At 70.1% G+C, this 56,916-nt stretch carries 49 protein-coding genes, 3 tRNA genes and 1 pseudogene (2 of these 53 running past the window's edge); 21 read left to right on the top strand and 32 right to left on the bottom strand.

The window, feature by feature from the left end; genetic code table 11:
- Together ABZ441_RS11985 and ABZ441_RS11980 are read left to right on the top strand one after the other, a co-directional pair.
- A protein-coding gene (locus ABZ441_RS11985; protein WP_358971397.1) for an ATP-binding cassette domain-containing protein crosses the window boundary here: on the top strand, positions 1 to 1,676 show its 3' portion. It extends 214 nt beyond the left edge of the window; only the last 1,676 of its 1,890 coding nucleotides appear in the window; its start codon lies beyond the left edge, outside the window; the stop codon is at positions 1,674 to 1,676.
- Between the two features lie 129 nt (positions 1,677 to 1,805).
- Positions 1,806 to 2,165, top strand: a complete 360-nt coding sequence (locus ABZ441_RS11980; RefSeq protein WP_358971394.1) for a MazG-like family protein — start codon at positions 1,806 to 1,808, stop codon at positions 2,163 to 2,165.
- Between the two features lie 15 nt (positions 2,166 to 2,180).
- On the opposite strand, the gene mobF is transcribed toward ABZ441_RS11980, so the two are convergent.
- Positions 2,181 to 6,638 carry a MobF family relaxase gene (gene mobF, locus ABZ441_RS11975; protein ID WP_358971391.1) on the bottom strand — a complete coding sequence of 1,486 codons (4,458 nt, stop codon included), beginning with the start codon at positions 6,636 to 6,638 and terminating at the stop codon, positions 2,181 to 2,183.
- Between the two features lie 999 nt (positions 6,639 to 7,637).
- On the opposite strand from mobF, the gene ABZ441_RS11970 reads away from it, so the two are divergent.
- Complete coding sequence (locus tag ABZ441_RS11970) at positions 7,638 to 7,832, top strand: hypothetical protein (protein ID WP_358971390.1); 195 nt, start codon at positions 7,638 to 7,640, stop codon at positions 7,830 to 7,832.
- A 271-nt stretch (positions 7,833 to 8,103) separates the two neighbouring features.
- On the opposite strand, the gene ABZ441_RS11965 is transcribed toward ABZ441_RS11970, so the two are convergent.
- From ABZ441_RS11965 to ABZ441_RS11910, 12 genes and pseudogenes are all read right to left on the bottom strand, one after another.
- The gene (locus tag ABZ441_RS11965) at positions 8,104 to 8,757 is read right to left on the bottom strand and encodes a hypothetical protein (protein ID WP_358971387.1); all 654 of its coding nucleotides are present in this window, start codon (positions 8,755 to 8,757) and stop codon (positions 8,104 to 8,106) included.
- A 44-nt stretch (positions 8,758 to 8,801) separates the two neighbouring features.
- On the bottom strand, positions 8,802 to 9,080 hold the full coding sequence (locus ABZ441_RS11960; protein ID WP_358971383.1) for a DUF6211 family protein: 279 nt from the start codon (positions 9,078 to 9,080) through the stop codon (positions 8,802 to 8,804).
- Between the two features lie 197 nt (positions 9,081 to 9,277).
- Positions 9,278 to 9,619 (bottom strand): DUF6349 family protein, encoded by a 342-nt coding sequence (locus tag ABZ441_RS11955; protein ID WP_358971610.1) that lies wholly within the window; start codon positions 9,617 to 9,619, stop codon positions 9,278 to 9,280.
- A pseudogene (locus ABZ441_RS11950) lies at positions 9,610 to 9,885 on the bottom strand (DUF6349 family protein); the annotation flags it as partial. The pseudogene ABZ441_RS11950 and the gene ABZ441_RS11955, both read right to left, overlap by 10 nt.
- The gene (locus ABZ441_RS11945; protein WP_358971380.1) at positions 9,882 to 10,280 is read right to left on the bottom strand and encodes a DUF6181 family protein; all 399 of its coding nucleotides are present in this window, start codon (positions 10,278 to 10,280) and stop codon (positions 9,882 to 9,884) included. The pseudogene ABZ441_RS11950 and the gene ABZ441_RS11945, both read right to left, overlap by 4 nt.
- A 41-nt stretch (positions 10,281 to 10,321) precedes the next feature.
- The gene (locus tag ABZ441_RS11940) at positions 10,322 to 10,750 is read right to left on the bottom strand and encodes a DUF6197 family protein (RefSeq protein WP_358971378.1); all 429 of its coding nucleotides are present in this window, start codon (positions 10,748 to 10,750) and stop codon (positions 10,322 to 10,324) included.
- Between the two features lie 59 nt (positions 10,751 to 10,809).
- Entirely contained in the window at positions 10,810 to 11,460 is a 651-nt protein-coding gene (locus ABZ441_RS11935; protein WP_358971375.1) for a hypothetical protein, read from the bottom strand.
- A 72-nt stretch (positions 11,461 to 11,532) separates the two neighbouring features.
- On the bottom strand, positions 11,533 to 12,924 hold the full coding sequence (locus ABZ441_RS11930) for a DUF3560 domain-containing protein (protein WP_358971373.1): 1,392 nt from the start codon (positions 12,922 to 12,924) through the stop codon (positions 11,533 to 11,535).
- Positions 12,925 to 13,254: 330 nt separating this feature from the next.
- A complete protein-coding gene (locus ABZ441_RS11925; RefSeq protein ID WP_356359998.1) occupies positions 13,255 to 13,677 on the bottom strand; it encodes a DUF6409 family protein in 423 nt (140 codons plus the stop codon).
- 119 nt (positions 13,678 to 13,796) lie between these two features.
- The gene (locus ABZ441_RS11920) at positions 13,797 to 14,687 is read right to left on the bottom strand and encodes a hypothetical protein (RefSeq protein ID WP_358971370.1); all 891 of its coding nucleotides are present in this window, start codon (positions 14,685 to 14,687) and stop codon (positions 13,797 to 13,799) included.
- 95 nt (positions 14,688 to 14,782) lie between these two features.
- Positions 14,783 to 15,175 carry a hypothetical protein gene (locus tag ABZ441_RS11915; protein ID WP_358971367.1) on the bottom strand — a complete coding sequence of 131 codons (393 nt, stop codon included), beginning with the start codon at positions 15,173 to 15,175 and terminating at the stop codon, positions 14,783 to 14,785.
- A 67-nt stretch (positions 15,176 to 15,242) separates the two neighbouring features.
- The gene (locus tag ABZ441_RS11910) at positions 15,243 to 15,875 is read right to left on the bottom strand and encodes a hypothetical protein (protein ID WP_358971364.1); all 633 of its coding nucleotides are present in this window, start codon (positions 15,873 to 15,875) and stop codon (positions 15,243 to 15,245) included.
- Positions 15,876 to 16,845: 970 nt separating this feature from the next.
- Here ABZ441_RS11910 and ABZ441_RS11905 point away from each other — a divergent pair.
- Both ABZ441_RS11905 and ABZ441_RS11900 read left to right on the top strand, forming a co-directional pair.
- A protein-coding gene (locus tag ABZ441_RS11905) for an IS5 family transposase (protein ID WP_358971361.1) occupies positions 16,846 to 17,654 on the top strand; the annotation gives its coding sequence in 2 pieces (ribosomal slippage) (positions 16,846 to 17,179 and positions 17,179 to 17,654; 810 coding nt in all).
- 101 nt (positions 17,655 to 17,755) lie between these two features.
- Positions 17,756 to 18,313: a hypothetical protein gene (locus tag ABZ441_RS11900; protein ID WP_358971358.1), complete on the top strand. Its 558-nt coding sequence runs from the start codon at positions 17,756 to 17,758 to the stop codon at positions 18,311 to 18,313.
- A gap of 355 nt (positions 18,314 to 18,668) precedes the next feature.
- Here the strand turns inward: ABZ441_RS11900 and ABZ441_RS11895 are convergent, their stop codons facing one another.
- The 5 genes from ABZ441_RS11895 to ABZ441_RS11875 all read right to left on the bottom strand — a co-directional run bounded on the left by ABZ441_RS11895 (position 18,669) and on the right by ABZ441_RS11875 (position 23,617).
- Complete coding sequence (locus ABZ441_RS11895) at positions 18,669 to 19,886, bottom strand: hypothetical protein (protein WP_248585323.1); 1,218 nt, start codon at positions 19,884 to 19,886, stop codon at positions 18,669 to 18,671.
- A 136-nt stretch (positions 19,887 to 20,022) separates the two neighbouring features.
- Positions 20,023 to 20,445: a hypothetical protein gene (locus tag ABZ441_RS11890; protein WP_356359990.1), complete on the bottom strand. Its 423-nt coding sequence runs from the start codon at positions 20,443 to 20,445 to the stop codon at positions 20,023 to 20,025.
- A 67-nt stretch (positions 20,446 to 20,512) separates the two neighbouring features.
- Positions 20,513 to 22,243 (bottom strand): ParB N-terminal domain-containing protein, encoded by a 1,731-nt coding sequence (locus ABZ441_RS11885; protein WP_358971353.1) that lies wholly within the window; start codon positions 22,241 to 22,243, stop codon positions 20,513 to 20,515.
- Between the two features lie 95 nt (positions 22,244 to 22,338).
- A complete protein-coding gene (locus ABZ441_RS11880; protein ID WP_358971350.1) occupies positions 22,339 to 22,803 on the bottom strand; it encodes a DUF6197 family protein in 465 nt (154 codons plus the stop codon).
- Positions 22,804 to 22,876: 73 nt separating this feature from the next.
- Positions 22,877 to 23,617, bottom strand: a complete 741-nt coding sequence (locus ABZ441_RS11875; protein ID WP_358971347.1) for a DUF2786 domain-containing protein — start codon at positions 23,615 to 23,617, stop codon at positions 22,877 to 22,879.
- Positions 23,618 to 24,157: 540 nt separating this feature from the next.
- Here ABZ441_RS11875 and ABZ441_RS11870 point away from each other — a divergent pair.
- The 3 genes from ABZ441_RS11870 (at position 24,158) to ABZ441_RS11860 (ending at position 28,243) form a co-directional block, all read left to right on the top strand.
- On the top strand, positions 24,158 to 24,607 hold the full coding sequence (locus ABZ441_RS11870) for a hypothetical protein (protein WP_358971344.1): 450 nt from the start codon (positions 24,158 to 24,160) through the stop codon (positions 24,605 to 24,607).
- 883 nt (positions 24,608 to 25,490) lie between these two features.
- Positions 25,491 to 26,483, top strand: a complete 993-nt coding sequence (locus tag ABZ441_RS11865) for a cyclic GMP-AMP synthase DncV-like nucleotidyltransferase (RefSeq protein ID WP_358971341.1) — start codon at positions 25,491 to 25,493, stop codon at positions 26,481 to 26,483.
- Positions 26,480 to 28,243 carry a ThiF family adenylyltransferase gene (locus tag ABZ441_RS11860; protein ID WP_358971338.1) on the top strand — a complete coding sequence of 588 codons (1,764 nt, stop codon included), beginning with the start codon at positions 26,480 to 26,482 and terminating at the stop codon, positions 28,241 to 28,243. The genes ABZ441_RS11865 and ABZ441_RS11860 overlap by 4 nt, the downstream gene beginning before the upstream one ends.
- Positions 28,244 to 28,330: 87 nt before the next feature.
- On the opposite strand, the gene ABZ441_RS11855 is transcribed toward ABZ441_RS11860, so the two are convergent.
- The 5 genes from ABZ441_RS11855 to ABZ441_RS11835 form a co-directional block, all read right to left on the bottom strand.
- The gene (locus tag ABZ441_RS11855; protein ID WP_358971335.1) at positions 28,331 to 29,539 is read right to left on the bottom strand and encodes an HNH endonuclease; all 1,209 of its coding nucleotides are present in this window, start codon (positions 29,537 to 29,539) and stop codon (positions 28,331 to 28,333) included.
- A gap of 135 nt (positions 29,540 to 29,674) precedes the next feature.
- Complete coding sequence (locus tag ABZ441_RS11850; RefSeq protein ID WP_358971332.1) at positions 29,675 to 30,910, bottom strand: tyrosine-type recombinase/integrase; 1,236 nt, start codon at positions 30,908 to 30,910, stop codon at positions 29,675 to 29,677.
- Positions 30,911 to 31,011: 101 nt separating this feature from the next.
- Positions 31,012 to 31,088, bottom strand: a tRNA-Ile gene (locus tag ABZ441_RS11845).
- Between the two features lie 211 nt (positions 31,089 to 31,299).
- Positions 31,300 to 31,372: transfer RNA gene (locus ABZ441_RS11840), tRNA-Asn, on the bottom strand.
- Between the two features lie 5 nt (positions 31,373 to 31,377).
- A tRNA-Asn gene (locus ABZ441_RS11835) sits at positions 31,378 to 31,450 on the bottom strand.
- Positions 31,451 to 31,631: 181 nt separating this feature from the next.
- On the opposite strand from ABZ441_RS11835, the gene ABZ441_RS11830 reads away from it, so the two are divergent.
- From ABZ441_RS11830 to ABZ441_RS11815, 4 genes are all read left to right on the top strand, one after another.
- Entirely contained in the window at positions 31,632 to 31,934 is a 303-nt protein-coding gene (locus tag ABZ441_RS11830) for a YtxH domain-containing protein (RefSeq protein ID WP_031091765.1), read from the top strand.
- A gap of 68 nt (positions 31,935 to 32,002) precedes the next feature.
- Positions 32,003 to 33,448, top strand: coding sequence for an FGGY family carbohydrate kinase (locus ABZ441_RS11825; RefSeq protein ID WP_358971329.1), 1,446 nt, complete (start codon positions 32,003 to 32,005; stop codon positions 33,446 to 33,448).
- A 112-nt stretch (positions 33,449 to 33,560) separates the two neighbouring features.
- Positions 33,561 to 35,294, top strand: a complete 1,734-nt coding sequence (locus tag ABZ441_RS11820; RefSeq protein WP_358971326.1) for an ABC transporter ATP-binding protein — start codon at positions 33,561 to 33,563, stop codon at positions 35,292 to 35,294.
- Positions 35,294 to 37,219, top strand: coding sequence for an ABC transporter ATP-binding protein (locus ABZ441_RS11815; protein ID WP_358971324.1), 1,926 nt, complete (start codon positions 35,294 to 35,296; stop codon positions 37,217 to 37,219). Before ABZ441_RS11820 ends, ABZ441_RS11815 begins: the two co-directional genes overlap by 1 nt.
- 77 nt (positions 37,220 to 37,296) lie before the next feature.
- Here ABZ441_RS11815 and ABZ441_RS11810 read toward each other — a convergent pair whose 3' ends face one another.
- The 5 genes from ABZ441_RS11810 to ABZ441_RS11790 form a co-directional block, all read right to left on the bottom strand.
- The gene (locus ABZ441_RS11810) at positions 37,297 to 38,373 is read right to left on the bottom strand and encodes an RNA polymerase sigma factor (RefSeq protein ID WP_358971321.1); all 1,077 of its coding nucleotides are present in this window, start codon (positions 38,371 to 38,373) and stop codon (positions 37,297 to 37,299) included.
- Between the two features lie 198 nt (positions 38,374 to 38,571).
- Positions 38,572 to 40,494: a DNA primase gene (gene dnaG / locus ABZ441_RS11805; RefSeq protein ID WP_358971319.1), complete on the bottom strand. Its 1,923-nt coding sequence runs from the start codon at positions 40,492 to 40,494 to the stop codon at positions 38,572 to 38,574.
- Positions 40,495 to 40,591: 97 nt separating this feature from the next.
- Positions 40,592 to 41,851 carry an FAD-dependent oxidoreductase gene (locus ABZ441_RS11800; RefSeq protein WP_358971316.1) on the bottom strand — a complete coding sequence of 420 codons (1,260 nt, stop codon included), beginning with the start codon at positions 41,849 to 41,851 and terminating at the stop codon, positions 40,592 to 40,594.
- 117 nt (positions 41,852 to 41,968) lie between these two features.
- Positions 41,969 to 43,279, bottom strand: a complete 1,311-nt coding sequence (locus ABZ441_RS11795; RefSeq protein WP_358971313.1) for a deoxyguanosinetriphosphate triphosphohydrolase — start codon at positions 43,277 to 43,279, stop codon at positions 41,969 to 41,971.
- A gap of 36 nt (positions 43,280 to 43,315) precedes the next feature.
- Positions 43,316 to 44,224, bottom strand: coding sequence for a sirohydrochlorin chelatase (locus tag ABZ441_RS11790; RefSeq protein WP_358971311.1), 909 nt, complete (start codon positions 44,222 to 44,224; stop codon positions 43,316 to 43,318).
- Positions 44,225 to 44,402: 178 nt separating this feature from the next.
- Between ABZ441_RS11790 and ABZ441_RS11785 the strand changes: the two genes are divergently transcribed.
- Entirely contained in the window at positions 44,403 to 45,158 is a 756-nt protein-coding gene (locus ABZ441_RS11785; protein ID WP_358971308.1) for an ElyC/SanA/YdcF family protein, read from the top strand.
- A gap of 67 nt (positions 45,159 to 45,225) precedes the next feature.
- A complete protein-coding gene (locus tag ABZ441_RS11780; RefSeq protein ID WP_358971306.1) occupies positions 45,226 to 47,301 on the top strand; it encodes a molybdopterin oxidoreductase family protein in 2,076 nt (691 codons plus the stop codon).
- Here the strand turns inward: ABZ441_RS11780 and ABZ441_RS11775 are convergent.
- The 3 genes from ABZ441_RS11775 to ABZ441_RS11765 are packed head-to-tail and all read right to left on the bottom strand — an operon-like array spanning position 47,264 to position 48,704.
- On the bottom strand, positions 47,264 to 47,734 hold the full coding sequence (locus tag ABZ441_RS11775) for a gamma-glutamylcyclotransferase family protein (RefSeq protein WP_358971303.1): 471 nt from the start codon (positions 47,732 to 47,734) through the stop codon (positions 47,264 to 47,266). The genes ABZ441_RS11780 and ABZ441_RS11775 overlap by 38 nt on opposite strands.
- Positions 47,731 to 48,069, bottom strand: coding sequence for a divalent-cation tolerance protein CutA (gene cutA, locus ABZ441_RS11770; RefSeq protein WP_358971300.1), 339 nt, complete (start codon positions 48,067 to 48,069; stop codon positions 47,731 to 47,733). Before cutA ends, ABZ441_RS11775 begins: the two co-directional genes overlap by 4 nt.
- Before the next feature lie 56 nt (positions 48,070 to 48,125).
- Entirely contained in the window at positions 48,126 to 48,704 is a 579-nt protein-coding gene (locus ABZ441_RS11765; protein ID WP_358971298.1) for an NAD(P)H-dependent oxidoreductase, read from the bottom strand.
- Between the two features lie 68 nt (positions 48,705 to 48,772).
- On the opposite strand from ABZ441_RS11765, the gene ABZ441_RS11760 reads away from it, so the two are divergent.
- The 4 genes from ABZ441_RS11760 (at position 48,773) to ABZ441_RS11745 (ending at position 51,809) form a co-directional block, all read left to right on the top strand.
- A complete protein-coding gene (locus ABZ441_RS11760) occupies positions 48,773 to 49,567 on the top strand; it encodes an aminotransferase class IV family protein (RefSeq protein ID WP_358971295.1) in 795 nt (264 codons plus the stop codon).
- 28 nt (positions 49,568 to 49,595) lie between these two features.
- On the top strand, positions 49,596 to 50,075 hold the full coding sequence (locus ABZ441_RS11755; protein ID WP_358971292.1) for a DUF5990 family protein: 480 nt from the start codon (positions 49,596 to 49,598) through the stop codon (positions 50,073 to 50,075).
- Between the two features lie 355 nt (positions 50,076 to 50,430).
- A complete protein-coding gene (locus tag ABZ441_RS11750; RefSeq protein WP_358971289.1) occupies positions 50,431 to 51,153 on the top strand; it encodes a hypothetical protein in 723 nt (240 codons plus the stop codon).
- Between the two features lie 23 nt (positions 51,154 to 51,176).
- Positions 51,177 to 51,809: a class F sortase gene (locus tag ABZ441_RS11745; RefSeq protein ID WP_358971287.1), complete on the top strand. Its 633-nt coding sequence runs from the start codon at positions 51,177 to 51,179 to the stop codon at positions 51,807 to 51,809.
- Between the two features lie 114 nt (positions 51,810 to 51,923).
- Here the strand turns inward: ABZ441_RS11745 and ABZ441_RS11740 are convergent, their stop codons facing one another.
- Positions 51,924 to 52,715 (bottom strand): TSUP family transporter, encoded by a 792-nt coding sequence (locus ABZ441_RS11740; RefSeq protein ID WP_358971284.1) that lies wholly within the window; start codon positions 52,713 to 52,715, stop codon positions 51,924 to 51,926.
- A 149-nt stretch (positions 52,716 to 52,864) separates the two neighbouring features.
- On the opposite strand from ABZ441_RS11740, the gene ABZ441_RS11735 reads away from it, so the two are divergent.
- The 3 genes in view from ABZ441_RS11735 to nirD are tightly spaced (each overlapping or abutting the next) and all read left to right on the top strand, a layout consistent with a single transcriptional unit that may run on beyond the window.
- The gene (locus tag ABZ441_RS11735; RefSeq protein WP_358971281.1) at positions 52,865 to 54,103 is read left to right on the top strand and encodes an FAD-dependent oxidoreductase; all 1,239 of its coding nucleotides are present in this window, start codon (positions 52,865 to 52,867) and stop codon (positions 54,101 to 54,103) included.
- Positions 54,103 to 56,688 carry a nitrite reductase large subunit NirB gene (gene nirB / locus ABZ441_RS11730; protein WP_358971279.1) on the top strand — a complete coding sequence of 862 codons (2,586 nt, stop codon included), beginning with the start codon at positions 54,103 to 54,105 and terminating at the stop codon, positions 56,686 to 56,688. The genes ABZ441_RS11735 and nirB overlap by 1 nt, the downstream gene beginning before the upstream one ends.
- Positions 56,688 to 56,916, top strand: the 5' portion of a protein-coding gene (gene nirD, locus ABZ441_RS11725) for a nitrite reductase small subunit NirD (RefSeq protein WP_358971276.1). Its footprint extends 131 nt past the window's final position; 229 of the gene's 360 nt are visible here — the first part of the coding sequence; the start codon lies at positions 56,688 to 56,690; its stop codon lies off the right edge, out of view. The genes nirB and nirD overlap by 1 nt, the downstream gene beginning before the upstream one ends.

Here is a 56,916-nt window from a genome sequence, read left to right as displayed (position 1 = left end):
TCATCACTGGCGTCTCCGCAGCCGTGCTCCTCACCGGGACCGCCCACGCCATGCAGGTCATCCTCGGAAGCGGAGCCGTCTCACACCGCCTGCGCGACGCGCTGCCCGCGCTGCTCGTCGTCGCCGCGGCTGCCGCACTCGCCCGGGTCTCCAGTGCGCTGTCCACGTACGCCGACCGACGCCTCACCCCGCCGGTCACCACCCACGCCGACACCGCGCTCGTCGAGGCGGTGTGCCGAGTCGAGGCGTCCGCGCTCTCCGGCGAGGGCTTCTCGGACCGCCACGAGGCAGCGGAGATGGGCGTGGTCCGCAGCCACCTGATGATCAACGATGCCCAGCGGTTCATGTCGGCCCTGGTACGCATGGTCACCGCGAGTGGCGTCCTGTCGATCCTCAACCCCCTGATGCTGCCGCTGCTCGTCCTGGCCGTGCTGCCCGCCGGCCTCGGCGCGATCATGGCCGCCCGGGTCGACTACGAGGTCCACTACGCCAACGTCGCCGACAGGAACTCCCGGTCGATGATGCGCTGGTGGGCCACCACGTCGAAGTACGCCGACGAAGTCCGCGCCAATGGCATGACCTCATACCTGCTCTTCTGGTACCGGTCCCTGTCCGAGCGTATTGACGGCCGCACCCTCGCTGCCGCACCCCGCACGCTGCGGATCACCCTCGGCACCTCACTGCTCGGCGGCGTCTTCCTCACCGCCACCTGGGCCGGACTCGCCTGGCTCGCCGTGACCGGACGCGTCAACCTCGCCATCGCCGCAACCGCGCTCGTAGCCGTGCAAACGACGCTGGCCGCCCTGTCCCAGGTCGTCATCAACGGCGCGGCCCTCTTCCACACCAGCCTCTACCTGACGGACATGCAGACCTTCCTCGACGATGCGGCGAAGAAGGCCCCGCACCGCGGCGACACCGCAGTCACCGCACCGGTGGAGGAGATCCGCCTCGATGAGGTGGTCTACCGCTACCCCGGCAAGGAGACGCCGGCGATCGACCACATCTCGCTCACCCTGCGGCGCGGCGAAATCTTGGCCATCGTCGGGGAGAACGGGTCGGGGAAGTCCACTCTCACCCGCCTCATCACCGGTATCTATCTGGCCGACAAGGGACGGGTGCTGTGGAACGGCGACGACCTCGCCTCCGTGAGCCCGGAATCCGTATGGGGCTGCACCGGGCTGGTACCGCAGATCTTCGCGCAGTGGCCGCTACGGGTCCGCGAGAACGTCACGCTGGGACAGCCACGCACCTTCGACGACGTCGCCGTCTGGGACGCGGTCGACGCCGTGGGCCTGCGTGAAGCGGTCGAGGAACTGCCCCACGGCCTGGACACCCTGCTCGCCCGCGAGGTGTGGGGAGGCTCGGAGTTCTCCGGCGGCCAGTGGCAGCGCGCGGCCTGTGCCAGGGCTCTCTACCGGCGTCCGCCGCTGCTGATCCTGGACGAGCCCACCTCGCAGATGGACCCGCGGGGCGAGCATGACATCTTCGAGGAGATCAAGGCCATCGCCGCGGACCGCATCACCATCGTGGTGACGCACTGCCTGGAGAACACCAGGATCGCGGACCGAATCATCGTGATGGACCACGGCCGAATCATCGAACAGGGCCAGTACGACGACCTCGCCGATGGCGGCGGCCTGTTCGCCGAACTCGTCGCCCTGGCCAAAGACCGGTAACCCCTCAATACACCGAAGCGAACCCCCGTCGACAAGTCGTCCATCTGTCTCAACGTCGACGGGCCGCGCACACGCTGAACCGAAGCAGACGTCGGCCCCACCCGCCACGAATGAGGAGCGCCACTGCCCATGCAGAACGACACGTGGAACATCATCGAAGCCTTGGCCGCACGCTTCACCGCTCACGACGCAGAACGCGGCCTGCCGCTGGAGGAGCAGTGGACGCTCCAGGTACTCAAGATCGCCGAAGAGACCGGCGAAGCAGCCCAAGCCGTCGTTGGGGCCCGCGGCACCAACCCGCGAAAGGGCAACAGTCACACGTGGCAGGACGCCCAGGACGAAGTCGCCGACGTGGTCATCACCGGCATGGTCGCCCTGGCCCGCATGCGGCCCGACGATGCCGCCGCCTATCTTCACCAGCAACTCGTAGCCAAAGCAGCGAAGTTCCTTCCCGCAGAACGGCCCGACCCTGTGCGCTCGTCGTCGTGATGTAGCAGAGGCCCGTCACGGCGTGAGCTCATCTGGCACATCATCGAACGTCTGCGATACGTCGTCGTGGTGCAGCTGTGAGGCATAGGGGGCTACGGTCAGGGGCTCGGATGCAGCGGTCCTCATGAGCTCGTCGCCATTGAGCTGAATGCCCGTCTGAGCCCTTGAAGCCAACTCATTGCGCAGGCCCGTAACCCGGTGGGCGGAGCCCTGAGCGGTGCTTCGCGCCCTGGCCGCCTCGGTCCGAAGTCGCTTGGCCGCTTCGTTGTCCTCCCCCGTGGCACGGCGCAGGAGTACCGCCCTTTCCTGGTGCGACGTGTTCGCTTCGGTGAGCACGGGTTCGTATTCACCAACGGTTCCGGCCATCTGGACAGCCGCCCGGAGTCGCGCGTTCATCTGCTCCAGTTCCCGGCCGGCCTCGTCGTAGGTATGCAGCAGTCCTTCGCGATCTGCCTCAACCCCGGCTCGATCATCCCCACGGAGTGCCAGACGCCCGAAGCGGCCCATCGCGGCCAGCTGCTGTTCGAGTCCTTCGATACGTGCCTGCGTGTCGTGCAGCCGGCCAGTGCGTTCAGCGATCGTGTTGTCCAGTGCTCGAACTTCGCGGATTGCCTCGGCGCGGTCGGCCACGTCCTGGTGCCGACGGTGGAGTGCGAGCGTGTTCGGGCCGGTTCCGGCGGCGGCTTGCTGTTCGGCGCGGTCGGCAGCGGCCTCGGCCTTCTCGGCCGCCGTCCTGGTGGCGCGAGCAGCGGTGGCTGCCTTGCGCGCGGCGTCGCGCAGTGCCGCGTTGCTGAGGTGAGCATAGGGACGGTCGGCCGTCGGTTCGGGTTCCGCAGGTGTGGTCTGCTCCGTGGGCTGCTCGCCATGTGCTGGAGCGGACCGGCCCTCGTACTCAGGAACTTCATCCTGAGTGTCCGCCTCGTGAGGCTGCTCGGCGCCGGGGGCCCGAGGGCTGGGGAGGTCCGCTACGACCTGGCGGACGTGGGCGGGGACCGCGTTCTTCGGGAGTTCGGTGAGGATCATGCGTTCCTCGGTGCCGCTCTCGATCTCGCGGATAAGGCCCGCGACGGCGCGGTCAAGCTGTTCCTGGTCGGTGGGTACGTCGCCGTGGCGGGCGCGGTCGGCGTCGGTCTCGTAGACGGAGAGCGGCAGGAAGAGGTGGGACTCCTTCTTGTCGCGGCTCATCATCGTGTAGAGGGCGTTCGCCTGAGCGCCGGGTCCGTAGACCAGAGCCTCTTGGACGGTGAGGCCCTGCGACTTGTGGCCGGTGATCGCGTATCCGAGGCTGAGCCCACCCTGTGCGATGTAGTCGGCGTCCACCCATTCGGCAACGTCACGGTGACCGTCCTCGGTCTTTTCCCGCCACTCGACCAGCACCCGGCGTTCCTCGTCCACAGCGCGCACGATTCCGCGGTAGCCGTTCAGGACGTCGTAGTTCTGCCCTCGGCTCTTCTTACCCCGGTAGTCGTTGACCCGTAGGAGGACCTGGTCACCGACGGACAGGGTCAGCTCGCCGCCACCGGGCAGCGCGTATGCGTGCTCGGGACCGGTGAGGTCGCCGTTCTCCTTCCGCAGTGCGCGGGCGCCGATATTCAGCTCTTCCACGATCTCGTTGGTGGCGGCGAGCATGAGGAGCTGCTGCACGGCGGTGTGGTCGTCGGTGTGCGCGGCCCGCTTGTCGGCCCAGACGGTGAGCATCGCGGCGAGGGTGGCGTCCTTGTCCGCGAGAGCGTGCACGCGGCCGGTCCCGGCGAAGGTCCGGAGCGATTCCACGCGGTTGTCGTCGCGCCACAGCTCCAGTGCCCGGCGCTCGACCATGTCCTTCTGGCGGAAATTCTGGCTGAGGGTGAGACCGCCCACGAGGTGGTGCACGGCGGCGAAACTGCCGCCGATGCCGGGCGAGTGGAGCTGCTTGGGGTCACCGATGCCGACGACCTTCGTGCCGGTTTCCGCGGCGTGGGTGAGCAGTTCGGCGATGTCGCGGTCATCGCACATCGCGGCTTCGTCCACGACCAACACGTCCACGCCGGTGAGGCCGGAGCCGCCGTTGCGGATGCCGGTCAACCAGGACGCGAGAGTGCGGGACTCGATGCCCGCCTCGGCCTTCAGGTTCGCGGCGGCGACGGCGGCCGTACTCGCGCCGGCGATGACGAGACCGTGCGCCTCCCATGCCTGGCGCGCGGTATCCATGATCGTGGTCTTGCCCGACCCGGCAATGCCCACGACGGCGTCGATTCCGTGCCCGGCCGTGAGCAGCCGTTCGAGGACGGCACGCTGTTCGTCGGAGAACGTGAAGCTGCCGCCGTGCTGAGCCTCGACGGTGGACAGCGTCATGTCGACCGTGTCGCTGCTGACGACGGCGGCCTGAGTGCCGAGCCGGTTCGTGGCCTCAGAGACGATCAGCGCTTCAGCCGCCACGACATCCGCCGTGGTGTATCGGTCGGCGTGCGCGAAGTGCTGGGCGCCCTTCGGGTTGAGCTGGACCGCGTATCCGGCGTGCCGAAGTACGGAGTTGGTGAGCTGTTCGGCCTCGGCGGCGTCCGCGACCCCGTACGGGAGGGCGTCCAGCACGGCGGCGATGGCGGCGGCGTGGGTGAACTCCTTGGAGTGGCTGGTCAAGCCGGTCTTGGGGTCGAAGACCTGGGCGCACAGCTCGTCCAGGGTGGGGTTCTGGTCTGCTCGGTCCTGTTCCATCGCGCTGGCTGCGATGGCGTCGGGGTCGTCCCCGGCCGCACGGCCTTCGGCCTGCCAGTAGGCGCGGAGAACATCGTCCCCGACCCCGGCGGCCTCGCCGTTCTTCGCGGCCTTGGACGCGGTGGAGGCGGCGGTGCGCTCGCGGGTCGTGGCGCTGTCGTAGTCGATGCCGAGCTTCGTCAGCAGGTCCCGGACCTGGCTGTCGCGCTTACTGAAGAGCCGGATCGTGGTTTCGGGAATCGCCGCGATCTCCCAGGCTCCGGTCCGTTCCTCTCGGCGGAAGCTGATGCCGAACTCGTTGGTCAGCTCGCGGCGGATACGGGCGTTCATGAGGGACTGGGTCGCGCGGGTGTGCCGGTGGAGGTCGCGCCCCCCGCTGGCCATCGTGGACCACTTGCCGTCGGCGCCCTTGACCATGTTGGCCAGGGTGAAGTGCAGATGGAAGTGGGGGTCGCCGTACGGGGCGCCGTCCACGGGACGGGCGGCGCGGTGCACCATCATCCAGCCGGAGAACCCGCTCGTCTTCACGGTCTCCGCTTCGTCGCCGTCACCGTGGTGGCCGCGCATGGCGTACGCGGTCCACCGCTCCAGGGCGCCGATGGACTCCTGTCCGGCGGCCGTGTAGATGCCCTCGACCTGGGCGGCGATCTCCTCGGGCGCGTACGCGAGGAACGCAGACTTCGACTTCGCCAAGTCCAAGGTGACGTCAGCACCGCGGTTGCCGACTTGCACACGGCCTTCGAGGAGGGCGGCCTTGATCTCCTCGGCGTCCCACACGTCCTCGGGCGTGAGCCCTGCCGCCTTGGTCATCGCGATGGCTTCGCGGACGTCCATCGGTAGGTCCCGGAGACGACGTGCACCTTCGCCTGCGGTCTGGGCATACCGGCGCTTCATGGAAGCGGCGTCGAACAGGTCGGCGGGCTGCTGTCCGGTCTCGGTGGCATGGGCCTCGACCGCGCGCAGGAGTGCACGGGCATCCAGGTGACCGCCCGCCTCGGCGGCGACGGCCTTCTCCACCGTGTCCTCACCGTAGAGGTCGACGGCGTTGATGCCGACGGCGTCGGCGAGCTTCAGCACCGTCGAGACGGGGACGCGGTGCGTCTCTCCGAACCGCTTGAGCTGGCTCTCCATCCGGCGGAAGGCGTCCTGCTTGCGCTTGGAGTCGAGCAGGGTGGTCGGGTTCACGCTGCGTTCGGCGGCGGCGCGGCGGATGGCGCGGGCCAGTGGGGCGGCGGGGAGCTTGGCGGCCGGCGCGATGGCCAGCTTGGGTTCCACGAGGGTCTGCCCGGTCCGGGGGTCTTCCCCGAGCATGAGGCGCCGGGCGGCCGGGAACTGCTCGGGGGCGAGGGTGCTGCCGGGCGTGATGTCGAACTCGGCGAGCCCGCCGCCGATCCAGACCAGGGGCCGTTCGCTGGCGTCCAGGTGGTAGTCCACCTGTCCGTCCGCGGGCCGTGGGGGAAGGGCCTGTTCGCCATAAAGGTCGCGGGCGTCGAGCCCGGCTGCGGCGGCGACTTCGACGGCGTCGAACCCGGTGAACCGCGCCGTGCCCTTGCTGCGAAGAAGTCCGCGGGCGCGGAAGAAGGCGCGCTTGGCCTCGCGGTTGGCGAGTAGGGAGGCGACGGGGGCACCGGCGGCTTCGGCCCTGGCCTCGATGGCGGCGACGAGAGGGGCCGCGTCGACCGTTACGGACTTCCCGCATCCGTGGCCGCCGGTAAGGCGGTACTCAACCTGCTCGTCGGACGGGCCGATCATGGTCACCCATCCCATCGGCCCGCTCACCCCCCATTCTCATTCAGTCAGTTTCGGCCGTCTTGGCTGATTGTATCGTCACGAAGTGACGATACCTTGGTCCTCGGAAATGGCATTGGTGTGCTGAGCAGGGCGTTTTCTCCTGGGGGCTCGCTACGAGGCTGAGGAGTTCTTTGTGGATGAAGGCGTCGGCGGTTAGACGCTGTTACCTCGGCTCGCTTGAAAGGGCAGCTCGCTTGTCAGGCTCGTTGTAGCCTGCGGTCATGGATACGTGGGACGCCGGGGCTGAGGGGTTACATCACCCCCTGGCGGACCACGTGCGGGCCGTCTTGGCGGCCGTGGCTTCACAGGATCCGAGGTTCTTCGCCGCGTGGGACGAGGATCTTCGCTGGTGCATCACCGTTCCCTGCGTATGGGACGAGAACAAGAGCCGCCTATCCGTGAGGGATGGGCAGTCCAGGCTTTCGAATCTGCTGACGGCCAATCGTGTCCTCGCGGAGTTGCGGGCACTGAGCACAGAGATCGCCGAAGATGCGATTCAGAGTCGGCGTCTTCGTGGTCGTCTGCGTGCCACCGCAGAGCAGGACACGGGGCTCCCGTGCATCGTTTTCGACCGGGGGGCCCGCCCCACTTCCTCACCTCGGCCTGGCTGGGCCTGGGCTCGGCATACGACAGACGTCCTGGAATACGTCGCCTTGGACGGCTCGACCGACTACGCCCTTCGCTTCAGTCACGAGCCCCCCTGGTCTGATGACCCGCTCTGCCGTGCTGAAGCGGCACTCGCGGATGTCATGAAGCAATTTCTGGCCATCAGGGACATTGCTCTAGCGGCTCTTGGTCTGCTGATCGGCCCGAAGTACAGCTTCGCTTGGGGTGTCCCACCAAATGAGGCGTCGCCGTGCGGTGTTCTCCGGCTCGCCGCGCCGATCGTTCCTGGTGCGCCGAACCTCTGGTCATGCGCTCACAAAACGACCATGACCCTAGCTGCTTAGCCCTGTACAGGGCGGCAGCCCTGAACAGGACGGATTTATGCGCTGGGACTTTCGCACGAGGGTGCTACTCGTGGTGGTCGCGGTTCTTCTCTCGCTCGCTGCGTCGCTATCCGCGGCGCTCTTCGCGTACGCGACAGGTGGGGGCGGGAACCAGGCCGTGAGTTGGGGCGCGTGCACCTTCGCGGGATCGATGACCATCGCCCTCGGCGTGCTGGTGATCCTGCTGTCGTGAGCAGGCGGCCTCCCGCCGCAGCGGGGGCTGAACTGGCGGGGCGGGCCCAAACCTCATGGGTCCGCCCCGCCAGCAGATCGGCACCAGACTGCTACCGGCTGATCGGCCATTCGCCGAACGGCACGGGCGCTTGGCCGTTGGCTTGGCGCACGGCTTCCTCCGTGCCGCACGTAGTGCAGATGGGGACCTCGCGGTCGGCGGTCAGACGGGAACGTGCGGGCCGTTCACCGAGCGGGCCGCCGCAGCGCGGACAGCGGGTGTCGGGCACGGGTCACTCCTCGGGGTGCTCGCGGGCGGACTTGATGATGTTGTTCCAGGTCGGGCGTGAGTAGGTCTTCTCCGTCTGCTTCTGGAGTTCGGGGATCAGGTCGGCGTTCTTCGCGCCGGGGTTCGCCGCGATGGCCTGCCGAGCGAGGGTCAGCCGCTCGTCGCCCTGGTAGGGGTAGGCCAGTCCGCGGCGGCCGGTGGGCCGTCCGCCGGCGTGGCCGCGGCCCTTGCGCTCCGCGAGGTACTGCCACAGCCTCCAGCGCTTCCACTTCGGGCGCCGCCGGGTCGGAAGCTCGTCCCAGTCGTCCGGTGCCGGCCACCCCTCAGGGGGGTTCTTGACGTAGTGGGAGACGGTGGTGGAGTCGGCGAAACCGCAGACCTTCGCGGCTTCGGCCGGGCCGACCATCTCTTCGGGGTCGCCGTCGAGCTTCGGCGGGTTGGTGGTGCTGGCGGCTGCGCGCTGACGATGAAGCTCGTGGTGCCACGTCGCCCATGCGTCGCCGTCCCAGTGCATGACGCCGTCGATGGTGTCCGCGACGGGCGGGTGCCCGTTGTTCTCCCGGTCGGTCCAGAGGTTCTGAAGGGTCGGCTCGCTGATGCCGTGGACCTTGCGCAGGTCCGCGCGCGAGTAGAGCGTGCGGCCGGTCTTGCGGGGCACGGTCGCCTCCTGTTCTTGGTCGGGGTCGTGACCGCTCGGCGCGGTCACTGGATGTCGTCCGGGTCCGGGGCCGGCGCCCACGTACGGCTGCCCGCCGGTTCGAGCCGGGTGAGGGTGGCTATGTCGGCCAGGGGGACGGCGGCGGCCCAGTCGGCGCGGCCGGGGTGGTCGACGGGGAGGTTGAGCACGAGGTGGCGGCCGGTCGGGGGGAAGTCCTCGACGATGACGAAGCTGTCGGTGGGATCAACGCCGATGCTGTTACCCCTCGTGAGCTGGGCGATGTCGCCGGGCTGGGGACAGTCGGGGTGCCGGTCACATAGCATGGTGTGGTCTTTCTGGTGAGAGACACTGACGGCCAGCGCCTTGTTGCCCTTGTGCGCTGGCCGTCGTCTGTTGTCTGGGTGCGTGGCGTCCTGTGGAACGCGCGGCCGGTCGGAGGTTGCCCGCTCCGCTGACGGCGAAGTAATTAAACCACCTTTAGGTTGAGCGGGTGGGGCCCTGATCCGAAGGACGGCGGGCATCAGAAGAGGGCGTCCTGATCTGCGGGGCGTCGGGCCCGGTCGCGCGGTGGCCGGGTGATGCGGAGTTCGTAGCGGGGGCGTCCAGCGTGTGGCGGAAGGTGGGCTTCGCGGCGGTACCGCCTCCAGGCCACGACGGGGGCGCCCTGGCTCACCCATCCCGCCGGGTACGGGGCAGTGAGCTGAGCCCAGCGGCTTTGGCTCCGCGGAACGGCCCACCTGTCCTCGACCGCGGTGATCGGAGGCAGTGTCCGCCAGCCGGGGAACGCGTGGTCGTGGGCGTCCTCCACGGCCTCGTTGTCACCGTCCCCGAACCCGCCTCCGCAATGGACGGGCCTTCCCACTCGCACGCGAGGCACCCGCCCCGAAATTCCTGCCCGTCTCCCCGGCGGCCGGTCGGCCGGCTGCGGGAGAGAAGGGTTGGGGTGTGGTGTGCGGGCGGGTCCAGGTCGTGGCCGAGGTCGCAGTACGCGCCGCCGGGGTGTCCGGGCTGGATGTGCCACGCCTGTCCCGCGCTCTCGGGGCGGTGACGCGTCCGTGCATTGCGCACCCGCCAGTAGTACGTCTGCCGTGCCCGTGCTCCAGTCGGCTCGGCGGCGGGAACGGTCACGACTTCCTGCTTCCGGCGGCGAGCACTTCGCGGAGCGGGTCAGCGAGCACGGCCTGTTCGTCGGCGGCATCGAGGAACCGCGGCCCGTACGCACGGCGCACGGCACGGCGGGCGTCCTGGTGGCGGTCGAGTTCCGGGTAGTACGGCGATCGGTCGAGCACGTCATAGCCGTGCTGGGTGAGCACATCGGCGATGAGCGACCGGACCTGTACCGGGTCAAGGGCGGTGAAGTCGTTTTCCCCCGGGGCCGCGAGGAGGACGCGGATCAGCTCGGTTGCGCTGAGCCGGGGGTGGAGGGGGACGCTGAGCCGGTGGACACCGTCCCGGCTGGGGGTGGCGGCTCCTCGGCGGGTCGGCGTCCTGGTGGTGTTGCGGGAAGCTGTCGTCTCGTCCATCGTGCTGGCCTTCGATGACTCGGGATGCTGGCGGGGGTCTGTCAGAACAGGGCGTGTTCGGCGCGGGCGGCGGCGGTGCGGAACGCGTGGGCGGCGTCGGCGGCGGTGCGGCTGGGCTCGGCGCTCCACCGGTCGATGGCATCGCGGTGCAGGGCCTTCGCGGCGGCGGGGTCTTCGGCCTCGACGGGGTGACCAGTGAGGGTTTCCGCGAGGATGCCGAACGCCTCGTCGCGGGCGCGCTCTATGCGGTCCCAGTCGTACGTCCGGCCGGCGGCTCCCCGCCCGTGGCCGGCAGCGACCTGAAGCGCCCCGCGTGGCCAGCAAGGCAGAGTGGCCGTACGGCCGGGACCGGCGAACAGGTGCGGGCCCTGGTGGATGCCGACGTATTCGATGTGGCGGGCGGCCCATTCCAGGATCGCGGCCGGGGCGTCCGCGATGACGATGCTTTCAGGGGTGTGACGGGTCGGCACGGCGGTGTCCTTCGGGAGGGCGGAGGCGGCGGCTCGCTGCCGCCGCCCCCGGTGGGCTGCTAGTGGTAGGCGGGGATCAACCGGCGGACCTTTTCCTCTCCGATGCACCCGCCCTTGTGACGGCGCGCGCTCGGCGGCTCTCCGTTGCGCCCGCGCAAGTGGCTCCAGAACTTCGGGCCTTCCCAGTCACACAATTCGCAGCCGAGGTACCAGTGGTTATCGCTGCCGGGAAACCCGGTGAGGACTGCCCGCCAGTGGTGGGCCCGGAGCCCTGCGAACGCGATCAGCGCGCCCTCGATGTTGCGATCGTTGACCGGCATCCGGGGGTGCAGGAGAGACACCGGCCCGCACAGCGGGGTGGGGGCCTCGGCGAGTACCTGGTCCAGGGGGACTGCGCCGATCCGACCGGCGGCGTACTGCTCGGCGAGATGGGCGGCGGCCATCTCGGTGCCCGGTGTTCCCTTCGGCGGGCGACGGAGGTTGTGTTCACCCGCGGTGGTGAGGACGAGCCAGTCACGGTGCCACCGGTAGGCGCGGCCGATGACCTGGTCTTCGCCAACGATCACGGGGTAGCGGCATTGGATGTCGGGGGCGCCGACGCGGTACGCCGGGACGGTGGTGGTGCCCTGGGTCGCGGGGACGATGAGCCTGCCCCCTGCGGTGTCGGGGACGGTGACGGTCGTGGGTCGTTCGAGGAGTTGCGTGGTCATGGTGGTGCCCTGTTCTGGTGAGAGAGGGGCCCGCCCCGGCGCGCTCGGCCGCCGGGGCGGGCGGGGGCGTGGTTACGCGGCCTCGGCGGGGGCCTGCGTGACGGCGGTCCATTCACGGCGCGGGGTGACGCCCAGGTCCGAAAGGACCGGGTCGAGACTTCCGTTGTCAGGCGTCCATTCCCAGTCGGCACCTTTGATGCCGGGCCGGTCGGTCCAGGTGAGCATGTACGAGCGTCCGGAGGTACGGGGGTCGCCGCACACGGCCTGTGCCTCGCGGCGGGTCATCGCCCACAAGGCACGCTTGCGGGAGCGGCGGGAGTTCTTCGAGGCGATCAGCACCAGCGCCATGCCGTCCTGCCAGTTCGCACCTGCGGCGGGCACCGCCACCGGGGTCGGCTTCTCCGCCGGTACCGGCTCGTCGGTCGGCGTGGACTGCTCGGCCTGCTCCTGCTGTTCGGCGGCCTCTGCCTGGGGCGGCTGCATCTCGTCGGCGCTCTTGCGCCCGGACACGTCGTCGTAGGGGGCGGTCCAGGTCCAGCCGTCGTGCTGGTTGCCGGTGGCGCGCACGATGCGCTTGCCGGTGCCGTTGTGGATGTGCGGGATCGTCACCGACTTCGGGTTGACGCGCAGGACCTCGTACCAGGTGCCCCGGTAGAGCACGAAGTCCCCACGCTTGAAGTCCGCCTTCGACCAGACCTTGAAGCCCCTGGCTTCGGCGTCCTTGATGACCGCCTCCCAGTGCTCGATCTCCTCGGTTAGCTCCTGGTGCTCGATCTCCAGCTCCGGGTCCGCCGGGCTGCGGGAGAACCCCTTGGCGGACTCACCCCGCTGCCACTTCTCGACCGCACGGAGATCGGCCCTCAGCTTGTCGAGACGGCGGAGAGTACGACCGGGGTCCTTGCGGAACCGCTCGTAATTGGCGGCGGCTTCCTCGCGGTTGGCCCAGTGCTGGGCGCGGTCGCGCTCGCTGATGCTCTTGCGCATCGTGTTGTCCATCCGTGCGTGATCACGGCGAGCGCGGCCCTCGGAATGGTGGCCGACGAGGATGGGCTGACCGAAGGCGAACCGCTCGGATATCTCGTGGCTCGACTTCCACGCGGCCTCGGAGTTCCGGGCAGCAGTGTCGGCGTATCCGCCGAACCTCTCCGCCCGGCCTTCAGCCTTCTCCTCCCGCTCCTCCTCGGCCTCGCTGAAGCTGCGGCGGTCGGCGTTGTCGATGGTCAGCGTGACCTCGAAGCCTGCGCCTCGGAGTCGCTGCGCGAGGAGTTCGAGCGAGGGGGTGTAGGTGGCGTGGTCGCGGCTGTGGGGGAGGTACCAGCAGTCAAGGTTCCTGCTCCAGCGGAAGGGCTGGCGCTGGGTGCGGCCGTACTCGCGGAGTCGCAGGATCTCGGCCGATCCGTCGCCCCGGCTGGTCCCCTCGATCAGGGTTCCTGCTCGGCGGGTGTGGGTGATCTCGATAGTCACTGAACTGGTCTTTTCTGGTGAGAGTTTGTGGTCCGGCCGCAGGGCGGACCTTGCGTTGGCAGCGGCGCTGCACCACCGGCGCGGGCCGTGAGGGACGATCGGCTCGCGGGTCGTCGCGCCTGCGCGACGACAGGGGCTGCCGCGCCCCCGCGGGGCGCGTCCGCTGCGGTCCGGTGCCCGTCGTCGGTCGGCGGAGTCGGCCGGCGGCGGAGTCGGCCGGCGGCGGTGAACGCACCGGACCTGTCCTGCCGCCCCGAAGGGGTGTCCGCTGGGGTGCTGGGGCCTGCCGGTCCGGGGGTGTTGCCCTCCCCCGGACCGGCGGGCCCTTGGTCAGCTGCGGTGGAGCGTGTGCCGGGCGGCCGGGTCGGCGTCGGCCAGTCCGGTCCGCTCGCGCCATGCCTGGCGGACGGCGGCGCGGAGCGCGTCCCCGTCGTCGTAGGCGAACCGTCCCCGACGCAGGTTGCGGACGATGTCGCGGAAAGTGTCCTGGTGCATCGTGGTCAGCGTGTCGTCAAGCGGGGTCAGCTCGTGGGGGAACATCGCCTGGACGCTGTCGCCCGGCTGCGGGGCACCGAGGGTGAAGAACCAGACGACCGCCATCGTGGCCTCGTCGGCGAACTCCGGCCCGCCGAATGGACCGACGACGACGGCGGGGCGGGTGTCGAGCTGGTGGCCCCGGAACCAGGGCCCGCCGATCACGAGCGTCGCGGTGGGGAAGTCCTGCACGGTCGGCTTCGGTGCGGTGGTGAGCATGTCGTGTCCTGTCTGGTGAGAGATTCCGCCGGGGCCGTTTGGCCCCGGCGGCGGTGCCGGTTGGGGGGTTGCCCTCCCCCTTCCGGCACCATTAATTAAACCATGTTTTTGGGACTGGGTCAACCCGTCACGGCAAGTTCGCGGCGGTGCTCGGCGGCCGTCGTGACGGCGCGGGCGAGGGCGCGGCCGGTCTCGATGGCCCGGACGGCGGACTCGTGCACCGGGGGCTTCTTGTCCTGGGTGATGATGCCCGCGAGCGGCGGCATGACGGCGGGGCCGGGGGCGATTCCGAGGATGAGCGCGGCGACGTGGGCGGCTGAGGCGACTTCGGCGGCGTGCTGGCCGGGAAGGAGGGCGTCCGCCTCGGGGATGCGTCGCCACGCGTGGCCGTACAGCAGGATGCGGACGGCGTTGTCGGGGGCATCCTGGGTGAAGTCGAACCCTCCGGCCTGCTCCGGGTCCTCGTGGTACTGGTCGCGGTACTGGTTCACCAGGACATCTCGGATGACCTCGGCGGCGAACGGGGCTGCGGCGGGCGGCTCGTAGGCGTCGCCGTCCGTCTGACTGATGTCGAAGACCGGCCCGGCCTTGAAGCCGGAGACCTTGCGCCCCTGACTCTCGGCGGCCTCGCCTGCGGCCCCTCGCTGCCCGGCGTCGGGGGCTGCGGCCGTGGCCTCCTGCGCATCCTCGGTCCGGCGCTTGATCGGCGTCCAGATACGGAGGGAGGTGGACCCCTTGGCCGGGAAGCGTCCCACCTTTCGCCAGTCTCCGGAGCTGAGTACGTGGGTCGCGTTCGGGCACTGGGCGGCGATGGCGATGCAGTTGGTGGGGCTGCGGTCGTCGCGGTCCGGGTGGGTCAGGTTCGCGGCCGTGCGCATGACGGCGGCCCAGAGTTCCTCGCTGCCGACCATCGCGCCGTACGCGCGGTCCATGACGGCTTCGAGTTCGCCGCGCATCTTGGCGGAGTAGGCCCGGCGCTCTTCGTCGGTCATCTTCGGCTTTCGGGGCATGTCGCGGTCCTCCTGGTGAGAGATCGGCGTCCGGGACCGGCTGACCCTCGGGGGTGTCGGCCGGGGGGCTGCCCTCCCCCTCCCGACACCACTAATTAAACCATGTTCTTGGGTGATCGGCAACCCCTTAAATCCAGTACAACCCTGCTTCGTTGCTCACCTGCCCGGTATGCGGCTATGACCTCGTCTTCTATTTTCGTCCAGCGTTCAAGGATATCGGGGGCGGTCTTTTTGTCGCTGGCTGCGCGCGTCGCCCTGCGCCACTCGATGGCGATTTTGAGCGTGCGAAGTTGGGAACGGGTCAGTTCCCACCGGCCGGAGTCCGGGAGTTGATCGCCGTAGGCCATTGCTACGGCGTTGTTGATGTGTTCGGTACCGGACCAAAAATTATGTGCGGCTTGGAGAGCAAGGGCGCGCTTGAGGGTGCACCGAAGGTGCGGGGCCTGGACGATCCACTGCGGTTCGATGGTGAATATGTCGGCGCTCATCACGGGGCCTTTTTCCTGTGGGGGGCGGCGCGCTACGGGAGCGCGCCGCCGGGATTCATGGGGGCGATTAGAGGGCGTATCCGTCAACGTATTCGCCGTACTCGTCTTCGGAGGTCTGGACGCTGGGGAGAAAGCGACTCACCGCGAATACAACGGCGTCGGCGATAGTCCGGGGCACATCGTTGAGTACAAGGCTCACCGCATCGCCATCGAGCCCGATACGGACTTCTCCCGGCTCAAGATTCATGTAGACAAAGGCCGTTGTACCGTCGATGCGGGTTCGCGCTCCGGGAAGTCGCTCGGAGAGATCGCGTGCGGCTTCCTCGACGTCCCGGCGCATCTGGGCCTGTGCGCGGTTGTGCTCCTTCACTCGCTCGTGAACGTCACGGTGCGCGGGGATGAGGTCGGCGGCGATCCGGGCCGCGATGTCCGCCGGGTCCTCGGCCATGGCGACTCGGACGGTGTCGCGCTCGCCCCTGCGGAACGGGTAGTCGCTGGCGGGGAACGCGCCTCGGATGTGCAGGTGGCCAGGGTCATCGAACCGCTCGGAGAGGTGGAGCTGTCGGCCGTCTAGGTGGGTGAAGGTGGCGGCATGGTCCAGCTCCTTGACGCCGTGGCGTGCGAGCTGCGGTCGCCAGTTCCCGCAGAGTTCGAGCGCGATCGGGTGGGCCAGCTCCGCGACGGTCAGCGGCATGTTCATCCCTTGTCTCCTGGTGAGAGAGATTGTCGGCGGCAGGCCGGTCGGCCTGCCGTGTGCCGGTCGGGGGTTGCCCTCCCCTTCCGACATCACTAATTAAACCATGTTCTAGGGTTGGGTCAACCCGGACATAGGCCCTGACCTGCCCTTTTCCAGTTCCGCCGACCCGCACCCGCTCGGCCGGGCCCGGCCACAACGGGCCTGGGCGGGGTTCCCTCCTCGGTCGGACAGCTCCGCCGTATCAGGGTTCCGGGCGCGGTGTCCTGGCTCGCGTAGCGACCGCGCAGCGGCTCGGCCTGGACGCCGTGCCCGGGTTCCTGATACGCCCCCTGGGTGTCCGGCCGAGGAGGGAACCCCGCCTTCACCACCCGCACCACGACGGCGCGGCACCCGACCAACCAGCCCCCACCCCCTCCGAGGAGGACCCGCCGGAGGCAGCCTTTCGCTCTGGCCGACACCCCGGCCGGCATCACCACAAGGCGAACTCGGACTTCTCACCCGCCCACAACCTCGTCGGGCTGAGACGGGAAGGAGCCCCTTCCGAGTCGGGGCCCCTCCTGCCTCAGCCCTCAGACGAGCCATATGGAGTATGCAGCGGAGCACTTCCGCTGGCCGGCTGTGATGATGATGGCGTCGTCAAGTCCGAGGAGTTGCGATGGCCAGAAAGCGCTCAAGTAAGGCGCGGAACGAAATCGCCGGTCTTGGTCTAGCGAAGAAGGCGCGTGGGAAGCAGGGGGTGCGCCGGGCGAAGATCGCAGACGTCCTTCGCGAAAGTAGTGCCAGCGGCCGGTTGAACGAGAGGTACTTGGTTGCGGCGGTCTCGGTAGCTCTGGATTCCAGCGGGCAGTGCACGAAGGCAAAACCATGGAAGCCGATGGGCCCAATCCTTGATGACAAAGAGCTCGTAACACGATCTTGTTGAAGTGTGCTGGTTGGCCGTTACCGGTGTGATGATTCGGCCGTTCGTGAGGGTGTGGTTACTCGACCGTGGATCGTGGACGATGAGTTGTGGGCGTTGATCGAGCCGTTGTTGCCGCCGTGGCCGGAGCGTTCGCCGGGGCCTCGGCCGGTGTCGGACCGGCGCTGTCTCCAGGGCGTTCTGTTCGTCCTCTACAACGACATAGCCTGGCAACTTCTGCCCCTGGAGCTGGGGTTCGGCTCGGGTCAGACGTGCTGGCGCCGCCTGGACCGGTGGCAGAAGGCAGGGGTCTTCGACCAGCTGCACCGGGTCCTGCTCGCGGAGCTGAACGCGGCCGGCAAGCTCGACTGGTCACGTGCGTGCGTGGATGGTTCTCACATCCGCGCGAAAAAGGGGGCGCCGACACCGGTCCGTCGCCGGTCGACCGGCGGAAGACGGGCAGCAAGCACCACCTGATCTGCGACGGACGCGGCACCCCGCTCAAGGTCATCACGACCGCGGCCAACGTCAACGACGTCACCCAAACCCTCGCCCTGGTCGACGGCATCCCGCCCGTCGCGGGCCGCCCCGGACGACCCCGCCGAAGGCCCGAAGCCCTCCTCGGCGACAAGGGCTACGACTCCAACCCGAACCGAGACGCACTGCGCAAGCGCCGGATCCTGCCCGTCATCTCCCACAAGGGCCGCCCGAACATCAAGGGCCTGGGCAGCCTCCGCTACGTCGTCGAGCAGACCTTCGCCCTGCTCCACCACTTCAAACGACTCGCCGTCCGCTGGGAACGCCGCACCGAACTCCACGACGCTTTCATCTCCCTCGCCTGCAGCCTCATCTGCTACCGACGCCTCAAGAAGCCCCGCCCATGATCGTGTTACGAGCTCAAAGGGCTTAAGTTTTGCTGTGAACACAGACCCCGGCATTGCTCCGGCTACATCAGCGTCTCCGAATCTGGGAAGGCATTGCGGTCATGAATGCCGTCCTCGCCCTAGCTGTGGGACTCATCGGAGCAGTGCTCGCGTGGGTGGCGCTCTATGTGCATTGGGTGGTTGCAGTGGCAGTCCTGGTGATCTTCGTAATCCTGGGAGTAGCTCTGTTCATGCACGGCAAGTCGACTATCCGCATATCCCCCCAAGAGTCGGTCGGCTGGTTGGAATCAGGGCTCGCTCTCAGCTACGGTGCCGTCGCGTCAGCTGGCGCTTGCGTCGTGGTTATCCTCGGTATTCTCCTGGCCGAAAGAAGTGACTGGAGCGCACAGGCCAACGCCATTATTGGCGCTTTCAGCGGAGCATTTACGACATTCATTGGAGCGCTCGTTGTCGACAAGGCTAAGACTGCCGACGCAGATTGGATGAGCGCATCGATCAAGAAGGCGTTTCAGGAGACCTTCGGTGAGGGCCCCTTCGAGAAGGGGAGCGACGGAGAGTATGCACTGAATAACATCTCCGGTGATTGGGGTCGAGCCGACCGGCGCCAGCGGGCTGAAGAGATCACAGCCGCACTGACGGACCTGGCCGACTCGCCCTAGCTGCTGCGGGCGGCAGCGTGCCGTGCCTCCGTCGCGCGGGTGCCGCCCTTGGTCGCGCGGAGCGCGACAGACAGCGCCGTCGTGCCCGCAGGGCACGCCCGTTTTGGCCCGGCGTCCGGACGGGCCGGGAGGGCCGCCCGCGGCCCGGACGGCTCGGCCAGCTGCGAGCCGGGCCAGGCTGAGCCGTCCCGGAGGGACGCCCTTCGTACGGGGCCGGTGAGCGGGGCCGGCCGCCGACGCGGACGGGCCCGGACGGTGGTGGGCGGAGCGTGGGGTGGGCGGCTCGATGCCGTCCACCCCACGGCCCAGCGGCCGGGGTTCGGCCGGGCGGTGACTCCCGCCCGGCCGGGGCCTGCTACGCGGCGACCGGTTCGCGTGCGGCGACGCGGCACCGGGTGAGCACGGTCTGTGCGGTCTCGCCGTAGATGCTGTGGTCCTTGACCGTGCCGGTCAGCTCGACCTCGTCGCCCTGGTCGGGGACGTCGGCGGCGGAGCTGAACCAGACGAACACGTTGCCGCTCGGGTCCTGGAACTTCACGAGTCGGCGGCGCTGGGTGTGGTAGCCGTACGTCCGGCCCTCCAGCTCGATCACGGTGGTGACGGTGGCGTTCGTGGTGATGCGCTCGCCCACGGTGCCCTGCGGCTTGCTGTTCTGAGCGGCCCGCTCGGTGGCCTCCTTCTCCTGGTCGCGGTACCAACCCGCGATGGAGGAAACGAGCGTCGGCAGGTGACGCGGGTCAACGGTCTCGCCCTTCGCCAACTGGCCCACCTTATGGCGGTAGTCAGAGAGACTGCCGTATCCCTGGGCGGCCCATGCCCGGACGGCGGCGGCGGTGGTCGGCGCGTCGGGGTCGGCGTCGATGGCGGCCCGCCACTCCATCGGGGCCTTGCGGTCGAAGAAATACGCCTCGACGCCGTCGGCGGTCGGCTGGGTGTTCTTCCACTGCTCGGACCGGCTGTAGAAGCGGCCTTCGGCCTTCACGATGGCGGCGGTCACCCGCAGGACCTCGATCACCGGGACGCGGAGATCGGCCGGGATGCCGCCCTCCTCGCCGTCCCAGTCGGAGTCCTTCAGCGTGCCGAACCTCCACAAGGCCTCAAGGCCCTTGATCGGCAGACCGGTGTACGGCTCCACGCACGTGGTGCCCAACTGCCGCATCTCGCCGTTCTCGTGCCGGGCGAGATAAGTGGCGGTGCGGTGGCGGGCGACGGCGCACCCGTGGCAGAAGTTCTCGATGGCGCGGTACTGGCGCGCGGCCTCGGCGTCCTGCTCGGGCAGACCGGGGAACAGGCTGGTGATCGTCTCGCCCTCCGCGTCGTGGTCCAGGCGGGCGATGACGGTCCAGCCCTGGTGACGAGGGATGGCACCGGAGATCGTCACGGTGACGGTGGGGCGCTTACCGATCAGACGGCCGTCGATGTCGTGGTAGTCGGCAAGGAACGGCGCGGAGATGTCGAGCGCGTACGCGCTGAGGTGGTGGACGGCGGCGCGAGCATTGGTCGCCTCGACAAGCTGACGGACGCGGGACTGGGCCGTGGCGGGGATGGAAAACCGCATGGCTGCGCTGGTCATCGGGGGTGCTCCTGCTGGTGAGAGAGGCATCGCGGGCCCGGCCGGGCGGGTTGCCCTCCGCGTGCGGCCGGGGTCGGGCCGGATGGCGGCCCGTGATGTTGGAGGGGGTGTTGCCCTCCCCCTCCGACACCATTAATTAAACCATGTTTTGGGGTGTGGGGCAAGCATCCCGGCCGGGGATGTCGAGTGCGGCGCGGTCGCGCAGGAACGCGGCGAACAGGGCGGCGGTGTAGCTGTCGGCGGTGCCGTACGTACGGCGGCAGTCCAGCGCTCCGATGCGCTCGCCCCGGTGGCGGACCGGGAACGGCTGGCCGGGGGCCGGGATGGCGAGCGCGTACAGGCCGCGCGGGGTGTCCACGCGCAGGACGACGGCGGCGGCCTGGTGGTCGTAGGCGGCAGACCAGCGGGCGGGCCCGATACCGAACTCCGCGAGACCGGACGCGATGGCGCGGGCCTGCATGATGTCGGCGGTGGTGCCGGGGTCAGGCTCGGCGGGGGCGGGGACGCATCCGCAACCGTGGTCATCGGCGTGGGTCTCGAACAGAGCTGTACGGGTCACTGTGGGGCTCCTGGAGTGGCCGGGGGCGGGCGGGTTCCCGCCCCCGGCGTTCGGGCTGCTGAGGTGTTTAGGCGGCGGCTTCGTCGTCGCTGGCCGGTTCGTCGGCTTCCTCGGCCTCCGGCTCGCTGCCGGACGTGATCGCGGCGCGGGGCTTCTTCTTCGACGGGTCGTAGGGCTCCCCGTCCACGACCGACTGCTCAATGGGCGTGAGCGGGTACCCGAGGGACGCGAGCACCTGGAACCACCGGCCGGTGGGCTTCCGCGTCCACGGGGCGTGCTGGCTGTCCGTGCGCCACGCCGAGCGATTCGCGCACTTCTCCCGGACGGCCGCGATGGCGGCGAACTGGAGCTGAGGGGCCCGGCGTGGGTCCTTGGCGACGTGCCCGGCGAAACTGCCCCGATCCTTGGCCTGCTCGGCGTTCAGGCCCAGGAACCCGGCCAGGATCTCGGTGGTGCCCTCCTTGTTCAGGTCGTCGGAGATTCCCCAACTGCCGTTCAAAAGAGCGTTATTGACGTGACCGATCAGGGTGTTGGTGGTGTTCTTCGGGAGGTTCCGCCGCTTGATCAGGTCCGTGATCCACTTCCGGCGCAGGGCCTCGGCCGCATCCCAGTCGATGTTCCCCTTCTTGACGGCGGCGCGGGCGGCGCGCTCGGCCTCCTTGTCGGCGGTGGTCATCGTGCCGCCGCTGGCGCTGGCACCCTCGGGCACCGCGTGCCCGTACAGACCGGGAGCGGAGCAGTAAGGCTCGTACCGGTCCCCCCGCCGCTCATCGAACACCCACACAAGCCCCTTGCACTCGGCGTGCTCCTCGGTGCTGATGCCCCGCAGTCGCCACACGGGCGTGGCCCGCTCGGACAGCTCCTCGGCGTCCCTGATCTTCTGCCCGGCCGTCTCCAGCTCCGCGCGGTGCGCCTCCGCCTTGACCCGCTTGTCGCGCTTGGTCCGCTCGATGGCGATGGCCCAGTCAACGTCTCCCTCGTCGGCGTCATCCTCGGCGGCGGCCTCGGTGATCGCGGCGAGTGCTTCGGCGTCGTCGGCGAACTCCGAGAGCGCGGCCAGGTGCTCGAAAGTCCACTCGTAGCTGCCCGCGCCGCTGACGGCGGCGCTCAACTTCTCGTCAGACCTGACCTTGACCAGCGTCTTGACGTCCTTCTGCCGAACACCTGCGGCCTTGGCGATGCGGCCGACCTGCGCGCCCGCCTCGGCGGCGCTGAACATGGCCTGGTTCATCTCGGACGGGCTGAGGCTCTTACGGTGCTGGGCGGTCGTGATCATGTCGAGGAACTGCCCGGCCGCGTCACGGTCGTCGTTCTCCCACTCGTACGGCAGGTGGGTGAGACCCGCGTCCGTCGCTGCGTGGTAGCGGCGGTTTCCGTCGTTGACCTGGAGGACTCCGCCGTCGAGCCGCTGGATCTTGACGGGAATGCGGCACCCTTCTGCGCGGAGCGATTCCACGAACGGCGCGTTCAGGTCAAGGTCTTCACGGGCGTTCTTCGGGTGCGGGGTGAGCGCGTCGATCCGGATGACGGGACGGGGGGTGACCGGCACGGTCTCCAGCCCTGCGGCGACGGCGGCGGCCAGTCGCTGGAACCCGTCGATGATCTGCGGCACGTCGCCGTGGGTGCGAACGACGTACAGCGGCTCCACGACGCCGTTGTCCTTCACGTCGGCCACCATTTCAGCCGGGGCCTCGATGTCGCGGACGTTGCCGGGGTGTGCGGCAAGCTCGGCGACCGTGAGGGTCGGCCACGGGGCAGGGGCAGCCTGGACGCCGGCCTGGGTCTTGGTGTTTGTCATCGGTCCTCCTTCTTCCTGGTGAGAGTCCTTCGGGCCGTTCGGCCCGGTGACGGTGTCGGCCGGAGGGTTGCCCTCCCCCCTTCCGACACCATTAATTAAACCATGTTCTTAAGAGTGAGGGAACCAGGGATGCTGTGATCGCCGTTACTTGCGTGCAGGGCTGCGGCGGCGCGGATCATCGCGGCAGCCTCGGCGGTTGTTCGCTCGGGCTCGTCCCCCCAGCACCACAGCAGGGTGCGCCGGTAGGCGTCCTCCGTTAGCTTCAGCTTTCGCCACCGGACGCCGGACACGGGGCGGCCGTTGATGTGGTTGCTGAGCACCACAAGGGAGTCGAACAGGGCGCGTTGGAAGACGTGCCACGGCTCACCGCGTACGGACCAGCGGGGCCGGGCGGAGCGTACGCCGCGCTCCCACGCGTGCAGCACGGTGCACGGGGCAGTGTCGCCCATCCGGCCGGGTTGCCAGAGGTGGTCACCCTGGTAGAGCCCGACGCGTTCGATGTGGTCGGCGGCGGCCGTGAGGATGCGGGCGGGGGTGGCCGGTGGCTTTCGTGACGGCACGGTTATGCCTCCTGGGGTGGGTCGCGGGCTCGGTGGCCGGGGGCGGCGGACGGCCGCCCCCGGCCTGGCGGGGTTACGCGGCTATGGACCCGGCCGTGGTGCGGCCGATCCGCTTACCGCCGATGTCGGCGCGGCTTCCCGCGACCCAACCGGCTCCGTACCCGTTGCCGGTCATGGTGGTGGTGCCGCCCTTCCGTGCACGCGGGTAAGCCTGCTGGTAGCTGCGCGAGACGATGGCCTTGCGGTCCGCAAGCACGAGGGCCGCGCTGCGGCCGGTGGCGGTGGTCTCACCCCTGGCCTCTTCGCGTGCGCCGCGCTCGGCCTCCTCAATGCGGTCGCCCACCCGGTTGATGAAGCCGAGGAGCCAGGACCGACGCCAGGCACGCGCCCCCTGGCCCGGCGGGACCGACTGAGCGGCCAGTCCGCTGTTCATCTGGAGCAGAAGAGAGGTGTAGAGCAGTTCGACGCGCTGAAGGTCGCCCGCATACCCGAAGATGTGCACCCGTCGGGCCGGACCGCTGCCGTCACGGCCAAGGTGGATCAGCTCGCACCCCAGGGCAAGCGCGATTCGGTTGATGAGGCGGACCCGCTCCATCGCCCACGGGTTGTCCAGAACGATCTTGCGGTCCGCCGGGGCGTCGCTGGCGGGGTTGGCGTCGTTGAGCATCGCCTGTTCGACGCCGTACTTCGCCATCATCTCGAATGCACGCTTCCGGGCAAGCTCCGCCTCCGACTCCGGCGTACGGGGGTCCTCCGCCTTGGCGAGGAGGGCGCGGATGGTTTCGAGCTTCGCGGGGACCTTCGTCGTGCTCACGTTCGTTCTCCTGGTGAGAGAGGTTGTCGGCGGCCGGTCGGCCTGCCGTGTGCCGGTCGGGGGTTGCCCTCCCCTTCCGACATCACTAATTAAACCATGTTCTAGGGGTTGGGTCAACCCGGACATAGGCCCTGACCTGCCCTTTTCCAGTTCCGCCGACCCGCACCCGCTCGGCCGGGCCCGGCCACAACGGGCCTGGGCGGGGTTCCCTCCTCGGTCGGACAGCTCCGCCGTATCAGGGTTCCGGGCGCGGTGTCCTGGCTCGCGTAGCGACCGCGCAGCGGCTCGGCCTGGACGCCGTGCCCGGGTTCCTGATACGCCCCCTGGGTGTCCGGCCGAGGAGGGAACCCCGCCTTCACCACCCGCACCACGACGGCGCGGCACCCGACCAACCAGCCCCCACCCCCTCCGAGGAGGACCCGCCGGAGGCAGCCTTTCGCTCTGGCCGGCACCCAACCAACCCGTGGTTCGAGATGTCCGCGGACCTGTGCCTACGGTGCGCGCGACGAGCACTGATTTCGAACAGGACTGGAGGCACGGGTGAGCACCACTTCGGCAGGACCGGTGAGCGCGGCGGACCTGCGGCGACGGGTTCGCGCTGCTGAAGCGCTGAAGGCGAAGACGCGGGAGATGGCAGCTACGAACGCGCTGAGCGCGCGTGAGGCCGCGGTGAACGCAGCCAAGGCGAAGGAGGAGGCCGACGCCACGGCCCGGGAAGCTACTGCTGTAGTTCTGCGGCTGTTCGGCAACGATGCCGAGTTGGTCTCGGAACTGCTGGGCGTGCCGGCGGAGGAGCTGGAACGCGAGGCGAAGCCTGTTACCGCCGCTCGTGCGAAGGAGATCATCGAATCGCTGCGGGCCCGTGCCGAGCGCCCCCGCCCCACCCGGGCCCGGAAGCCTCGGGCCGCTGCGGCGGAAGCGGCTTCTTCGGCCTCGGGCAGCCCGGCCCCGGTCGTCACAGCGGACGGTAGCCGGGCTGATGCCTCCTGAGAACGACCTCGGGCCCGGACTCTTCCCGCTCGCGGCGGTGAACGAGTCCGGGCCCATTCACGTTGATGAGCAACTTGCCCTCATCGGTAAGCCAACGCCCGTGCCTATACCGGCTGTTGAGTGGTCAGTCTGGCTTGCCAACAAGTCCGTTCAAGCCCGGTACTGGGCAAAGGTCTACCGAACAGGGTCAACCGAGGACTGCTGGTTCTTCTTCGGCGGGATCTCCAGCACCGGCCACGCCAGCTTCAGGGCCGCCTCGCGGCCGGGCAGGACGCGACGCGGCACGGTGCCGGGCCACCTCTACGGGTACCAGCTCGCGCACGGTGCCATCCCTCGGCTCGGTTGGGGCACCGACAGCCCGACCGTCTGCCACACCTGCGACAACCACTCCTGCCAGCAGCCGACGCACCTGCGACTGGGGACGGCGGCGGAGAACCGTGCCGAATGGCTGGCCCGCCGCAGAGACCCGGGTAGCCCCCTCGCAGACCTTCGCGGCCCGGCCGGACGCTCCCGCGCGATCGGCGCCACCATCCGAGCCGGTCGAACAAAGCATGAGTCGGACCAAGAGATCGCGGACCGCGTCCGAACTGCCATTGCAGCCGGGCGGCCACTCAGCCTCTGGTGAGGTGGCACCCAGTTCGCTGGGGCCCTGCATCGAACTACTCAAGGAGATGGATGGCATCCTGCCCGACTGCCGCACGCGCTCCAGTCCGGGGACACCTGACCCCCGGTTGTGGCCCCAGCGAGATGGCGTACAGAGCCAGCGACGCCCCAGTGTCAGTGGCACCGCCTACGCTTAGCCCTGCAAGGGTGTCATGCCGACAATCCCCTTCCAGGGTGTGGTCCGGAGGGCGGTCGGCCGAGTCGAATCCCGAGGTCAACCATGCAGCTCGCCGACCACTTCAACGAATTCCTGCGCACCACGGTGAACCTGGGGCAAGTTAAGCTCGACCTTCTCGATACTCGAGTGGACACGATCTATCGGGCGCTTAAAGCGGACGAGAAGATTGGCTCGCTGGTACTGGACAAGATCCCTCAGGGTTCATGGGCGCATCGGACGATCATCGCCCCTGTCGGTGAAGCAGAGTTCGATGCGGACGTGATGCTGCTGATGACCGAGAACCCGGACTGGGCACAGAGCCCCAAGACCTACATCGAAGAGGTGTATGGCGCCCTGCACCGGCACAGCGCTTACAAGAACATGCCGCACTCGCGCAAGTGCCGATGCGTGCGGCTGGTCTATAGCAACTCAATGCATGTGGACCTCGTTCCCTACATAGTGCTGGCAGATGGCCGAGAGGTAATCGTCAACCGAGATCAGAACACCTGGGAGTACACCGACTCACAGGGCTTCACCACTTGGATGCGCACTCAGGACCAGACCGCCCAAGGGAATTTGCGCAAGGTCATCCGGTTGATGAAGTTCCTGCGGGATCACAAGGGATCGTTCACTGGGACTCGGTCGGTGATCCTGACGACGTTGCTTGGTAACCAAGTTCACGCTTACAAGAAGTTCGCCGATCCGGGCTATTACCGGGACGTACCCACCGCGCTGCTGCACATCGTCGGCGACCTGGACACCTATCTGCAGGCAAACGAAAGCAAGCCCTCGGTCGCCGACCCTTCCGGGTCTGGGGTGACCTTCGACCACCGTTGGGAGCAGAACACGTACTCCTACTTCCGCGACCGCATTCACAAGCACGCCGCCGAGATCTACGACGCCTACTACGCCGAGGATAAGGTCACGAGCGTACGGCTGTGGCAAGGCATTTTCGGCCCCGGGTTCAAAGCCCCGGTCGCGGCAACCAGCAGCGCCAAGTTCCCCGTGGCCACCACCGCAGTCACCGCCGTAGCGCGGCCAGGTCGCGCCGGGTGAGCAGCAGGAAGAACCGCCCCATACCGACGGACTGGCAGAAGCAGGCCCTAGCCGACCTACGCGAGGCGGCGGCCGAGCAGCCGGACGTGCTGCGTCTGGTGGGGCTGCCGGCCTGCGGTCAGAACGGTGCCCTCCTGGTGACACTGCGGCTGTACACCGGCGCCTTGGCCACCGCGAACGACGGTCTGGTTCTGCAAGAGCACGAGAGGTTCGTCCTGGCCCTGCCAGCCTCACCGCTGTCCGCGACCACCGTCGAGGTCGCGCATTGGAGGTTCGCCGGCTACCCACACGTGCTGCAGGGGCGCCAGTTGTGTATCTTCTTGGACCCCGCCCGCGAGTGGGATCCGGTGCGCGGAGGCATACGGGCGTATCTGAACCGGTTGTGGTCCTGGCTGGCGGACGCGGCAGCGGGCCAGTTCGACGCCTCGAAGGCGATGTACCACGCGGTCGGCGGCGTGCTCCACCACACGCCCGGCACCCCGACTTTGGTCGTACGCGTTCCCGGCCCCAACCAGCGGATCCAAACCGGCTACCTAGTCGCGCGCACCGAGCACCGCCTGGACCTGGCCTACAGTCCGCCCCCGGAAGGCGGGGCGGTACGGGTGCCGGTGGTCACCGTTGCAGGCGCGCTGCCGCTCGGCGGTGGCACTACTTTCGCCGCGCTGCTGTCCTACGTGGACGACCCTCCGTTGGACCGCCTGCGGAGAAGCCCGCCGCAGGCGTCCGCCCAGTCGCCGGCGATCTTGACCACGCTCGCGGCCAGTGCGGCCCGCAACCCCGAGGGCTCCCCGCAGTACCTGATCCTGGCGGTCCCGCACCCCGCGGGCGGCCCGCCCCACCTGTTGGGGGCACGCCTTCCCGCGCCCGCCGCGGACGCACTGCGGCACATGGCCCACGAGCAGGGTTCCGCGCTGAGCATCGACGCCTCCCGCATCCGCTCGGACCTACTGATCGAATGGTGCCCCGTGTCCGATGAACGGCCCGTCGTGACCACACGTCGCGACGACAGGAGCCCGATCGGGGGCTTCCTCGGCAAAACCGTGCATGTCTGGGGCTGCGGCGGTCTCGGCTCCTGGATCGCCGAGTTCGTCGTCCGCGCCGGCGCCTCGCAGGTGACCGTGTGCGATCCCGGAACCGTCAGCGGCGGACTACTGGTCCGGCAAAACTACGTCGAGGCCGACGTCGGATCCTCCAAGGCCGAGGCCCTGGCCCGGCGGCTGCGAGAAATCAACGACACCGTGGCGATCCACGTCCACGACGGCACACTGCCCGACGCTGCTGCACTGGCGGGTGCCGAAGTCATTATCGACGCGACCGTCAGCATCGCTATGGGGCACATTCTGGAGCACCTCGCAGCTATCGAGGAGCCCCGCCCGATCCTGGCTCAGGTAGCCACCGACACCCGCACCGGCACCCTGGGCCTCCTGAGCGTCTCCGCGCCTACCACCGCGCAGGGGCCCAGCAGCATCGACACTGCCGCTGGGAAGATCGTACTGACCGACCCCGCCCTGGAGCTGTACCACCGGCTGTGGCAGGACACCCCTGACGGCGACGAACTCGTACCGACCCGCGGCTGCTCAGTGCCCACCTTCCATGGATCATCGGCCGACCTTGCCGCCGTCGCCGGAACATTGACGTCCTTCCTGGGAATGCACCTGACCACTCCCAACTCGGGCACGCACCTGGTCGCGCTCCCTCACGCCGCCGGATCGCCCCATCACCATTTCCTGCCCCACGACCCGCCACCAGCCGCGCCCTGACCCACCCCGGGCGCACTGGGCCTGGTCGCGTCGGCAACAGGGCGAACGCAGCACCTGGTTAACGGTGCGCCCACGGGTGCCGGTGCGTCAGGGGATCTCCAAGGCACGTCGGTATCCGCTCGGCGTGCGATCGTAAAGCACCAGCGCCGGGTGCACCTGTCGGTCGCGTACCCGTCCCAGGCTCACCCCGGCCGAGAGCGGCACCGCGAACAGCACGTGCAGGCATCGCACCTGCTTCGCGCTCGCCTCCAGGTCCGCGAACAGTGACCGCAGCACCTCCTGGAACCGGGTCAGGGACGCGCGGTTGCGCAGCACGTCCGGCGCGGATGCGGCCCCGACGGGGCTGACGCGGTACCGGCGCAGCCCGGCGAGCTGCTGCGGGACCTCCTCGGGCTGGATGGTGCCGGAGAGGTTCAGCACGAGCACCGCCTCAGGCGCGGGCGGCTGGTCCACATCGAGGTGGACCGCGAAGTCGACCACCGGCGCTGTTTGCGACCACGACCAGGACTCGTCCTCGCGGTGGCGCTGGTAGACGTCGGTAGGCACAGTGTCGTCTAGACGGGACCCGAGGTAGACCAACAGCGGCAGCCGGGCGAAGCCGAAGACGCTCAGATGCGCAACCTTGTCGCGGGCGATGCCCCGGTTGAGCTGATTGTCGATGACCTCGTCGATGACGGCGGTGGCCGCCCTGTAGTAGGCCGCGCCTCCAGTCTCCTCGTCGGGGATGTCACGCAGGTCAATCGTCATCTCGCCGGCCACGTGGCGCAGGTCAATCTCCACGCCGTGCCGCTCATAGGACTCGAGGAACAGCGGGAACCGGTCCCCGGAGGTGATCACCGCAGTAGCGGCGGTCTGCCGGGTCAGCTCGACTTCCTGGCCGCGCACCCGGCCCACCATCCGCAGCACCGTGGTCGCCCGGTCGTCAGCCAGCCCGGTCACATGCTTGATGCGGTCCTCGTGGGCGCGCTTGAGCGCGCGCAGTCGTTCCACGGTGAACACGTCCAGGGTGCCGGAAGCATCGATCTCGTCGTGCTCGTCGGCGCAGACCAACATCAAGTTGTCGGCAGAGTCACGCTCCCCCAGGTCATGTTCACCTCGCGGGGAGCCTGCAGTCGGTTGCTGACCCACGATGTGCGCCAACTCCCCCTGCCGCACGGTGCGGTCTGTCATTCCGCCGTCAAGCAGATACCTGTTGCAGATCGAGCACCGGCCGCCACTACGCACCCACACCTCCAAACGAACAGGGGCTGGAATGGCTCGCCTTCCACCGCCCTGCCCGGGTGCCTTCTTCGCCATACCCTGCCCCCCTCGCTCAGCGTCCGTCTACCGGGGCCATTGTCGGGCATCGGCCAGCCCACGCGCGGGTAAGTCGGGCAGCATCGAGAACCTTTGAACGACAAAAGTGTCATCCAGCCCTTTCCGGCTGAGCTCTCAAGCTGCATCGGCGAGGTCTTGGGACACCGCCGCGGCCATAGCCCACTTGACGGCGGCCACAACCTCATCGTCCGAGGCCTCCAGCAGGTGTCCATACCTGTCCACGGTTGTCGTGATCGACTCGTGGCCGAGGCGGGCCTGGATCACGGGTAGTGGAACCTTGCCGGCGATGAGCCACGAAGCGTGCGTGTGACGGAGGTCGTGGATCCGCGGCCTCTTGGTGAGCCCGGCGGCGTTGGCCGCGTCGAGGGCGGGCTTCCAGCGGTGCGCGTGGAACACGCCTGAGTGCCAGGCTCCCCCTTCAGGGGCGGTGAAGATCAGGTCGGTCGGCTTCTTGCCCAGACAGCGCCGCTGGAACAGTTTTACCTGCTCCGGCGTCAGCACGAGGGTGCGCCGCGACTTCTTCGTCTTGGGGGCGCCGAGGAACGTCCCACCCTCGCCGCGCCGCTTCCAGGCCCGCTGCACGCGGAGCGTGGGCCTTTTGCCCACCAGGGTGAAGTCCCGGGGCTGAAGCGCCGTTATCTCGCCCCACCGGAGCCCTGTACTCACCAAAACATCAACGATGTCCACGGCATCCGCCCGGACGTGCTGCCGGAGAACGGCGTACTCATCGGGTTCGAGGAACACCTCGTCGTCCTCGGTGTCGTTCCCCTTGGGGAGCCGGGTGTGCGCGCAGGGGTTCGAGTCACGCAGCGCCGGATCGGCGGTCACGGCCGACTGGAGAATGCTGAACAGCAGGCCGTGCAGGTTCGCGATCGTCTTGGCGGCGTACGGCCGACGCTTGGTTCCCGCAGGATGCAGCGGCCCAGGCTTGCCGCCCTGGAGGTCGAGAATCCACTGACTGATGTGGGCGCGTGTGAACCGCGGGCCTCGGTCGGAAACCGACAGGTCTCCGAACCAGGGAATCAGATGGTTATCGATGAATCTGGTGTAGTTCGTGCGCGTGTGATCCGATATGTCGGTGAGTAGCCCCACGTAGACGTGTGCGTACATCGCGAACATCTCAGCGTCAGGCACCGCGGGCTCGTCAGGCTTGACGAAGCCCCTGCCTTTGATCCACCCCGGGGGCCATTGCTGTCCGTGACCGTTCACCAAGTCCCGGAACCGTTCCGCCGGGTCGAGATCCTCAAAGGTCTCGTTGCACCACGGGTCGGTGCGACCGCCGCCGGCCCGCCAGTAGACGGTGTGGGAGGCCCCTCCGGAGCTCAGTTTTTTCGTCTTGATGTAGGCCATGGAGACAAGCGTACGAGGCCTCGGTGCGGTACCCGTGCGGTACTCCGCTCGCCCAACGCCCCCCCAAACGGGCGTTTCCGCAGGTCATGACGTTTCTGCTGTGGTGGGGCGGGTGGGACTCGAACCCACGGCCGACGGATTATGAGTCCGCTGCTCTAACCGGCTGAGCTACCGCCCCGTTTCGGCGTGGCGCGTACAGGTGTACGCGCCGTCTGCCGCAGCATAGCCGGTCATACGATCTCCTGCTGCGGATGATCGGCTTCGCATGACCTTGAAGACCTCGCTGCGCGCTGCCCGGTTCCAGGCGGTGCGGAATCCCCCCGAAAGAGTCACGGACCGCCCCGCGCGGGCACACGAAAAAGGACCCCGAAGGGCCCTCTTCCGCATCGCTCCCCCGACTGGACTCGAACCAGTAACCCTCCGGTTAACAGCCGAATGCTCTGCCAATTGAGCTACAGGGGATTGCGCTCCCCCGACTGGACTCGAACCAGTAACCTGCCGGTTAACAGCCGGCTGCTCTGCCAATTGAGCTACAGGGGATTGCTGCGGTGCCTCGAATCGTACCTGCCTGGCTGAAGCCGAGCGGCGCGCGTTCGCTGCGACACATACATTAGCGCAACCAGGGGGGTGCTCCGCCAATCGGTATCCCCCGGGGTGATCTCGGGTGTGTGCGGGTAGGCGGGCAGCACACGTCGCACGGAGTGAAGGAAGGGTGGCAGCCATGCGGTACCGGCTCACGTTCATCGCCGGAGTGGCCCTCGGTTACGTGCTCGGCACGCGAGCCGGGCGCGAGCGTTACGAGCAGCTGAAGAAGGCCGCGCAGCAACTGGCCGAGAATCCCGCGGTGCGGAACGCGGCGGAGTCCGCCGCGCACGGCGGCCGGGACTTCGCCGGCAAGGCCTACCACTCGGTGAGCGAGAAGGTCGGGGACAAGGTCCCCGTGTCCGTCTCGGACCGGGTGCGCTCGCTGCGTGAGCGCAGCGGCCACAACGGAAGCGACGACTGGGGCACGACCAACACCTGAGGCCCGTTCCCGCACCGGGCGCACCGCCCGGTGCGGGAACGGTCCGCGGGTGCGGCAGAATCTTGTGCATGGGCATAGTCGCCGGCTTGGACAGTTCATCCGCCTTCACGCACATCGTCGTCTGCGACACGGACACCGGTGAGGTACTGCGGCAGGGATACGCCGCGCACCCCATCGAGGCCAAGGCCTCCGAGGTGGATCCGCAGGCGTGGCTGCTCTCACTCGGTGAGGCGGCCTCCGGAGGGCTGCTCGAAGGGGTGCAGGCCATCGGTGTGTCCGCGCAGCAGCACGGTCTGGTGCCGCTGGACCACCAGGGCAATCTCGTACGGCCTGCGCTGCTCGGCAACGACCGGAGGGCGCAGGCCGCCGCGGCCGACCTGATCGACGGGCTCGGAGGGCGGCAGCCCTGGGCCGAGGCGGTCGGCGCCGTGCCGCAGGCCGCACAGCCCGTGACGAAGCTGCGGTGGATGGCGCGGAGCGAGCCGGAGAACGCGCAGCGGGTCGCCGCGGTCCTCCAGCCGCACGACTGGCTGGTGTGGCAGCTCCTCGGCCGGCCCACCCGCCGGACGACGGACCGCGGTGCCGCGTCCGGCACCGGTTACTGGTCGGCGGGCTCCGGTTCCTACCGCCCCGATCTCGTGGAGCTCGCGCTCGGCCACCATGCCGCGCTGCCCGAGGTCCTCGGCCCGGCCGACGCGGCCGGTATGACACCCGAAGGGCTGCTGATCTCGGCGGGCACCGGCGAGACGATGGCCGCTGCCTTCGGGCTCGGTGTCGCCGTCGGGGACGCCGTCGTGTCGCTGGGTGCCTCCGGCTCGGTGATGGCCGTGCACCACGAGGCACTGGCCGACCCGACGGGGATGATCACCTCCTTCGCCGACGCGACCGGTATGCATCTGCCGGTCGTCCACACGTCGAACGCGGTGCGCGCGCTGCGCGGTACGGCGGAGATGCTGGGGGTGGACGGACTGGACGAACTGTCCGCGCTGGCGCTGAAGTCGACGCCGGGTGCGTCGGGACTCGTCCTGCTGCCGTATCTGGAGGGTGAGCGCACCCCGCATCTGCCGCACACCGCGGGAACCCTGAGCGGGCTGCGGCGCGAGTCGATGAAGCCGGAGCACCTGGCGCGGGCCGCCTTCGAGGGGATGCTCTGCTCGCTGGCCGACGCACTGGACGTGCTGCGGGACCGGGGCGTCGAGGTGCGGCGGGTGTTCCTGCTGGGCGCGGCCGCCGAGCTGCCCGCCGTGCAGGCGCTGGCGCCCCTCGTATTCGGCACCCAGGTCGTCGTGCCGCAGCCCGCCGAGTACGCGGCGCTGGGGGCGGCCCGGCAGGCGGCGTGGGCCCTCGGGGCGTCGCAGGGGAAACTCGACCCCCGCACTCCCCCGGCGTGGCAGGACGCCGAGGCGCAGGTGCTGGAGCCGGGTGACGAGCTCGCGGTCGGCCGCGCAGTGCGCCAGCAGTACGGGGCGACCCGGGACCAGGTCCACCCCGGGGCGTTCGGCGGTACCGCCTGAGGTGCGCGATCCCGGAATTTGACCGCGGCTTGAGGAAAAGCGATGGCAGCAGCGGTCCGGAGTACCGGAGTATGGATCGGCCTCTGCCTTTCGCCGACACCGAGAGACTCGTGTGCTCATAAAACTTCTGCGGACCTTCCTCGGTCCGTACAGACGTCCCATCATGCTGCTGGTGCTGCTCCAGCTCCTGCAGACCTGCGCAAGCCTGTACCTGCCCAGCCTCAACGCGGACATCATCGACAACGGTGTCGTGCGGGGTGACACGGCATACATCCTGCGGTACGGCGCCGTGATGATCGCGGTCAGCGTCATTCAGGTCGTCTGCAACATCGGGGCGGTGTACCACGGCGCCGGAACGGCCTCTGCGCTCGGCCGGGACGTGCGGGCGTCGATCTTCGGGCGGGTGCAGTCGTTCTCGGCACGCGAGGTGGGCCGGTTCGGGGCACCTTCGCTGATCACCCGTACGACCAACGACGTGCAGCAGGTCCAGATGCTCGTCCTGATGGCGTTCACGCTGATGGTCTCGGCACCCATCATGTGCGTCGGCGGCGTCGTCATGGCGCTCGGCCAGGACGTCCCTCTGTCGGCGGTGCTGCTGGCCGTGCTGCCCGTCCTCGGCATCTCGGTGAGCCTGATCGTGCGGAGGATGAGGCCGCTGTTCCGCATGATGCAGGTGCGGCTGGACACGGTGAACCGTGTGCTGCGCGAGCAGATCACCGGCAATCGCGTCATCCGCGCCTTCATCCGTGACGGCTACGAGGAGGAACGCTTCCGCGGCGCCAACACGGAGCTGACGGGCGTCGCGGTGTCCACGGGGCGGCTGATGGCCCTCATGTTCCCGACGGTGATGACGGTAGTGAACCTGTCGTCGATCGCCGTGGTCTGGTTCGGGGCACACCGGATCGACAGCGGCGGCATGCAGATCGGGGCACTGACCGCGTTCCTCGCGTATCTGATGCAGATCGTCATGTCGGTGATGATGGCCACCTTCATGTTCATCATGGTGCCGCGCGCCGAGGTCTGCGCCGAGCGCATCCAGGAGGTCCTGGAGACCGAGTCGAGTGTGGTACCGCCGGGCTCCCCGGTCACCAAGCTGCTCAAGCACGGTCATCTGGAGCTACGGGGCGTGGAGTTCCGGTACCCGGGCGCCGAGGAGCCGGTACTGCGCTCGGTCGATCTCGTGGCGCGGCCCGGCGAGACGACCGCGATCATCGGGTCGACGGGCAGCGGGAAGTCGACGCTGCTCGGGCTCGTACCGCGGCTGTTCGACGCGACGGACGGCGAGGTCCTCGTCGACGGCGCCGACGTGTCCACGCTGGATCCGGTCCTGCTGGCGAGGACCGTGGGGCTGGTCCCGCAGAAGCCGTACCTGTTCTCCGGGACGGTCGCGACGAATCTGCGCTACGGCAATCCGGACGCGACCGACGAAGACCTGTGGCACGCGCTGGAGGTGGCGCAGGCGAAGGACTTCGTAAAACGGCTGGAGCACGGCCTGGACGCGCCGATCGCGCAGGGCGGAACGAATGTCTCGGGTGGTCAGCGGCAGCGGCTCGCGATCGCCCGGACGCTGGTGCGGCAGCCGGAGATCTATCTCTTCGACGACTCGTTCTCCGCCCTCGACTACGCGACGGACGCCGCGCTGCGCGGTGCGCTGTCCCGTGAGACCGCGGGGGCGACGGTGGTGATCGTGGCCCAGCGGGTGTCCACGATCCGTGACGCCGACCGGATCCTGGTGCTGGACGAGGGCCGGGTCGTCGGGACGGGCAGCCACCACGAGTTGATGGACGGCAACGAAACCTACCGGGAGATCGTGCTCTCGCAGCTGACGGAAGCGGAGGCCGCCTGATGGCAGGACCGGGCGGACGGATGATGGCCCAGGGGCCCACCGAGCGGTCCCTGGACTTCAAGGGTTCGGGGAAGCGGCTGCTGAGACGGTTCAGCAGGGAGAAGTCCTCGCTGTATCTGATGCTGGGCGCCTGCACGCTGAGCGTGGCGCTCTCCGTGGCGGGGCCCAAGATCCTCGGCGGGGCCACGGACCTGATCTTCGCGGGCGTCGTCGGGCGGCAGATGCCGGACGGCATGACGAAGCAGCAGGCCGTCGACGACCTGCGCGAGCAGGACAGCGGCGGGCTCGCAGACATGCTGTCCGGGGTGGACTTCACGCCCGGCGAGGGCATCGACTTCGGTGCGGTGGGCCAGGTCCTGCTGGCGGCGCTGGTGGTGTACGTCGGCGCGGGGCTGCTCATGCTGGTGTCGACGCGGCTGTCGATCCGGGTGATCAACCGGGTCGTCTTCCAGCTGCGCGAGGACCTGCAGACCAAGCTGTCGCGGCTGCCGCTGTCCTATTTCGACCGGCAGCAGCGGGGCGAGGTGCTGAGCCGGGCGACGAACGACATCGACAACATCTCGCAGACGATGCAGCAGACGATGGGCCAGCTCATCAACTCGCTTCTGACCATCGTCGGCGTCGTGTTCATGATGTTCTGGATCTCACCCCTGCTGGCCCTGGTGGCGCTGGTGACGATCCCGCTGTCGGTGTTCGTGGCGACGCGGGTCGGCAAGCGGTCGCAGCCGCATTTCGTGGCGCAGTGGAAGGTGACGGGCAGGCTCAACGCCCACATCGAGGAGATGTACACAGGCCACACCCTGGTGAAGGTCTTCGGGCGGCAGGACGAGGCCGCGAGGGACTTCGCCGAGCAGAACGACGCGCTGTACGAGGCGGGCTTCAGGGCGCAGTTCAACAGCGGGATCATGCAGCCGCTGATGATGTTCGTCTCGAATCTGAACTATGTGCTGGTCGCCGTCGTCGGCGGGCTGCGCGTGGCGTCGGGTTCGCTGTCGATCGGTGACGTGCAGGCGTTCATCCAGTACTCGCGGCAGTTCTCGATGCCGCTGACGCAGGTCGCCTCGATGGCGAACCTCGTGCAGTCGGGCATCGCCTCGGCCGAGCGGGTCTTCGGCCTGCTGGACGCCGAGGAGCAGACGCCCGACCCCGATCCGGGAGAACGGCCGAAGGAGCTGCGGGGCAGCGTCTCGCTGGAGAACGTCTCCTTCCGGTACGACCCGGAGAAGCCGCTCATCGAGGACCTCTCGCTGAACGTGGAACCAGGACACACGGTCGCGATCGTCGGACCGACGGGCGCCGGCAAGACGACACTGGTCAATCTGCTGATGCGGTTCTACGAGGTGACGGGCGGCCGGATCACCCTCGACGGGGTCGACGCGGCGAGGATGACGCGCGACGAACTCCGTTCGGGCATAGGCATGGTGCTCCAGGACACCTGGCTTTTCGGCGGCACGATCGCGGAGAACATCGCCTACGGTGCCGCGGGCGAGGTGACCCGGGAGGAGATCGAGGAGGCGGCGCGGGCGGCCCACGCCGACCGTTTCGTCCGTACCCTGCCCGGCGGTTACGACACGGTGATCGACGACGAGGGGTCCGGGGTGAGCGCGGGCGAGAAGCAGCTGATCACCATCGCGCGGGCGTTCCTGTCCGACCCGGTGATCCTGGTGCTCGACGAGGCCACCAGCTCGGTGGACACCCGTACCGAGGTGCTGATCCAGAAGGCCATGGCGCGGCTGGCCCACGGCCGTACGAGCTTCGTGATCGCGCACCGGCTCTCCACCATCAGGGACGCGGACGTGATCCTGGTGATGGAGGACGGTGCGATCGTCGAACAGGGCACGCACGACGAGCTGCTGGCGGCGGAGGGCGCCTACGCCCGCCTGTACGCCGCGCAGTTCGCCCAGGCCCCGGCCGAGGTCGACTGACGGCGGCGGACGGCTCCGGGGACGCACGGAGGGCGGGGACGGCTCGCGGTAGCTGCCCCCGCCCTCCGGCGTTCCGCTCAGTCGAGGTAGCCGCGGAGCTGGTCCGCGAAGGCGTGGTCCCGCAGCTTGTCGAGCGTCTTGGACTCGATCTGGCGGATGCGTTCGCGTGTCACGCCGAAGATCCTGCCGATCTCCTCGAGCGTGCGGGGCCGCCCGTCGTCCAGTCCGTAGCGGAGCTGTACGACCTTCCTCTCGCGCTCCCCGAGCGTGGAGAGCACCGCTTCCAGGTGTTCGCGCAGCAGGAGGAAGGCCGCGGACTCCACGGGCGAGGCGGCGTCGCCGTCCTCGATGAGGTCACCGAAGGCGACGTCGTCCTCCTCGCCTACGGGGGCGTGCAGGGACACGGGTTCCTGGGCGAGACGCAGGACCTCGCCGACGCGCTCGGGCGTCAGGTCGAGCTGGGCCGCGACCTCTTCGGGGGTGGGCTCGTAGCCCCGCTCCTGGAGCAGGCGGCGCTGGACGCGTACGACCCGGTTGATCAGCTCGACGACGTGGACCGGGACTCTTATGGTCCTGGCCTGGTCGGCCAGTGCCCGGGACATCGCCTGGCGGATCCACCAGGTCGCGTACGTGGAGAACTTGTAGCCCCGTGCGTAGTCGAATTTCTCGACCGCCCTGATCAGTCCGAGGTTCCCTTCCTGGACCAGGTCGAGCATGGTCAGGCCGCGGCCCACGTAGCGCTTGGCCACGGAGACGACGAGGCGGAGGTTGGCCTCGATGAGCCGGCGTTTCGCCATCCGCCCCATGACCACGAGCCGGTCCAGGTCCACGGCGAGCCGGGAGTCGGGGTCGGGGGTGCCGGCGAGCCGCTCCTCGGCGAAGAGCCCCGCCTCGACGCGGCGGGCGAGGTCCACCTCCTCGGCGGCGCTGAGCAGCGGTATCCGCCCGATCTCCCGTAAGTACTGGCGGAAGAGGTCGGACGTCGGACCGCCCGCTTCCGGACGGCTCCGGGGCTCAGGGGAGCGGGGCGGCTCCACCGGTTCCTCCAGCACCGGTTCGGGCGTGCCCGCCGTCTCCGGGTGACGGGTGACCCGGTTCTGCGCGGGAATCGCCGGGACATGCTCGGTCGGGGTGGGCACGGTCCGGGTCTGCACGGGGGCGACCTCCAGGTGATCGCTGCCGGATCGCGGGGGTGGGGGTCCGCGCCGGGCGGACCGGCCGCGCTCCGATGACTCAGGCACCGCAGCCCAGTGTGGCGTACGACACATCGCCGCCACGAGGGGCGTGCGGTGACTTTTTGCTTCCGGCGGCGTCCGGAGGGTGACGGGGTGCTCCGCCGCTCCGTTCCGGGGTCAGAGGGCGGCGGCGCCGTGGCTCCGCAGCGACTGGGCGTACTGCTGGAGGACCCAGACCTCGTTCTGCGCGGCGGCCAGGTGGTCCGGGGCGACATTGCTGCCGAGGCGGGCGAGGCTGCCCTGGACGTCGTCGATCCTGCGGTCGACGGCGCGCAGGCGGACCTTGACCAGGTGCTCGCCCGCGTACCCCTCGTCGATGGACTTGCCGTGGAAGACCTCGACCGCGAGCTCGGTGACGAGCTTGCGCACCGTGTCGTCGGGGGTCGCGTCGAGCACCTGGACCAGGTACTCGCGGGTCTCGGCGACGCCCAGCTCCGCGCCACCCGCCTCCGCGATGCACTGGCGCACCGCCGCGTACGGCGGTGCGGTGAACTCGTCGACGCCGTACGCGTCGAAGGCCGGGGACACCAGGGCGGGCTTCTGCAGAGCGAGTTTGAGCAGCTCCCGCTCCGTGCGGTGGGCCGGGCTCCGGAGGTTGAGCGCGGGGCCGGACGGGGCGGCGGGGGCCCGGACCTGCTGGTGCTGCGCGCCGGCACGGGAGGCGGCCGGCGCGGATCCTCGCTTGTCTCCGCGCCCGCCGTCCCCGCGCCCGCGGGCCCACTGGGCGAGCTGGTTGACCCGGTGGACGACGAATTCCTGGTCGAGGATGCCGACGAAGCCGGCGAGCTGGACGGCCACCTCTCGCTGCACGCTGCTCGTCTTGATCTTGGCGACGACGGGTGCGGCCTCGTCGAGGGCGGCGGCGCGGCCTGCCGGGGTCTCCAGGTCGTAGCGGCCGACGATCTGACGGAGCGCGAACTCGAAGAGCGGGGTACGGGGCTCGACCAGGTCGCGGACGGCCTCGTCGCCCTTCGCGAGGCGCAGGTCGCACGGGTCCATGTTGTCCGGGGCGATCGCGATGTAGGTCTCGGCGGCGAACTTCTGGTCGTCCTCGAAGGCGCGCAGAGCGGCCTTCTGACCGGCCGCGTCACCGTCGAAGGTGAAGATCACCCGGGCGCTGCCGTTGTCCATCAGGAGGCGTCGGAGGATCTTGATGTGGTCACCTCCGAACGCCGTCCCGCACGTGGCGATGGCGGTGGTGACACCCGCGAGGTGGCAGGCCATCACGTCGGTGTAGCCCTCGACCACGACGGCCCGGCTCGCCTTGGCGATGTCCTTCTTGGCCAGGTCGATGCCGTACAGCACCTGGGACTTCTTGTAGATCGAGGTCTCGGGGGTGTTGAGGTACTTCGGGCCGTTGTCGTCGTCGCGGAGCTTGCGGGCGCCGAAGCCGACGATCTCGCCCGAGGTGTCGCTGATCGGCCACATCAGCCTGCCGCGGAAGCGGTCGATGGGGCCCCGGCGGCCGTCCTGGGAGATTCCGGAGCTGATGAGCTCCTTGTCGCTGAAGCCCTTGCCGCGCAGGAAACGGGTGAGGTGGTCCCAGCCGGCGGGGCTGTAGCCGACGCCGAAGTGGGCCGCCGCGTCCTGGTCGAAGCCGCGCTCGGCGAGGAACTTCCGGCCGATCTCCGCTTCCGGGCCGTTCAGCTGCTCGCGGTAGAAGTCGGCTGCGATCTTGTGTGCCTCGACCAGCCGGATGCGCTCGCCGCGCTGGTGGGAGGGGTTGTAGCCCCCCTCCTCGTAGCGCAGGGTGATGCCCGCCTTGGCGGCCAGGCGCTCGACCGTCTCGGAGAAGGTGAGGTGATCGATCTTCATCACGAAGGCGATCGTGTCGCCGCCCTCCTGGCAGCCGAAGCAGTGGAACAGGCCCTTGCCCGGGCTCACCTGGAAGGAGGGGGACTTCTCGTCGTGGAAGGGGCACAGACCCTTGAGGTTTCCGCCGCCCGCGTTGCGCAGCTGAAGGTACTCGGACACGACGGCGTCGATCGGGACCGCGTCCCGGACCGCCTTCACGTCGTCGTCATTGATCCTGCCTGCCACGCGTGAAGTCTACGGGTGGGGCCGGGCGTCCGGGACCGGCCGGACGCGGGGGCGCCGCCCCGGGCACCGGACGGTCCCGGACGCCCGGCCCCACCGGTCAGAGCAGGGATCCCAGCGGCACCGAGGGGTCTCCCAGGGCGTCCGCGTCGACCGGCCGGGCGGCCCTGATCAGCGCCTGGATGTCTTCGGTGACGTCCCACACATTGACGTTCATCCCGGCGAGGACCCGGCCGTCCTTCAGCCAGAAGGCGATGAACTCGCGCTTGCCGGCATCGCCCCTGATGACGACCTGGTCGTACGAACCGGGCGGCGCCCAGCCGGAGTACTCCAGGCCGAGGTCGTACTGGTCGGAGAAGAAGTACGGCACGCGGTCGTACGTCACGTCCTGGCCGAGCATGGCCTTCGCCGCGGCGGGTCCGCTGTTCAGGGCGTTCGCCCAGTGCTCCACGCGCAGCCGGCCGCCGAAGAGCGGATGGTCGACGGAAGCGATGTCCCCGGCGGCGTAGATGTGCGGGTCGGAGGTGCGCAGGGAGGCGTCGACGGCCACACCGCCGCCCTGGGTCCGGTCCGCCATGTCGAGCCCTGCGGCCTCCGCGAGCGAGGTGCGCGGGGCCGCGCCGATCGCGGCGAGCACGTCGTGGGCGGGGTGCTCCTCGCCGTCGTCGGTACGGGCGGCGAGGACCAGGCCGTCCTGTCCGGTGATCTCGGTGAGGCGGGCACCGAAGTGGAAGCGGACGCCGTGGTCGGCGTGCAGCTCGGTGAAGATCTGGCCGACCTCGGGGCCGACGACGTGGTGGAGCGGGGTCGCCGAGGGGGCGACGACGGTGACCTCGGCACCGTACTCGCGTGCGGCGGCGGCGATCTCCAGGCCGATCCAGCCGGCGCCGGCGATCACCAGGTGTCCGTTGTCGCGGCCGAGGGCGGCCAGGACGCCCCGAAGCCGCTCGGAGTGGGCGAGACGGCGCAGATGGTGGACGCCGACCAGTTCGGTGCCCGGGATGTCGAGGCGGCGGGGCTCGGCGCCCGTGGCGAGGAGCAGCTTGTCGTAGTGGACGACCGTGTTGTCACCGAGCTGCACGGACCGGCCGGCCCGGTCGATGGAGGTGACCACCTGGCCGAGGTGCAGCTCGATGTCGGCGCCCGCGTACCAGGCGGTCTCGTGGACGAAGACCGAGTCCCGTTCGTCCTTGCCCAGCAGATAGCCCTTGGACAGGGGAGGCCGCTCGTACGGATGGTCGCGCTCGTCGCCGATGAGGATCACCCGGCCGCTGAAGCCCTCCGCCCGCAGTGTCTCGGCCGCCTTCGCTCCGGCGAGTCCTCCGCCGATGATGACGAACGTCCGATGTGCGTCGACCACTTGGTGCCTCCTCGGTACTTAGCTGCGCGGCGCCGTCACCCTGCGAGCGTCCCGCACGCAGGGTGACGGCGAAAGAGGGTGTATCCCGTTCAGGTCACAGCCGCAGGCGTGTGACCCTCAAGGTCCAGTCTGCCCAACACCGGTGAGTGTTCCGTGAAGGGACCGCGCCGAGGCGTCGGTCAATGCGGCGATCTGGTCGACGAGGACCCTCTTGCGCCCCCGGTCGTCGGGGGCCGCCTCGTGAAGGGCGCGGAACTGCGGCTCCAGTCCTTCGGGCGCGCGTGCGGTGAGGGCGGCGGCGAGTTCGGCGATGACGATGCGCTGCCCGGCGCGGATGGTCTCCTGTTCGGCACGCTGCATGACGTAACGGTCCGCGACGGCCTTGAGTACGGCGCACTCGTTGCGCACCTCGCGCGGGACGATGAGCTCGGCGCCGTATCTGCCGAGCCGTCCGGGACCGTAGGCGGTGTGCGTCGCGGACTCGGCTGCCAGGCAGAACCTGCCGATGAGCTGGCTCGTCGCGTCCTTCAGCCGGGCCTGGGCGACCGCGGTCCCGTCGTAGCCGTGCGGCCACCACTCCTGGGCGGTGAGCCGGTCGAGGGCGTCGGCGAGCTCCTGGGGGTCGGTGTCCGCCGGGACGTACCGGCCGATGGCCACGGCCCAGATCTCCGCCCGCTCCGGACCGGCAAAGAGACAGCCGGGGTCGATGTGTCCGGCGTGCAGCCCGTCCTCGAAGTCGTGCACCGAGTAGGCGACGTCGTCGGACCAGTCCATGACCTGGGCCTCGAAGCACTTGCCGTCCTGCGGCGCGCCCTTGCGGACCCACTCGAAGACCGGCATGTCGTCCTCGTACACACCGAACTTCGGTGAGCCGGGGTCGGTGGGGTGCGCGCCCCGGGGCCAGGGGTACTTCGTGGCGGCGTCCAGGGCGGCCCGGGTCAGATTGAGCCCCACGCTGACGAGCTCACCGCTGCGGGGGTCACGGACGAAGCGCTTGGGTTCGAGACGGGTCAGCAGCCGCAGCGACTGGGCGTTGCCCTCGAAGCCGCCGCAGTCCGACGCGAAGTCGTTGAGCGCCTGTTCGCCGTTGTGTCCGAAGGGCGGGTGTCCCATGTCGTGCGAGAGGCAGGCCGCCTCCACCAGGTCGGGGTCGCAGCCCAGCGCGGCACCGAGCTCCCGGCCGACCTGGGCGCACTCCAGGGAGTGGGTGAGGCGCGTGCGGGGGCTGGCGTCCCAGGCCCGGCCGCGGGTGCCCGGTGTGACGACCTGGGTCTTGCCCGCGAGCCTGCGCAGGGCGGCGGAGTGGAGCACGCGGGCACGGTCACGCTGGAACGCGGTGCGGCCCGGCCGTTTGTCGGGCTCGGTGTCCCAGCGCTCGGCGTCGGCCGCGCCGTACGGCGTGTCCCTGGGGTCGTGCGTACCGTCCATGTACCCGAGATTAGACCGGCGGGCCGACAGTACGGGTCAGGCGGGGGCCAGGAGCTGCGGGTACGCCGGGGCGCCGAGGGCGGGTGCCGTGCCGGCCAGGGCCTCGTCGTAGCGGTGCAGCAGGAGGCGTGCCATCGCCGGGTGCGCTCCGAGCGGTCCGGCGGTGACGCCCGGCGCGGCGGCCGCGGCGAGGGTCGCGAAACGGCCGGGGGCCGTGAAGTAGGAGGCGAGGGCCACCCGGTGGCGGCCACGGGCGGCGAGTGCGCGCAGGGCGGCCGGCACGTCGGGTGTGGCCGCCGAGGCGTACGCGGGTACGACGGGGACTCCGCCGAGGCGGTCGCTGAGCAGGGCGGCGGTGCGGCGCGCGTCGACGTCGGAGTCGGGGTCGCGTGACCCGGCGGCGGCCAGCACGACGGCGGCGTCGCGCCTCGTGCCGTCCTCGTCACGCCAGCCCGCTTCGATGAGGCGTTCGTACAGGGCCTCGACGAGCAGCGGGTGCGGTCCGAGCGGGGCCGCCACCCGGGTCCCGAGGTGGCTCGCGGCCGCGGCGGCGCGGGGCAGGTCGTGCCGGACGTGGTGGCCCCGGCCGAGCAGCAGGGGCACGAGCACGGCGTCCTCCCCCTGTCCTATGCCGCCCAGTGTGTCCGGCAGCAGCGGCTCGTTCAGCTCGATGTGGGCCGGTCGTACGTCGAGGCCGGGCCGCAGCTCCCGTACCCGGTCCAGGAGCTCCAGGACCGTGGGCAGGGCCTGCGGGTCCCGGCTTCCGTGCGCGACGGCCACCAGGGTGGGTGCTGCTCTGCGGATGCGCTGCATGGGCCTGCGGGTTCCGTTCGGGGCGACGAGGCTGAGCTGGTTTCCGAGCTGGGAGGTGATGCGGGTCAGGAGTTGCGCCGTGCTGTCGAGGGGCAGGGGCTCACGCGGGTGTTGCGGTGCCTTCTCCGTCATCGACCGATGGTGCCGGTCGGACGTTGCCGGGCCGTTTCGCACCGGTGACGGGTCTTTGCCTCTGCCTCACGGGGCCCGTCTCCATGGTGTCAGTACCTGTTCACACGGGACGCGAACCTTTCGCCCCCGTCGTTCGTCCCTGATGTGAGGAGTTCGTTACGAGCGCGGGGGGCGCGGGATGCGGCTGGGGACACCGGAGGGGCTGCGCCGTGTGCTGCCGAGGGCCCGGAGGCGGGTGGCCGCCGCGCGGCCGCGGCTGCCGCGGACCCGCCGGGGGCAGCGGTGGCTGGTGCAGACGCTGATGGTCGTCTGTGCGGTGGCGCTGGTCCCCTCGGCCTGGCTGCACACCACGGCCGACGCCCGGGTGCGGACGACGGCCGACGCCCCGGCGCAGCGGGTCGCGGTGGTGTTCGGCGCGGGGCTGCGGGACGGCCGGCCGTCGCGGTATCTCGCGCACCGGCTGGACACGGCAGCCGAGCTGTACAGGTCCGGCAAGGTCCGGGTCGTGCTGGTCACCGGGGACAACAGCCGCGAGGAGTACGACGAACCGGATGCCATGCGCACGTATCTCGCCGGGCGCGGGGTGCCGGACGGGCGGATCGTCAGCGACTACGCGGGCTTCGACACCTATGACTCCTGCGTCCGGGCGAAGAAAATATTCGGCGTCGACCGGGCCGTCCTGGTGAGCCAGGGCTTCCACATACGGCGGGCGATCGCCCTGTGCCGCTCCGCCGGGGTGGACGCCTACGGGGTGGGGGCCGACGACGTACACGATGCCACCTGGTACTACGGCGGTGCGCGGGAGGTGTTCGCGGCGGGCAAGGCGCTCCTGGACGTGGTGTTCGAGCCGGATCCGCACTTCCTGGGACCGCGGGAGCCGGGGGTGACGGAGGCGCTGGCGGCTGACCTCACGGCGGCGGGCGGCGCGGGCTGAGGTGCGCGTACCGGGGGCGTAACCGGACGCACCGGTCCTCGTAATACCGGCCTCGCACGCTGGGCGTATGCCCCGCACCGAGACGTCCACCCACTGCCCGTACTGCGCGCTCCAGTGCGGGATGAAGCTGCGCCCCGTCACCGACGGCGGGGTGGTCGAGGTCGTGGAGCGTACGGATTTCCCCGTCAACCGGGGCGCCCTGTGCGGCAAGGGGCGCACGGCTCCCGCCGTGCTCGCCGCCGGTGTGCGCCTGACGGAGCCGCTCGTACGCGACGCGGGCGGTGAGCTGGCCCCGGCGAGCTGGGACGAGGCGCTGCGGCGGATCGTGGACGGGCTGGGAGGCACACGGGCGGAGCACGGCGCGGACGCCGTGGGTGTGTTCGGCGGGGGCGGGCTCACCAACGAGAAGGCTTACGCCCTCGGGAAGTTCGCCCGGGTGGTGCTCGGCACCTCGCAGATCGACTACAACGGCCGGTTCTGCATGTCGTCGGCGGCCGCCGCGCACCAGCGGGCCTTCGGCCTCGACCGCGGGCTGCCGTTCCCGCTGGAGGACATCCCCCGGACCGGGTGCGTGATCCTGGTCGGCTCGAATCTCGCGGAGACGATGCCGCCCGCGCTGCGCTATCTGACCGAGCTGAAGGAGAACGGCGGCCGGCTGATCGTCATCGATCCGCGCCGGACCAGGACCGCCGAGCAGGCGGATCTCCACCTGGCGCCCCGGCCGGGCACCGACCTCGCCCTGGCGCTGGGCATGCTGCACCTGGTCGTGGCGGACGGACGGGTCGACGAGGAGTTCGTCCATGTCCGGACGAACGGCTGGGACGAGGCCAGGGCGGGCGCCATGGCGCACTGGCCGGAACTGGTGGAGCGCCTCACCGGGGTGCCCGTGCCTCATCTGCGCGAGGCCGTGGAGTTGTTCTGCGGGGCGGAGACCGGAATGGTGCTCACCGCGCGGGGGCCCGAGCAGCAGGCCAAGGGCACGGACACGGTCGGTGCGTGGATCAACTTCTGCCTGGCGACCGGCCGGGCGGGCCGTCCGCTGTCCGGCTACGGCTGCCTGACCGGCCAGGGCAACGGCCAGGGCGGGCGGGAGCACGGCCAGAAGGCCGACCAGCTGCCCGGTTACCGCAAGCTCACCGATCCGGCCGCACGCCGCCATGTGGCCGGCGTCTGGGGCGTCGACCCCGACACACTGCCGGGGCCGGGGCGCAGTGCGTACGAGCTGCTGGACGCACTGGGTCGGGACGTGCGGTCGCTGCTGGTCATGGGGTCGAATCCGGTCGTGTCGGCACCGCACGCCGGACACGTCGAGGAGCGGCTGAGGTCGCTGGACTTCCTGGCGGTCGCGGACGTGGTGCTGTCGGAGACGGCGGCGCTGGCCGATGTCGTGCTGCCGGTGACGCAGTGGGCGGAGGAGAGCGGGACGACGACCAGCCTGGAGGGCCGGGTGCTGCTGCGGCAGCGTGCGGTCATGCCGCCGGCGGGTGTACGCACCGACCTGGAGGTGCTGAACGCGCTGGCCGGTCTCCTGGGGCACGGGAAGGGCTTCCCGGCGGATCCGGAGGAGGTCTTCGACGAGCTTCGCCGGGCCTCCGCGGGCGGTCCGGCCGACTACGCGGGCATCACGTACGCCCGGATCGCGACGGAGGACGGGGTGTTCTGGCCCTGCCCGGACGAGGAGCACGCCGGGACGCCGAGGCTGTTCCTGGAACGGTTCGCGACGGACGACGGGCGGGCGAGGTTCGTTCCGGTCACGCACCGTGCCGCCGCGGAGGAGACCGACGCGGAGTACCCGGTGGTGCTGACCACCGGACGGGTCGTGTCCCAGTACCAGTCGGGGGCGCAGACCCGCCGGGTGGCCGAGCTGAACGCGGCGGCGCCGGGACCGTTCGTGGAGCTGCATCCGCGGCTCGCCGAGCGGATCGGGGTGGCCGAGGGCGAGCGCGTCGCGGTCACCTCGCGGCGTGGGCGGGCGGTGGCACCGGCCCGGATCACCGTGGGGATTCGGCAGGACACCGTGTTCATGCCGTTCCACTGGCCGGGCGAGGGCCGGGCCAACTCCCTGACGAACCCGGCGCTGGACCCTGTGTCGCGCATGCCGGAGTTCAAGGTGTGCGCGGTGCGGGTGGAGGCCGCCGGCTGAGCCAGTCGCCGCCCGGCACGGGCGTGCCGCAGGCGCGCAGGGAGCGGGTGACGGCGGTGGCTGCGAGGTAGACCCAGGCGGGGACGGGCTCACCCCTGCCGCGGCCGGGAGCACCCGGTCGCGGCAGGGGAACGGCCCTGCGGGCCACCCGCTCGTACAGATTGCGCGGGTGCTCCGGCCCCAGGTACTGCTCCAGAGCGTCCAGGAGCCCGAGCAGTTCCGCGTACTCCCCCGGCCCGGCGGTGATGAGCGCGCCGCGGACCGTGCCGTGCCCCTCGATCGCGTACGGGTAGCCCGGCCCCTCGTAGAGGAGGGTTCCCGGCAGCACCGCCGGCCGTTCCTCGCCGGTGCGGCCCCGGAGGTACCGGTCGTGGTTGGGCTCTCCGGGGAGCAGCGTGCCGTACACGAAGAAGGGCAGTCGGAGGTCGGTCACAGCGTGGCGACGGGTGCCGTCTCCGATGACACCCAGGCGAGGTAGCGGTCACTGCCGCGTACGACGGGCGTGGCGATGATCTCGGGCGTCGCGTAGTCGTGCGCCGCGAGGAGGTGGGCCTCCAGCTCGTCGTAGCGCTCGGCCGTCGTCTTGAACAGCACCTGCCACTCCTCGCCGGTCTCGACGGCGCCCTGCCAGCGGTAGACCGAGGTGCCGGGGGCCGGGATCTGGGCGCAGGCGGCGAGTCGCGCGTCCACCGCGCCCCGGGCCAGGGCGCGGGCCTTCTCCTCGCTGTCCGTCGTGGTCAGTACGATCAGCCATGCGGGCTCGGTCATCCCGGGTCTCCTCGTTCTCGTCGTCCGTGACCCGTCGATTGTCGGCCCGCGCCGTGTCAGCCGCCGTACGGGTGCCGGGTCCTGGCCTCGCGCAGGGCGCGTCCCCACCAGACCAGTTGGTCCAGCATCCTCTTGGCCGCACCGTCGGCCTGGCCGGAGTCCTCGGGCACGCCCCGGTCGTCGAAGAGGGCACCGGCGTTGTGGAAGGAGACGGTGTCGCGCACGGAGACGGCGTGCAGTTCGGCGAAGACCTGCCGCAGGTGTTCGACCGCCCGCAGGCCGCCGGAGATCCCGCCGTACGACACGAAGGCGACGGGCTTGGCCTGCCATTCGGCGAAGTGCCGGTCGATGAGGCTCTTGAGCGGGGCCGGGTAGGAGTGGTTGTACTCGGGGGTCAGCACGACGAACGCGTCGGCCCGGGCCAGTCGCGGGGCCGCCCCGGCGGCGCCTACGGCGGGCGGTTCGGTCTCCGCGACGTCGACCAGCTCGGTCTCGATGTCCGGGTGCCCGGCCGTCCTCCCGAGGAACCAGTCGGCGACGACGGGCCCGAAGCGGCCCTCGCGGTTGCTGCCGAGGATGACGGCCACCTTCAGCGGGGCGTCGGACGGAGTGGGAGCAGGTGTGTTGATGTCCATGCACCGCAGACTCACACCTCAACCAAGATTGAGGTCAAGCGTGGCATCGTCACACCTACGCTGGAGGCATGACGACATCCGTGCCGGACCTCTACGTCGAGTTCGACGGGCGCCCCGCCACCGGGGAGGACCTGCGGATTCCGGCCTTCGCCGGCTACGGCCACTTCACCGCGATGCAGGTGAGGGGCCGCCAGGTGCGGGGACTGGCCCTGCACCTGGACCGACTGGACTCCGCGAACCGGGAGCTGTTCGGACTCCCACTGGACGGGCAGCGCGTCCGCGAGCTGATCAGGCACGCTCTCGACGGCGCGGGGAGACGGGACGCCTCGGTCCGGGTGCACGCTTTCATGCCGCCGGACAGCGCGAGCACGGTCCCGATGGTGACGGTGCGGGAGCCGGCCGGCGCGGACGGTACGCCACGCAGCCTCATGTCCGTCCCGTTCGCACGGTCCGTGCCGCACATCAAACGCCCCGGCGAGTTCGGCCAGACCTACTACGGGCAGCAGGCCAGGAGGGCGGGTTTCGACGAGGCGCTCCTGACCTCGCCCGGCGGCATGGTGACCGAGGGATCGATCACGAACATCGGCTTCTGGGACGGCACTTCGGTGGTCTGGCCGGACGCCCCGGCACTGACCGGCATCACCATGACCCTGCTGGAGCGCGGACTCGCGCGGGCGGGCCGGCCCTCGGTACGGCGCGGGGTGACGCTGGACGGGCTGGGCGCGTACGGCGCGGCGTTCGTCACCAACTCCCAGGGCATCGCGCCGGTCCACCGGATCGACGACACCCCCTTCGACATCGACGAGGACCTGATGGCACTGCTCGGCCGGGTGTACGAGGAGGCCCCGCGCGAGACCCTCTGACCTTCCCGGAGTGCGGGACCATGGAGCCATGCAGATCCACATCGAGGCCTCAGAACTCCCGGGCCGCACCTGCGGTCCCGACACCGACTTCGCCGGTTTCGAGAACATCCACGTCGGGGTGCAGCGCAAGGACCGGCCGGGCGAACTTCTCGGCCTGCACCCCGGCGACGCGGAACACGCCTCCTGGACCCTGGACTGCACCGCCGCACCGACGGCGGACGGCTTCGACGTGTCGGGGCCGTACATCCAGAACCGGCTCGGCGGGTGCTTCGTCTACCTGTCCTGGGGGACCGTGGACGGCTCGGGCGCCTTCACGATGTTCCGCCGGGCCAAGCTGATGGTGAGCGACATCGGCGCCGAGGTCCTGGAGGCCGCCGCACGGACAGGGCACCTGACGGCGCGACTGCGCCTGACGGACGACGCGGGACAGCCCCGGTGCGCACGTGTACGACCGCCGGACATCTCCTGGTCCGCGACCGACGGGGGCGGCGGTTCCGCCGGGGCTTGAGGCAGCGGGGAACCGACACCGCCCTCACCGGTCCCGGGGGGGGATGGGCCGGTAAGGGCGGTTGCCGTGGGGCCGGCGGGGGGCATGCCGTCCCGTGGGGGGTGAATGTCGTTTGCCCGTGCGGTGCGACGCCATTCTTGTGACGTGCGTCACATGGGCGGAGTGTGTGGCTCACCCGATCGTCCCTGCCCGGGCCAGGCAGTCTCCATCACTGCCGCGACCTGCGCCGGACCGGGCGCACGGAGGCGCTGCGCGGGTCCGTACGGGTGAAAGCGGACCGGCTGCCGGCATGCGGGCCGAGGACGTGGCCTGTTACCTCGGAGGCAGGACACGACCGCCTGCCCGGAGGATTCCCATGTTCAGCCCTGCCCGCCTCGTGACCGGTACCGCCGCCGCGGCCCTCACCGCCGCCGCGCTCGGCCTCGCAGCCCCGTCCGCGTACGCCCACCCGGACAGCCTCGGCAGACCGGGGTCCACCGCCGCGACGGCGGCAGCCGGCACGGCGAACTGCGGGCCCGAGGGCGCGGCGGGCGTCGGCGCGGCGGTCCCGTGCGACGGCGGCGAGACGGCCACCGACGTTCCGGGAGCGGTCGAGGACCTGGGGCCGGCCGACGGCCTGGGGGCCGAGGACCTGGAGCCGGCCGACGGTACGGACCCGCTGGAAGGCCTGGGGACGGGCGAGGACCCGGCAGCGGTTTCGGGGCCTTCGTCGCCGGAGACGGGGACGGGGCCGGATACGGGTACGGGTACGGAGGAGGACGCCGCGGGGTCCGGTGACGAGTCCGAGACGCTTCTGCGGCCCGGAGCCGGTACGGGGACGGCTCCCGGGGCCGAACCGGGAACGCACCCAGCCCCCGGGACCGCGAAGCCGCCCGCACACCCGGAGCACAGGCCCACGGCCTCGCCCGCTCCCAGCCGCCCCTCCGGGCACGTCGGGACCGGTGTCGGCGGCAGCGCCGCACCCGACACGGCCCAGCTCGCCGCCGGCGCCGGTCTGGTCGCGGCGGCAGCCGTCGGCGGCGCCCTGCTCCTGCGTCGCCGCCGCAACTCGGGCGGCTCGTACCGCGTCCACCGCTGAGGGCGGCCGGCGGAGGACGGGACGTGGACAGGACACCGCTGAAGGCACGGGCCTGGCTGGTGGGCATCGCCGCGCTGTGCGGCATATGGCTGGTCCACAACGGCGCGGCCGTCCGGACCGTCGCCCCCCAGCCGTCCACCGCCGAGGCCTTCGCCGCGGGCTCCGAGCCCCGGCCGGTCACCAGGGTCGCCGAGTCCCTGCGCCCTTCCGAACCCCTCAGGATCCGCATCCCGGGCATCGGGGTGGACGCACCGCTGACGGGTCTCGGGCTGGGCGCGGACGGCAGCCTGGAAGCACCGTCCGCCGAGGACCGCAATCTGGCCGGCTGGTTCGAGGACGGCACCCCGCCCGGCACGAGGGGCACCGCGGTGGTCGCCGGACATGTCGACAACGCGGAGGGGCCGTCCGTGTTCTACGCCCTCGGGTCCCTCAGGAAGGGGGCCGGGATCGAGATCGACCGCGCCGACGGCCGCACCGCCGTCTTCGCGGTCGACGCGGTGGAGGTGTACGAGAACGACGCGTTCCCGGACAAGCGGGTCTACGGCGCCACCCCGCACGCCTCGCTCCGGCTGATCACGTGCGGCGGCGGTTTCAGCCGCGAGACGGGCTACCAGGGAAACGTGGTGGCGTACGCCCACCTGACCGCGGTGCGCTGAGGGCCGGACCGCCCGACGGCCTGCGCCGTGTCACACCGGTCGGCCCCGGTGGCACCGTCGGGCTCGGGGGCGGCCCCGGCGACAGCGTCGGCGCCGGCGCCGGCGTCCCGCCGGTCAGGCCGTCCACTGGTCGAAGCCGAGCTTGGCGACCAGCGAGAACACCACGACCAGCAGGACCCCGCGGACGAAGTCGCTGCCCTTCCTGAGAGCCATCCGCGCCCCGAGCATCGCGCCCGCCAGATTGAAAACGGCCATCAGCGCGGCCAGTTGCCACAGCACGGTGCCCTGGTAGGCGAACATCGCCAGCGCTCCGGCGTTGGTGCAGACGTTCACGATCTTGGCCGTGGCGGACGCGGTGACCAGGTCGAGGTGGAGCACAGCCGTCAGCGCCAGCACCAGGAAGGTGCCGGTGCCGGGCCCGAACAGCCCGTCGTAGAAACCGATACCGCCGCCGACCAGCACGATCGCGGTGACCGTACGGGCCCTGGTGACCCTCTTGCCCGTGCCGTCCCCGGCCGCCGCCGTACCGAAGGACGGCCTCAGCATCACGAAGGCCGCGACGGCGAGCAGCACCACCATGATCACCGGGCGCAGCACGTCACTGCTGATGCCCGCGGCGAAGAAGGCGCCGGTCATCGACCCCGCGAGCGCCATGAGCCCGATCCGTACGGCGGTCCCCACCTGTACGGGCGCCTTGCGTACGTACGTCACGGCAGCGCCCGAGGTGCCCACGATGGCGACGGCCTTGTTGGTGCCGAGGATGTGAGCGGCCGGGACGTGCGGGAGGCCCAGCAGCAGGGCGGGCAGCAGGAGGAGCCCGCCGCCGCCCACCACCGCGTCGATCCAGCCGGCCGCCGCGGCGGCCAGACAGAGGATGACCAGGGTGGTGAGGGTGATCTCAGGCATGCTCGCGACTAAAGCAGATGGTGGGTACACCGTCCAAACGGCGGTGTACCCGCCCTCACAGAGGGCGCCGTGACGCGCTGAGCGCAAGGTTCCTCCGGGGAAACAGGAGGGATGCGGTCGGGTAACACCCGCCGCGCACTCTCGACGGCATGAGGACAGAGGCGGAGAACGCGGCACGGGTGGTGGTGATCGGCGCCGGGATGGCGGGCGCGCGGCTCGCCGCCCGGGTCCCCGGGGTCACCGTCATCGGTGAGGAGACGCACGCACCGTACAACAGGGTGCTGCTGGCCGAAGTGCTCGCCGGCCGGTACGAGCCGGACGTCATCGCGCTGCCGCCCGCAGAGACGCGGCGCGGGGTGCGTGTCGTGCGGATCGACCGGGCAGAGCGTCAGGTGCTCTGCGACGACGGCAGTGCGACCGGCTACGAGCGCCTGGTGCTGGCCACCGGCTCCAATCCCGTTCTGCCGCCGCTGCGGGGACTCGGCCCCACGCTGCCGGACGGCGTGCATCCCTTCCGCACCCTCGACGACTGCCTGGCCCTGCGCGCCGCGGCGCGCCCCGGCGTACGCGCCGTCGTCATCGGTGGCGGGCTCCTCGGGGTGTCGGCCGCCCGCGCTCTCGCCGAGTGCGGCGCCCAGGTGGTGCTGGCCCAGCAGGGCGAGCACCTCATGGAGCGGCAGCTGGACGCCGAGGCGGCCGGGATGCTGCGCGGTCATCTGGAGGCCCTCGGCGTCGAGGTGCACACCGAGTGCCGGGTGCGCGGACTGCGCTGCACGGACGGAGCCGCACCCGCGGTGCGGGCCGTCGAACTCGCCGACGGCTACGAGCTGGAGGCGGAGATCACGGTGCTGGCCTGCGGGGTCCGCCCCAGGGCGGGTCTGGCGCAGGCGGCCGGGCTCGAGGTCCGCAGGGGCGTCGTCGTGGACGACGAGCTGCGCACCTCGGACCCGTACATCCACGCCGTCGGCGACTGCGCCGAACACGACGGGACGGTCTACGGGCTGGCGGGCGCCGCGCTCGAACAGGCCGATGTGCTGGCCGAGGTGCTGACCGGCCGCCCCGCCCGTTACGGGGGCACCCGGGCCCTGACCCGGCTCACCCTGCGTTCGCCCTCGGCCGGCCCGGGCGTCGCCGGAACCCCCGCCGGACTCGACCTGGCCGCCTTCGGGGACTCCCGCCCGCTGCCCGGCGACGACGTGATCCGGCTGGCCGACGCCACCCGGGGCGCCTACCGCACGGTCGTCGTCCGGGGCGACCGGCTGGCGGGCGGGGTGCTGTTCGGCGACCTCGCGGCGGTCGGCACCCTCGCCCGGACCTGGCAGGACGACGATCCCCTCCCCGCCGACATGTCCCTGCTCCACCTGCTCACCAACGACGGAGGCTTCTGATGCCGGTGTCCACTCCCCCGACCGCCCCCACCGCAGGCGTGCCGACCATCGTGGTCGTCGGGCACGGCATGGTCGGCCAGCGGTTCCTGGAAGCGCTCGCCGACCGCGGCCTGACCCCCGCCGCGGGCAGCGCCAGGGTCGTCGTGCTCTGCGAGGAGCCCCGCCCCGCGTACGACCGGGTGCGGCTGACCTCGTACTTCTCCGGGAAGACACCGGAGGACCTGTCGCTCGTCGAGGCGGGCTTCATGGAGCGCCACGGCATCGAGCTGCGCCTCGGTGACCCGGCGGAGAGCGTCGACCGTGAGGCGCGCACCGTCACCGCGCGCTCCGGGGAGATCTTCTCCTACGACACGCTGGTGCTGGCCACCGGCTCGTACCCCTTCGTCCCTCCCGTCCCCGGCAAGGACGCCGAGGGCTGCTTCGTCTACCGCACCATCGAGGACCTCCTCGCGATCGAGGAGTACGCGAAGACCGCGAGGACCGGAGCGGTCGTCGGCGGCGGGCTCCTCGGCCTGGAGGCCGCGGGCGCGCTGAAGGGACTCGGACTCGACACGCACGTGGTGGAGTTCGCCCCCCGGCTGATGCCGGTGCAGGTCGACGACGGCGGAGGCGCCGCGCTGCTGCGCACCATCGAGAACATGGGCCTCTCCGTCCACACGGGCGTCGGAACCCAGGAGGTCACCGCGGGCGAGGACGGCCGCGTCGACGGCATGGCGCTGTCGGACGGTTCCTCGCTGGAGACCGACCTCGTCGTCTTCTCCGCCGGCGTGCGCCCCCGGGACCAGCTGGCCCGCGACTGCGGCCTGGCCGTCGGCCCGCGCGGCGGCATCGTCGTCGACGAGGAGTGCCGCACCTCCGACAGCGACGTCTTCGCGATCGGCGAGTGCGCGCTGGCCTCGGACGGCCGGGTCTACGGGCTGGTGGCACCGGGCTACGAGATGGCGCTGGCGGTCGCCGATGTGCTCGCGGGCAGCGCGGCCTCCTTCACCGGCGCCGACCTCTCCACCAAGCTGAAGCTGCTCGGCGTCGACGTCGCCTCCTTCGGCGACGCACACGGCACGGCCGAGGGCTGCCTCGACGTCGTGTACGCGGACTCCCGCTCGGGCGTCTACAAGAAGCTGGTGATCGGCCAGGACGGCACGCTGCTCGGCGGTGTCCTGGTCGGCGACGCCGACCAGTACGGCACGCTGCGGCCGATGACCGGATCGGTCCTCCCCGTCGCCCCCGAGCAGCTGGTGCTGCCGGCCGGCGCGGGCGGTCCGGTCACCCTGGGCCCGTCCTCGCTGCCCGACGAGGCCGTGATCTGCTCATGCCACAACGTCACCAAGGGCGCGATCTGCGAGCACACCACGCTGCCCGAGGTGAAGAAGTGCACCAGGGCCGGCACGGGCTGCGGAAGCTGCGTCAAGGTCATCGGCCAACTGCTGCCGCAGCCCGAGGACCAGGGGCTGTGCGGCTGCTTCGCGTACACCCGCAGCGAGCTGTACGAGATCGTGCGCACCCTCGGTGTCACGAGGTACGCCGACCTCCTCGACTTGCACGGCCGGGATGCCGCCCGCGGCGGTGACGGCTGCGAGGTCTGCAAGCCCACCGTCGGCTCGATCATCGCGTCGCTGGCCCCGACGGTCGGCGCGAGCGGCTATGTCCTGGACGGCGAGCAGGCGGCTCTGCAGGACACCAACGACCATTTCCTGGCCAACCTCCAGCGCAACGGCTCGTACTCCATCGTGCCGCGCATCCCCGGTGGGGAGATCACCCCGGAGAAGCTGATCGTGATCGGCGAGGTGGCCCGGGACTTCGGCCTCTACACGAAGATCACCGGAGGGCAGCGGATCGACCTCTTCGGTGCCCGCGTCGACCAGCTGCCGCTGATCTGGACCCGCCTCGTGGACGCCGGATTCGAGTCCGGGCACGCTTACGGGAAGTCGCTGCGGACGGTCAAGTCCTGTGTGGGGCAGACCTGGTGCCGCTACGGCGTGCAGGACTCGGTGAAGATGGCGATCGACCTGGAGCTGCGGTACCGGGGCCTGCGCTCGCCGCACAAGCTGAAGTCGGCGGTCTCCGGCTGCGCCCGCGAGTGCGCGGAGGCCCGGGGCAAGGACTTCGGCATCATCGCGACGGCGCAGGGCTGGAACCTCTACGTGGGCGGCAACGGCGGCGCCACTCCGCGTCACGCGGACCTGCTGGCCCAGGACCTCTCCGACGCCGAACTGGTCCGTCTCATCGACCGGTTCCTCATGTTCTACATCCGCACGGCGGACCGGCTGGAGCGCACGTCGACCTGGCTGGACCGTATCGAGGGCGGTCTGGACCACGTGCGCGACGTCGTCGTCCACGACTCGCTGGGCCTCTGCGACGAGCTGGAGCGGCTGATGGCCGACCACGTCGCCGGCTACCGCGACGAGTGGGCCGAGACCATCAACGACCCGGAGCGGCTGCGGCGCTTCGTCACCTTCGTCAACGCCCCCGACGCCCCCGACCCCTCGGTCAGGTTCGTCCCGGAACGCGACCAGGTCAAGCCCGACCTGGACATCCTCGCGGGCCCGGTGCTCGCCATCCGCACTCTTGAAGGGACCTCCTCCTGATGACGACTCGGACACTGGAAAAGACGCAGGACACCGGGACGATCCGGCTCGCGGACGGGGGCGCCTGGCTCACGGTCTGCGACCGTTCGCTGCTGACCCCGGGCCGCGGTGTGGCGGCGCTCCTCCCGGACGGCCGGCAGGTCGCGCTGTTCGTGGACCGGGCGGGACGCGCCTACGCGATCGACAACCGTGACCCGTTCACCGGTGCGTACGTCCTCTCCCGCGGCC

It is taken from the genome of Streptomyces sp. NPDC005752 (genome assembly GCF_040630715.1).
Taxonomy (GTDB): Bacteria; Actinomycetota; Actinomycetes; order Streptomycetales; family Streptomycetaceae; genus Streptomyces.
This window is presented reverse-complemented; position numbering and strand designations above follow the sequence as displayed.

Bases quoted from the DNA above. Each gene is read 5' to 3' on its own strand.
- ABZ441_RS11815 (WP_358971324.1), top strand. From the start codon at position 35,294: ATGGCAGGACCGGGCGGACGGATGATGGCCCAGGGGCCCACCGAGCGG.
- ABZ441_RS11795 (WP_358971313.1), bottom strand. From the start codon at position 43,279: ATGGACGGTACGCACGACCCCAGGGACACGCCGTACGGCGCGGCCGAC.
- ABZ441_RS11920 (WP_358971370.1), bottom strand. From the start codon at position 14,687: ATGCCCCGAAAGCCGAAGATGACCGACGAAGAGCGCCGGGCCTACTCC.
- ABZ441_RS11885 (WP_358971353.1), bottom strand. From the start codon at position 22,243: ATGACAAACACCAAGACCCAGGCCGGCGTCCAGGCTGCCCCTGCCCCG.
- ABZ441_RS11760 (WP_358971295.1), top strand. From the start codon at position 48,773: ATGACGACATCCGTGCCGGACCTCTACGTCGAGTTCGACGGGCGCCCC.
- ABZ441_RS11755 (WP_358971292.1), top strand. From the start codon at position 49,596: ATGCAGATCCACATCGAGGCCTCAGAACTCCCGGGCCGCACCTGCGGT.
- ABZ441_RS11750 (WP_358971289.1), top strand. From the start codon at position 50,431: ATGTTCAGCCCTGCCCGCCTCGTGACCGGTACCGCCGCCGCGGCCCTC.
- ABZ441_RS11915 (WP_358971367.1), bottom strand. From the start codon at position 15,175: ATGAGCGCCGACATATTCACCATCGAACCGCAGTGGATCGTCCAGGCC.
- ABZ441_RS11790 (WP_358971311.1), bottom strand. From the start codon at position 44,224: ATGACGGAGAAGGCACCGCAACACCCGCGTGAGCCCCTGCCCCTCGAC.
- ABZ441_RS11865 (WP_358971341.1), top strand. From the start codon at position 25,491: ATGCAGCTCGCCGACCACTTCAACGAATTCCTGCGCACCACGGTGAAC.
- ABZ441_RS11910 (WP_358971364.1), bottom strand. From the start codon at position 15,875: ATGAACATGCCGCTGACCGTCGCGGAGCTGGCCCACCCGATCGCGCTC.
- ABZ441_RS11830 (WP_031091765.1), top strand. From the start codon at position 31,632: ATGCGGTACCGGCTCACGTTCATCGCCGGAGTGGCCCTCGGTTACGTG.
- ABZ441_RS11945 (WP_358971380.1), bottom strand. From the start codon at position 10,280: ATGGACGAGACGACAGCTTCCCGCAACACCACCAGGACGCCGACCCGC.
- ABZ441_RS11895 (WP_248585323.1), bottom strand. From the start codon at position 19,886: ATGACCAGCGCAGCCATGCGGTTTTCCATCCCCGCCACGGCCCAGTCC.
- ABZ441_RS11735 (WP_358971281.1), top strand. From the start codon at position 52,865: ATGAGGACAGAGGCGGAGAACGCGGCACGGGTGGTGGTGATCGGCGCC.
- cutA (WP_358971300.1), bottom strand. From the start codon at position 48,069: ATGACCGAGCCCGCATGGCTGATCGTACTGACCACGACGGACAGCGAG.
- ABZ441_RS11980 (WP_358971394.1), top strand. From the start codon at position 1,806: ATGCAGAACGACACGTGGAACATCATCGAAGCCTTGGCCGCACGCTTC.
- ABZ441_RS11780 (WP_358971306.1), top strand. From the start codon at position 45,226: ATGCCCCGCACCGAGACGTCCACCCACTGCCCGTACTGCGCGCTCCAG.
- ABZ441_RS11935 (WP_358971375.1), bottom strand. From the start codon at position 11,460: ATGACCACGCAACTCCTCGAACGACCCACGACCGTCACCGTCCCCGAC.
- ABZ441_RS11785 (WP_358971308.1), top strand. From the start codon at position 44,403: ATGCGGCTGGGGACACCGGAGGGGCTGCGCCGTGTGCTGCCGAGGGCC.
- ABZ441_RS11970 (WP_358971390.1), top strand. From the start codon at position 7,638: ATGCGCTGGGACTTTCGCACGAGGGTGCTACTCGTGGTGGTCGCGGTT.
- ABZ441_RS11855 (WP_358971335.1), bottom strand. From the start codon at position 29,539: ATGGCGAAGAAGGCACCCGGGCAGGGCGGTGGAAGGCGAGCCATTCCA.
- ABZ441_RS11825 (WP_358971329.1), top strand. From the start codon at position 32,003: ATGGGCATAGTCGCCGGCTTGGACAGTTCATCCGCCTTCACGCACATC.
- ABZ441_RS11900 (WP_358971358.1), top strand. From the start codon at position 17,756: ATGAATGCCGTCCTCGCCCTAGCTGTGGGACTCATCGGAGCAGTGCTC.
- nirB (WP_358971279.1), top strand. From the start codon at position 54,103: ATGCCGGTGTCCACTCCCCCGACCGCCCCCACCGCAGGCGTGCCGACC.
- ABZ441_RS11960 (WP_358971383.1), bottom strand. From the start codon at position 9,080: ATGCTATGTGACCGGCACCCCGACTGTCCCCAGCCCGGCGACATCGCC.
- ABZ441_RS11765 (WP_358971298.1), bottom strand. From the start codon at position 48,704: ATGGACATCAACACACCTGCTCCCACTCCGTCCGACGCCCCGCTGAAG.
- ABZ441_RS11850 (WP_358971332.1), bottom strand. From the start codon at position 30,910: ATGGCCTACATCAAGACGAAAAAACTGAGCTCCGGAGGGGCCTCCCAC.
- ABZ441_RS11925 (WP_356359998.1), bottom strand. From the start codon at position 13,677: ATGCTCACCACCGCACCGAAGCCGACCGTGCAGGACTTCCCCACCGCG.
- ABZ441_RS11740 (WP_358971284.1), bottom strand. From the start codon at position 52,715: ATGCCTGAGATCACCCTCACCACCCTGGTCATCCTCTGTCTGGCCGCC.